Source organism: Leptospira haakeii (genome assembly GCF_002812045.1).
GTDB lineage: Bacteria > Spirochaetota > Leptospiria > Leptospirales > Leptospiraceae > Leptospira_B > Leptospira_B haakeii.
The window spans coordinates 230,687-288,357 of the sequence record NZ_NPEG01000001.1 but is presented as its reverse complement, the minus strand read 5'-3'; the positions used below and the strand labels follow the sequence as shown (position 1 = coordinate 288,357).

Sequence of the window (57,671 nt, the reverse complement as noted above, 5' to 3'; positions counted from 1 at the left end):
GGATTTTTTGCGAGGAAGATTTTCTTTTAAGATCACAGCCTCTTTTGCAGGAACTACATTATCTCCCAATCCATGAACGATAGAAACATGGCAATCTAAAAGATGAAGTTTATCTTTTACCTGTAACTCTTGTAAAAATGAACTTTGAGATCCTGCGTTGGCTACGATCTCTTTCCAGATTTTTTCTCTGAAACTTTTGTTTTCTCTAAGTTTATAAAATACTTCTTTGTTTTCAGCGCTGATATTTTCCAAAACAGTAGGAAGTTCCAATGTCTCTCTGGAAAAACTTCCATCGAGAACGCATGCTTTCAGAGCGAATTCCAGTTCTTGGTTTTCTGACTTGAGAGCATACTTTACGAAATTATAAAGAAGGATCATCCTTCCATATTCGTCTCCCTCATCGGAAGTCATCACATAATCCAAAGTAGATTGGACATCACAATAGGCGCCGATCGTAAGGATAGAAGAGATCTTTTTTCCTACTTCAGGATCGGAAGCAGCGATTAATCCCATACTTCCCGAAAAAGAAGGAGCTATATAAGAAAGTTTTTGGTCCGGGCAATATTTTTTATCGGAAGAGATATGAAGTATCAGCTCTTTTATCTTTTCAACAGTCTCTTTCCGGATTCGGAACTGTGTAACTTCTACTAGCAAAGGAGAAATAACTGTATATCCCACTGCTGCCGCAGATCTGCAAACTGCCGCAAATCTTGGGTCCTTATTTCCTAGGTAGGCCAACCCATTTACTGCCAAAATGGTTCCACAGGATTTTCCTTTCGGGGTATAAAGAATTGCAGGAATTTCAAATTGATCCGTTCTAACTGTGATTTCCTCTTCCGTAACTTTGGGAGGAGTAGGTAATTGGCAATGAAGGGCAAATTTGGCAGCCTTCCAGAAATATTTCATATTTGTATCCAACCCCGGACTCGTTAAGATCGGATAACAATTTTGTGACGATTTGAAAAGTCGGGTAATAGTCGGGCGACTCACTCGCTTTGCTCGTGACCGCGCTCTACGCTCCAATCCGCTCCGCGGGATTTCCGCTACGATCGCTGTCGCTTAGTATTTCAATATATTTCAGGCGGAATGGAGAATCCATGTTCCACCGCATTCCCACTGACCGTTCCCGGTAACCATTATTCCGCAAATCGATCTGTCGAAATGGCGAATTCTACTTTGCAGGCATTTTCACCGACCCCATTCTCCGAAAAAAAACATATGATCACATTAGGGTATTCGAATGAAAAAAGAGAAAAGAAGCGGAACCAAAGCTCCGCTTGAGGGCAGGCCGGCCTTAAATAAGGAAGAGATCCGGTCGCTTTTAAACGCATCCAGAACTCACGAAAATCATTACCTTTGGTTTAGAATGTTATACTCTTTCGGGCTCCAACTTTCCGAGTTGGTCTCCCTTAGAGTGCAAGATTTGGATTGGTCCGATCATAAAATATTGATCCATCATTCCCGGACTTTAAATCCCAGAAATCCTTCCATTCCATATTCGTTACGAAGGGATTTATGGTTTATTTCTCAGGGCAAGCAGGGAGAGGACTTTTTGTTTTCGGGTAGGATGGGCAAATTACGTCCCAGGACGGTTCAAAAAATGTTTTCTAAGTTAGAGGAAATGACGGGTCTTCCGATTTCGGTTTTTAGGTTAAGGAGAAGTTTAGCTTCCCATCTGATCGAGGCGGGTTGGGACCTGGAAAGTATCCAGGAACAGTTGGGGCTTTCTTCCCAAAAATCCTTGAAGGACTTGTTAGGCCAGAAACCCAAGCAGGTTCCGCTCAAAAAATTTCCATTGGAGGAAATTAACGGATCAGCGGCATAATATTCAAAATTTAGGATTTTCCAACTGTAGTAGAATAAAGGAGATGGGAAAAAATTCTTGTAAAACCCCATTTCCTCACTATTTTAGTCTACGGCGAACTTTCCGTTCCCCTTTTGTAACTAAAAAAGGAAATTTTCTTTGTCGGAATTTGATCTTATGGATCGTCGCTCGGAGCCTAGCTTGGAAATTAAAACGAAAAAAGTAGGGAAACATACCCTAGTTCAATTAGATGGCAGGCTGGATATCACTCATTCGGACGAGGTAGAGGCAAAACTTCTAGACGATGTCCAAGCTGGAACAGGTGATATCGTCATTAACTTGCAAAATATTTCTTATATATCTTCTTCCGGGATCAGGATCTTTGTTGGAATGGTCCGGGAACTAGAAAAGCAGAATCGAAAACTTAAACTTTGTAATATCACTCCTAACGTTAAAAAAGTTTTCGACGTTGTGGAATTGTTGGATCTTTTCGAAGTCTACGAAACCGAACAAGAAGCATTAGCTACCTTAAAATAATCAGCCGGGGGCGCTTTGTATCATGGGTTCCCCCGCTAGCACAGAAGACCGATCTTCCGAAATTTACGGACTCATCGGTCTTTTCTTTTTATCCATACTTTCTCTTTTGATATTTAGAATCTCCGGGTTGGAGTTCCCACCAGTATGGCCTGATGAGGTCTTATTCTATTCGCCTTCCTTAGACTTTGCGAGAAATGGACTCTTCCGGACAGAAGTGTTGGAAGGTTTAGTAAAAGGAATGGAAACCAAAACACTTTGGATGCCGCCGGTTTTCTTTTTATTAAACGGTTGGGTCGTTCGATTTTGGGGAGAAGGACTCGAAGTCCTAAGATTATTCGCTGCGATCTTATCCATTGCGAGTATCTGGGTTTTCTGGTTTATTCTAAAAACTTTCGATTATTCTCCGATAGCAAGGTTAGGTGCTTCCTTACTTTTATTTACTGATCTACTGTTCTTAAGAGTGGGTTGGACTGCGAGAATGGAAGCTCTGTGCTTGTTTTGGGCACTTCTATCCTTACTAGTACTTGCAAGAAAAGCAAGATGGAAGGGACAAGTTCCGCTCAATCAATATGAAGCATTCTTATCCGGATCCTTTTTAGGGATTTCATTTTTATCACATCCATTCGGTGCGATCTTCGGAGTGCCTGCATTATTATTGATCCACCAAGCAAAAGCATGGAAGGTTTGGATGTTTTGGCTGGGCGGTGCTTTACCAATCCTCGCATGGGGAATTTGGATCCATCCAGATTGGGAAATTTTTTTCTACCAGTTTGGAGCACAATTCGGACGCAAAAAAGATCTATTCCAATCCTTCTCTCCGATAACAAAGATCAAAGTATTATTAGGCGGGTATGAATCTCCGGGCCTACGACTATTCTTTTATTTAGCTCTCGCATATGGATTATGGGTGGTAAGAGGGGAGATTAAGGACAAACCGAAATCCGCATTTTTCTTCTCTGCATGGACTGTTTCCATTCTGTTTTTTTTGATCTTATCCACTGAATATTATTATGTAATGTATTTATGTATCCCTCTGTCAGCTTTAGGAGGATTCTTTTTTGAAAGGATCAGGAGCAGAAGAGTTCAGTTCATCGCAGCTATATTAGTATTTTCCAATATAGCAATTTTAGTGAATGCTTATAAAAGGATTGGGTTCGGAAACCCGGAATTCGATCTAAAAGATAGATTCTATGAGGTTTTGGGACCGGAGCTGAAAGGTTCTAAAAAGATGTATCTACAAGCAATTCCGGATCCATACTTCCATATCCAAAAAGAATATCCGAATTTGAAAATTCTTGAGTTTATCCCTGGAGAGCTTCCTATCCCTAAAGAAGATTTTGTCCAAACCTTGGATTCAATCGATACTTTCGTATTTTCGGACCGCCAAAAAAGAAATGAATTCGTTCAGACCTATTTAGAAGAGAATTCTTCCAAATTCAGAAAATTCAAGATTACTGCCGAACCTTCTACACTTAGAAAAGTAGCAAATGTAGAAGCAGAAGTATACCGTAGAAGATAATTAAACTTTTCCGTTATCCTTGATCTTTTTAACAAGATTGCGATTTGCCTCTTGTCTTAAGATCGCATTTTCGTATCTTCTGATCTCTGTTTCCGTCTCCGGTTTTATTTTAGGAATAGGACAGGGTTTTTTATTCTCATCCAATGCTACAAAGGTAAGGTAGGCAGTAGTTGCGCGAGTCACTATTCCGGTATAAGGATTTTCCTTAGAGACCTGTACGCCGATCTCCAGTGAAGATCTTCCCGCATAATTCGCAGAAGCTTTTAGGATCACATGATCACCCAAAGAGATCGGCTCTAGAAAATTCAGCTTGTCTACACTCGCAGTGACAGCTTCTCTTCCACAATGTCTTTGAGCGACCATGACCGCGATCAAGTCTATCCAAGACATTAAGGTCCCTCCGAAAAGGGTACCGTAATGGTTGGTATGATCAGGCATAACGATATGTCTGGTCTCCGCAGCGGATTGTTTCGGTGTTTTTGCGATTTCTTCCGACATCTATGACTTAGACTGACAATCCTAGTATTACGTTCTTATAATTGGCATTGTAAAATAAAATCGTTGAATACTTGAGCGATATAAACTCTTTCCTTATACGAAAGTGCGGTACTTCCAGCGGAGATCAATTCACCGGAGTTAGAAAAAATTTCTTTGATAGAATCATCCTGAGAAATCGTAAATATTTTCGTAGGAGAATGGGATTCTCCATTACTTGCATGTTTTAGGAATTTCATAACGGAAGGGTGAGTTACAGTGAATATAGTCCCTTTTTCGTCTATCTCTAGATTGTCCGGTCCGCTTCCGAGTAAAATCGATTTAGGTTCTCCTAATGCGATTTTTCCGTTTTCTCTTTTGATATCGAATTTTAAAACAGTACCTTCGTTAAACGAGGATCTGTATAAAAATTCTTTTCCATCTGCCCTTTTTACGTAAAGGACTCCATTTCCTAAAGAGACGGGATTCCCTAAAGAAGACCAAGATTTTCCGTCGTAATAAGCGATCTCAGAACGTTTCATTCTAAAAAGGTCATGGAATAGATAGAGCATAAATCCTCCTTCTCCATGATCATTAGAAACAAAAATTTCATTTTCAGATGCAACTGACAGATCGTTAGGACTTGTAACCAAAGGATCTTGCAGAGTTTGGATATGTTTCCATTTTCCTGCCTTCGATTTTGCAGAAGGTTTTTCTGTTCTTTCAAAAACTTCTATAGAATGTTCCTTGTATAATGTGATGTGAGAGATCACATACAATCTGTACTTTCCGTTTTGGTTTAAAAGACTCATCCCATGAGGTCTGAAATTTTTAGGATATTCAGTTTCTAATAGTTTGGGTTCGAGTGTAGAAGAATTCAGATCCAGAAAGTAAAGTTTTCCTTCCTGATCTTTGATCCTTCTTTCGTGGGAAGATACATATAATAAGCCTGCATCTCTATCGATTGCTAAATCTTCCGGGCCGGGCATTCCTGAAATCTTGGAGCAGCCTTTTAAAGGGATATCTTTGATATCTCCGGAACAATTACTGAAAAATAGGCCTAAAACGACGAATACTAAGGGTAGGATGGAAACTCGCATGGGGTCCCAAGATCTGCCTTAAATCCGGCACTGGCAATCAGATTCAATGCCCGGGCAGGAATTTTATTCTTGCAATTTTTGTGCAGTGCATAAAAATGGAGTTAAAAAGGAATAGCAAGGCATGGACAACCAAAAACTAAACGATATAATCAATGCCGGGATTGGGGCCGTCCAGACTTCGAAAGAGATTTTCGATAAACTTCTCCAGGACTTAAACGATGGAAAGGAGAAGGTGGAGCAGAGATTCGACGAGCTTAAAGCACAGGGAGAAAAGGACCTGAGCGATAACGCGTTAAAATTCAAAGTTCCTCTGGCTTGGGGAATCGTTAAAATAGAAGAAATTCGTGAGAATATCTTAAAACAATTTTTAAAGAAATGATGGGCGGATTTTTCCCCTCGAATAGGAAACGATCATGTTTCAATTTTCAGAGGGAAAGAATTCAGCTCTAGGCCGATTTTTACTCTTTCAACTCTCTTTTCTTTTTCTTCTAACTCCTTTAAATTCTCAAAATCTCTCTCCAAAGTCCATAACAACTAACTCGGAAGAGTTGATCCTTGTAACTCAAGTAAGTTCAGGTAAATCGAAGACTGAAAAAACCTACGGTGCACTCGAATTTCTGAAAAGGGAATATTCTCCTGCTTCTACCTTTAAAACGTATCTGGTTTTATCTTTAATTGAGAATCGTATCGTTGATCCGGAAGAAAAAATTGAATGTGCAGACAAACATATTCCTAATTCTCCCAGACTTTTGGATTTAAGAGATGCGCTGTTTTATTCTTCTAATGATTATTTTGAAAAAATTTTTCCTAAATTAGGAAAGGAGAAATTGGATCTTACATTACGTAAGATCGGTTATTTAGAAAATTCTAAATCGAATTTTAATGTTCAAGATTGGTGGATCGATCTTGCAGGTTTAAAACACGGGGGTAAGATCAAATTAACTCCTAAGAGTGTACATTCTTCGTGGTCCAAAATTTTTGAAAACGGTTATGGGCTTAGTAAGGATATCATGGAAGAATGGAAAAAGACCCTTTTCTGGTCCGAATGTACGGATAGATCGGCTAAAGTGTATGGAAAAACAGGTTCTTGGGAAGGAAGTTTCTGGTTCCAAGGTGCCTTAGTTAAATCTGAAAACGATTATATAATTTATACTATCTTAAATCGAAACAAATCAGGATCTAGAACTGGAACGATCATTAGATTTTACGAATTAGCGGGGTGTAAGGTTCCGAGTTTGGAATGAATGGAGTTTAAAAAGAGGACTTTCGGAGTGACTGGACTTGAACCAGCGACCCCTTCCCCCCCAGAGAAGTGCGCTACCACTGCGCTACACCCCGGTCCTCAGTTGTATAATTTTTCGAGATAGAACTCTATGTAAACCGGTTTTTAAAAATAGGTCTTTGCTTAAGTAAGTAGGAAGATCAACAAAGAAAATCAGGAGAAACAAACCAAATGATCTGTCCTCCCTGGAATTTCTCGCGAGGAATATTCACTGCGAGTGCAGAACCAGGAGTGAATAGAAAAGATTTTCCAACTCCTGAAATTCCCAAAAGAGTTTCTGCAAACACACTCACGTCAGGGCTATGGCCCACTAAAAGGATTGCATCCGAGTTTGAATTATCTTTAAGAAGAGGACAGATCCTAAAATAGTCTTCTCCCGGAAGAAGGTATTCAGCCGATTCAGTTTCTAGTTCTGGCCTTAAAATTTTGGAATAAATTTCCGCAGTGGCTTTTGTGCGAACATAAGGACTATGATAGATCTTTTTGATCTTAAAACCGGTCTGAAAGAACCGGGCCATCTTTTCTATATCCGTGATTCCTTTGGGAGTGAGCACCCTGGAAGAATCTTTGCCGTCTTCCGAATTGGGATCGGCTTCCCCATGTCTGGCTATGATAATCTTCATAGAATAAATGTAGAATTGTGCGTACGCGTTCTAATAAAAAGGATTGCTTCGAGAAGCAATGGAACTATCGTCTCCGGCACTTGGTCTAAGGATTTTTGAATGCCTCAATTTGCAATTGAAATAGAGCACCTACGCAAATTTTATCCGAAAGTAAAAGCATTACAAGGAATTGATCTGAAAATTCCGCAAGGCGGGATCTTCGGTTTACTCGGTCAAAACGGAGCGGGTAAAACTACCTTGGTCCGTATCTTACTTGGTTTCTCGAAACAGACCGAAGGTTACTGTAAGGTTCTGGGTTTGGAACCTTCTCCTCTTGCTAGAACTAAGATAGGTTATCTTCCGGAAAGAATGGCGGTCCCTACTTATTTGAGTGGGAGAGAATTTTTAGAAGCGAGTTTCAAACTTGCATTGATACCTTCTTCCGTTGCTAAAAAGAAAAGTACAGAGTTTTTAGAAAAGTTAGGATTAGCAGAAGCTGCTGATCGAAAAATTTCCACTTACTCCAAGGGCATGCTCCAAAGATTGGGGCTTGCAAATGCACTTGGTGGAGAACCTGAACTTTTACTTTTAGACGAGCCTGGTACAGGTTTGGACCCAGCAGGTTATAAAGAATTCAGAGAATTAATTTTAGAAGAGAATAAGAAGAGAGGGGTAACTATCCTAATAAATTCTCATCGTTTATTAGAAGTAGAGCAGATCTGTACCGAGATAGGTATTCTTCATAAAGGAAACCTTATGGCTCAGGGCAAACTGGACGAATTAAAACAAGGAAAGGATAGGATACGTATTCGTTTGGAATCGGCGCCTGAATCTTATTTGGAAGAGATCTCTTTGGAACATAAGAAGGATGGAAAGACCTGGGAAATTCGTCCCAAGCCGGAAGTGGATCTGAAAAAACTTCCTGCAATTTTAGTGGAGAAGGGTGCTGAAATTTTCCTCTACGAAAGAAAGACCGAATCTTTAGAAGACGTATTCTTTAGGCTTACCCAAGGTTCTGAAAATGGAGGTTCAAATTGAGCTCTCAAACTGATTTCAAATTTTTTATCTCCTCTGCGTTTCGACAGACCGGGACTCTGCTTCGGCTAACGTTCGTCCAGGTTCTAAGACGTAAGGCAATCTTCTTCTATTTTTCTCTGCTAGGGTTTTTCCTTTTAGGTGAATGGACCTGTACTACATCCGTAGGAGGAGAGACCAGTAACGGTGTTTCTTCTTATATGTATTTTATACTGACTTCTTTTTGGAGTTTGGTCTTTCTGGTGATCTTAACTTCTGACCTTCTCCGCCAAGACATGGATTCTCAGGTCCATACTCTTTGGTTGAGTCGCCCTGTGGATCCGTTCGCTTATGTGGGAAGTAAGGGACTCGCGCTGCTTATATGCGTGGTTTTATTTGTACTTCTTGCTTTCGGGATCAGTTCTTGGTTCTCTTTGGAAATCCCTTGGGAGTTCCTTTGGTATCAGGGAACCATGATGTTGGTGTATTCGTTTTTTGTTCTATTGGTTCTTTTAGTGACTCTGTTCTCAAATCAGTCTCTTGCGATCGTTAGTTCTCTTGGCCTTATACTTTTCAGCTGCATTTTGGATTTTGTAGCCTATAACCAAAATATCGATATGTCTGCAGAAGCAAGCGATGTCAAAAAATTCGTTCTAAAAACGATCTACTGGGTTCTGCCCCAGGTCGGGACTGTTTTTTATCATTCTTTCGCGCTTTTTTTGGGGAAGGCTGATCCTAAAAATTTCTACGGACCTTATTCATTCGTCCAAGTAGGAGCATGGATCGTAATTTTAAAATCCACTCTATGGTTGAGCACTCGACACAAAGAGATTTAGGCCCTAAGGGATTTGGAGAATTTAATCTAGGGTTGACAAAACCTGCTCAGCAGTAGGATATAGCAGGCCCTTCCGCCGAGCGAAAATGAATATAAACTGGTACCATTTCGAAAAGGAAGGATACTATCTGAGCGTTCGTAACGTAAACGAACGCATTGAAAAGCTAAATCCTCTCTATATTCGGTTTACCACCTTGAACAAAAGTGTGGATAAATTAATCAGCGTTCTTTTGGACAGGTACCTGGTCTATTTGGATGCAATCTCCCTGAAAGAATCCGTTTTTTCTATCTTAAGAGAAAGTGCGATGAACGCCGTTAAGGCAAATTCCAAACGTATCTTTTTTGCCGAAAACAATCTGAACATTTCCAATCCCGACGATTACGTGAGAGGGATGGCAAATTTCAAAAAAGAAATGATTAAGGACAAGGAAAGGTACGCCGCCTTGTTGGAAAAAGTTAAATTCCATTGTTTGATCACTCTTGCTTTCAATAGAACTAGCTTCTTGATGAGGGTTTCCAATAACGCGCCTATTATTGCGGAAGAATTAAAACGTGTAGAGAATAGGATTGGCAAGAGCAAAGAGTATAACGACCTGGGAGAGGTTTTCGCGGATCACGCCGACGATTCGGAAGGTGCCGGCCTTGGACTTGCCATGTCCCTTTTGATGCTAAAGAACGAAGGGATTGCAGCTGATTCTTATAAATTAAAGGCAGAAGGTGGGATCACTTCCGCATATATCAAAATTCCGCTAGATTACAAACACCGAAATGTTTCGTATCAACGTACGGTGGAAATTATCGCTGAGATAGATAAACTTCCTACATTCCCGGAAAACTTAAATCAGATCATGAGTCTGATCAATAAGCCCGATTCTTCCATCCAACAGATCACCGAACAAGTCGGGAGAGACGTTTCCTTATCTACCAATATTTTAAAACTCGCAAACTCTGCTTCTTTTGCACAAGGAAGAAAAGTCGAAACACTTGACGATGCGATCAAGCTGATCGGTTTATCAGAATTAAATAATATTCTTCTAAGCCTTGGAACAAAAAAGATCCTGGAAGAAAGATACAAAGAGTTCGAGCATATCTGGGAGATGTCCAGTCTTTCTGCTTATATTTGTAGAAGGCTCGGAGAAAGAATGGGCTGGAAGAAAACATTCCTGACTAATTTGGTTTGCGCCGCACTTCTCCATAATATAGGACTTGTACTTTTACTTTCTTTAGAAGGAGATACGATCGAAAAGTTAACCGATATCTCCGGCAAAAAACTTTTACCTTCTACCCTCGGTTTGGAGGAAGCCGCACTTGGGATCACTCATACTTCCTTAGGAGGTATGATCTGTGAAAAATGGAATTTCTCAGATACTATCAAAGTAGCTGCTGAATACCATCATAGACCATTGATGGCTAAAAAAGAATCCAGAGATGTCGTATTCGCAGTCTACTTATCCGATTGGATCATAGAATGCCTGGATGGAAAAGCGGACCCCGCTGCGATTCACTGGGAAGTGCTCCAACATTTCGGCTTTAAAAAAGACGAGGAATGGTTGGAGTTCGGTAAGAAGGTTATAGAAGAATATAAAGCCTTCCAGAAACATTCTAGCTAGCCCTTTTTCTTCCCAAAAAAAACTTTACAACTTACGTTACGCCCGAAAGTCTAAGGTTAAGTTTGCATATGATTGCCTAATTGTTTACAACCTTTTCCTCAAAGGACCCTCGTATCACGGGGGAGTTACATGAATGACTACCTATATAGTTATAGGTTTGGGCAAAATAAATGGATCAAAAACCATCTTTGAATTTATCCGTATGGGATGCGGATAGAGAAAAAGAATTTATCAAAATTTCAGAGGACCTAGGCATCTCTGATCCGGTCTCCGCGAGAATTATCGGAGAACAGGGACAAGAGTTTCGTCTCGAACTAGGAAGTTTAAAAGAAGAAGGGACCGGAACGTTAACCGGGGCACTTCGATTTAATGCAGATTCTAGTTTGGATTTACCAGTTGCTGGAGATTGGGTCCTAGTCACAAAACTAAGTGGAGAAGAATATTTAATTCATAAGGTTCTTCCGAGGAGAAGTTTACTCGTACGAAAAACCAAGGGAGAAACTTTAAAACCGGATCCAATCTGTGCGAACATGGATCGAATTTTTCTTCTACATGGTTTAGATGGAGATTTCCAACCAAGAAGATTAGAGAGGACTTTGATACAGATCTGGGAGAGTAGGGCTAAACCGGTCGTAGTACTTACAAAGAAAGATTTGTATTCAGACAAAGAAGAAGAGCTAAAGCAGAAGATCGACACAGTACGAAAATCTTGCCCTGGAGTGGAAGTATTCTCAGTTTCCAATCACAAACAAGAAGGTTTGGAAGAACTAGAAATGTTTTGGAAAGACGGTTCTACTTCCGCTTTTATAGGATCGTCCGGGGTAGGCAAATCTTCTCTTCTCAATTTATTGATCGGAGAAAAGATCAGATCGGTAAACGAAGTTAGGGAATCAGACTCCAAAGGAAGACATACCACTACTAATAGATGGATGTTCCGTTTGGATTCAGGTGCTTGGATTTTAGATACTCCGGGGATGAGGGAGATCCAACTTTGGTCAGACGGCTCCGGGTTGGAAGAAACCTTTCCTGAAATTTTTGAGGCTGCTTCTAATTGTAGATTCCAAGATTGTTCTCATATCAGTGAACCTGATTGTGGAGTAAAACTTGCGATCGACTCGGGAAAAATTTCGGAAGAAAGATTCAAAAGTTATCTGAAACTCAAAAGAGAATTGGAAAGGACTGCGAATTTAAGCGCTCCAAACTCAGTTGAATTCAGAGAACAGAAAGCGAAGTGGAAGTCCATCCACAAAGAGCAAAAAAGAATGCAACAACAACGAGACCGAGAAAGGTATCGTTAGTTTTGAGAAAAGAGCAGGGGACATTTTCCTCTGCTCTTTTTAATCAATCTGAAAAAGATCTACAATCTTATAAAAGTTTTCTGCTTTTAATTCTTCCGGTCTTTTATCCAAAGAAATTCCTGCAGATTCTACACATTCTTTTAATTTAGATCTTAAATTTTCTTCGGAGATCTGGAGTGGAAGCCCGTTCGGATAAAAGGAATCTAATGGAGCTTCTTTGATAGAAGAGCCTATCTTTTTCCTTTTTCCCCAAAATAAGGTTCTGCATAAAATTTCTAAAACTTGGTAGGATCCTTTTTTGGGAAATCTTTTGTCTGAAACAAATGTGAGAACACTTGAATCTACATTGGGAGAAGGATAAAAACATCCTGCTTTGATCGTCTTTTTACTTTGGAATTTTCCGTAAGCTCCCGCATAAATTGAAAGAGAGGAAATCTCCTTAGTAATCCTTTGAGCGAATTCTTTTTGGACTAAAAAAACTGCTCCTTGCAAATTTGGGAATTTTTCCAAAGAAAGAAGTATAAGTTCAGAAGTTATATAATAGGGAAGATTCCCAAATAAAAAACAGGTGCTCTTTTCCCCGTCTGATAGTGTATCTCTTGCATCACCTAAAATGATCTCAGTTCCAGGGAGAAACTCATTTAACCATTTATAATATACCGGATCAATCTCATATAATCTCAGTTTTTTCCCTAGCCCATAAAGCAAATGGGAAAGTGCTCCTAGACCTGGGCCGATCTCTAGGATCAGTTCAGATTTTTGTAAGAGTTCCGGTTCTGCACTAGAGAATAAAGTTTTTACTGCGTTTGGATCTATAAGAAAGTTTTGTCCCCATTTTTTGAGAGGAGCAGAGGATCTTTCTGATAAAAATTCCCGGATCACATTCGGTTTATAAAACGGGTATTCCGGGGAGCTCATCACTTCCAATAAACTTCCAACCGGGAGCGATTCCAAGCTGTTTTCTGAATTGATTCCAGTCTCTTGGATCTTCTTTGATCCCAAATCTTGGAAGGATTAGTATGATCCCTTCTCCTTTTTTTGTTCGGTTTGCTAGTATGAGAAGTGAATCCTTGCCCACCTCGAATCGGATCAGTTTTTGATCCTGATATGGCAGATGAAATTCTGCTAATTTAGGAATTAAGATCCAATTTTCAAAACCTGCACTCTTTGGTTTTTCTTTTCCCCCATATTTCAAAGATAGATTTTGATTTTTTTTCAAACATTCCGAGACCCAATCTAAGCAGGATTCATGTTCTATATAGATCTCGTGGACGGTTTTTGAACTTCTGCAGAATCTTTCCGGATCTTTTCCCAATGACTTGTAAAGAATATTGGAGCTATACTTACATTTTCCTGCGAGGATCAATCTGTTCTTTTCTTGTATGAAAAAGATGAATCGATCTCCAAAGAATACATCCTGAAGCCTGATCCACTTGGAAGAATTTGCCAATAAGAATTGAAAACCGCAGCAGATACAAAATCCGACGATCCAAATATTTTTGAGAAGAGAGGTTTTATGGGTCGTATCATTTACGGAATTAGAAAGATCTAATTTGGAGCTTTCCATTTTTTTAGAGGGAAACAATTTCCAGAGAAATAAGAAGAGTAAGAATAAAAACCAGATCCCTAATCCGAAAAACTTTGTGTTTCCCCTATAATAGTGAATCCAATTCCAATCCGATTCTCCCCAGTAGAGAGTTGTTTTTTCTAAAACTTCTAAAAGGAATAAAACGATTTTCCATACAGGTTGTGCAAATAAGGACAGATATAGCGATTCCAATACTAAAGAAAAATATAATAGAGGAAGTAAAATCCCACATATCGGGACTAAGATCAGATTTAAACCTAATGATCCGAAACTATAACTCCCGAAATAGTAAATTAAAGAAGGTAATGTTCCAATCCCGGCGGATAAGGAAACTAAAAGATTATCTCTCCAAAATCCGATAAATCTACTTAAGATCGTTTTATCTTCTGGTATTGGAGGAAGACATTTTTGGAAACAAGGAAGCAAAAGTAGAATGCCTGAAACTGCGCCGAAAGAAAGTAAAAAAGAAACTCCAAATGAGCGAACAGGATCCCAAAGATAAACTAGTCCTGCTGAAGAAATTAATAGATCTGCAGGTTTAGACTTTCTAAAAAACAAAGATTGTAAAAGTATCCAGGCGGAAAATATCCAAGCTCTTGCGAGTGAGATTGGAAAACCCAAAAAGGCCAAATATAATAATCCGAATAATACGGGAAGTATTCTCGGAATATAATACCCTAAGAATGGAATTCGTTTCAGCACCGCGAACATACAGCCGATCAAAATCCCTAAATGTAAGCCAGAGGCGGCAAATAGATGTAAAATCCCTCCTTCTCTTGCATTTTTCTTGAACTCTTTATCTAAACCTTTCGCATCTCCTAAAACTAAACCTAATGAAATTTCTCTGGCTCTGCCTTGTATTTTTGCTCTATCTAAGGTTTGGTTGATTTTTTGAGAGAATTCTTTTTTCCAAGAACCGGATTTTTCTAAAAAAGGAGCGGTTCTTTTGGTATAACCGCAGATCGCTAAAGCGAAAAATAGGATCACTCCCCATGAAAAGTATGGGGCCTTTTTACTGAAGAATAAAAAGGAAAAGAATATTATGCTAATTGAATGTATTGCAGTCCAAATTAGGACCAGGTCAGGAAAGAAAACATCTAAAAATAAAGTCGATAAAAGTCCGAGAACTAAGTAGGAAAATGAAGAAGAAGGGATCCAGTCCTGGTAGTTTTGTTCCAAGTATTCGCCCATACGAATACCTGTTTTGAAAAATTTGAATTGTGAGCGGAATTTCCATTCCGCTGGAAAATTTGATATTAAACCGAAACTTTTGAGATTCCGATTCCCAGCTTTCCTCTTACATTATCTAGGATCTGAGAAGAAGCCTCTCTTGCTTTGTCGGATCCCTTTTTCATGACGGATCTAACGTAAGCAGGGTCTGCTGCGATCTTCTCTCTTTCTTTTCGATAAGGTCCGAAATATTCTAATACAGTTTCTAATAATGCTTTTTTCAGATCTCCATAACCAGTTCCAGGATTTGTAAATCTGGACTGAAGATCTTTTTTGTCTGATTCATTTAAGAAAAGGGAGTGGATAGAGTATATTATACTTTTCTCATAATCCTTTGCTTCGTCCACTCCTGCGGAATCAGTTAGAATCCCCATTACGGATTTTTTTAACTTCTTCTCATCATCAAAAAAGTTGATCGTATTTCCGTAAGACTTGGACATTTTCGCTCCGTCTACTCCCGGTACGATCGCGGTCTCCTCGTCTATTTCGGGTTCAGGAAGTTTGAAGGTCTCACCATATTGGGAATTAAACTTCTCCGCAATATCCCTTGCATATTCCAAATGTTGTTTTTGGTCTTTTCCTACAGGTACTTTATCGCTATTAAATGCAAGAATGTCCGCTGCCATTAGCACAGGATAAAAGAAAAGCCCCCCGCTCGGAACGATTCCTTTTGCCACCTTATCTTTATAAGAGTGAGCTAATTCCAATTTAGGAACAGTGATGGACATACTTAGATACCAGGTAAGTTCAGTAACTTCCGGAACCTCTGATTGGATCCAGAATGCACATTTATCAGGATCGATGCCTAATGCTAAAAAATCACAAACAGCGTCATAAGTATTTTCAGTTTGGTTTTTCGCGGAACTAAAAGTGGTCAAAGCGTGCAGGTCAGCTACAAAACAGAATAGATCGGACTTGTTTTGGTAATCGACTAACTTGCGTATAACAGAGAAGTAATTTCCTAAATGTAATTTACCAGAAGGTTGTACCCCGGTCAATATCCTCATTGTTCCTCCGAGGAAGCGAATCGGTTTTGTGGATCGTCGAAAGTTTTTCCGGAAAGGCGTTCGTATTCTGCTTTTAATGCGTTTAGTTCCGCATCTAACTTTCTATGAGCAGTCAGTTTGTTTACGGTAAACTTATCTTTGTAAATGACTGCATAATTAAAAAGTAACTGAGCCATATCTACAAAAACGTATTCCAAGGTTTTACCGTTCAAACGATTTCCTGAAACCATCGTAGAATCGTAATATGGAATAAATCTGTGAAGGACTTTTACCTCTTCGAGTACTTTTTCTTTTGAGGCTAGAACTCTTTCGTTCAATTGTCCTTTCGCTTCATAATCTTTCGCCAATAAATGGTTCTCAACCAATACGTTGATTTTCTCTGCGAATTTTCCCATGAAAGCGGAAGCTTCTGCAAGTAATCTTAGTAAGTTTACTGTGATCTGATCTTCGACCGATCCGCCGGAAGTATTTTGGTTAAAATTGGAGAAGGTATACTGGAAGCTAGGATACTTCTTATTGAACGCATCCAATTGTCTCAAAAGATTATTGATCTCTTCAATCTCCGTTTTGAATAAACCCGGTTGGGTTACCAATACGTCTCTGTTATGGTTTTTTGTCCCTATCTTGACCGTTCCTTCTAAAATAGGGGTGTAACAGGATTGAAAGTCTCGGAGAAGTATATGGATCAGCTTATGAGGCATTCCCTTGTAGGAAGACTTGAATGCCGCAGAGTTCATATTCTCCGGCATATGATGGGCGAAGTAATCGTCTACAACCCCATTCAAGAAATCGAAAGAGATCTTTCCGTTATCGTCTATTTTGAAATAACGTTGTCTTAAACCGTGTAGTTCTTCTTTCTTGTTCATTCTTGTCAGGATATCATCCGACAATTTGATCAATGTTGTTTCTACTTCTTTGGTAATGTCCGGAGATCCTTGGAATTTGGTCTCGTTAATCGGAGGAACATTCAAAGAATCTAATATTTCTTCCCAGCCGATGACTTTTTTATTAGAAACAACATAGAATGCTCGGATCGCATCCGTAAGTTTAGGTCTTCCGTTTTCTAAATTTAATCCGTAATTCAGCCCGGAGATAATAGAAGGAAGTTTTACGGATAATTTTTCGTCCTTCTTCACTAACTCCGGAACATGACCTAGGATAATATCCCTGGCGTCGCTTCTGGAAAGATGACGAGCATAGTACATCTGCATTTTCAAAGATCTGTTCAAAAAGATCTCCGGAGAAATTTCGTCGATAAATAGTGAATCTAAAGAGATGAAATTATTAAAGAATTTATTAAAATTCAAGACAACATTATAAACCAAAGGTCTCCAATGTCTCCAGCCTTGGCTTTCCGCAAGTCTGAGTGCTTGTAATGTAGAGATGATCTGATCTTCTTTTAATGCTTTAAATAATCTTTCTACAGAAGGAGCGATCTTAGAATTTCTTCCGAGGAAACCTACTTCAACAGTTCCGGTGTCTTTTGCAAATTTTGTAATATTCGCATTTCCACCAAACAGGTTAGCTAGGAACCCTAAACCTGGTCCAGCATCTTGTGCTTTCTTAACAGGCTTAGGTGCAGTTTTAGAAGAAGTGGAGGAAGATTGAGATGACTTGGAAGATTTATCTTCTTCTTCCGGTCTTTTGCCTGATTCTTCTTTTTTCTTCTGTTCGAACTCTTCGTCGACTTTTTTCATCAAGTCGATACGTATGAATATATCGTTCGATTTTTGTATGACTTCGTCTATCTTCTGTTGATGTTCCGGAGAACGTGTCTTGCGATAGAGATCAGCGAAGACCTTATGGGCGTCTGTGCGAGAAGTAGACAAACTTATTCCCTCTCGTTAAGCGGGTTCTCCACAATTTGCGCGTTTGCAGGTGCTCCGAAATTGAAGAGAGACGCTGGTAAACCTATACCGGTTTGGACTCCGGAAAAACTTACGGAGGTATATTCTCCGGTCGATCTACTCTTCATTCTGAGAGAACGAGGAGTATTATCCGGACCTAAAGTGACTACAATCTCTTCGTAAGTCCTTGTCGCGGATTTTAGTCGAAGTGAACCCCCCACTGGAGTCACTTCTTCGTATCCGGAAAGTAAGCCGGCCATTCCACCGGTCATACCTTTTACGTCTTGTTTTCCTACAATTCCTCTAGAAGGGGAATAAAACCAAAGATAACGTCCGTTGGAAGCGATAACTCTTCCGTCGGAAAATTTTACATGTATATGATTTGGTTTTTGATAAGAAAGAGTTCCGGTGAGTTCGTTATTGATCGTAATACTCGCCCGAAAGCTGGAAATTTCAGCCATCTTTCCGATGACACTGCTTAACCTTTCCTTGCCAGGATCGGATAAAATAGAAGTGCCGCAGACCAGTAGAGCTGCGGCACCCAAAAAGGATAAGATACCCTTGGATGAAGCCATAATCGTTCCTACTATGGCTTCATTAGACGAAATTATCCAAGTACTTTTTTAAACTCGTCGGTCAGAGCTGGTACGACTTCAAAAAGGTCCCCTACGACTCCGTAGGTAGCTACTTTGAAGATTGGAGCGTCTCCGTCCTTGTTAATAGCCACGATATACTTGGAAGAGCCCATTCCGGCCAAGTGCTGGATCGCTCCGGAGATTCCGCATGCGATATAGCAGTTCGGGGAAACGGTTTTACCAGTTTGACCCACTTGATGGCTATGGGAAATCCAGCCTGCATCGACCGCAGCACGGGAAGCTCCTAAAGCTGCACCTAAAACGTCCGCCAAACCTTGGAGAACAGGCCAGTTTTCAGGTCCTTTAATTCCGCGTCCGCCAGATACGATGATAGAAGCTTCTGCCAATTGAACTTTGTTTCCACCGCTTAGATCGGAAGATACGATTTTAACTTTCGCGTCTCCTGCGGATGGACTTGCAGCTTCAGCAGCGCCTGCTCCAGCTTTTTGTACTACTTCTTGAGAGTTTGGACGAACAGTGAAGATAGCGATTGGGCTGGTAACTTTAAAGTTACCGTATGCTTTTCCGGAATAGATTGGCTTCTTCGCTACTACTTTTCCGCCGTCTACTGAAAGACCTACTGCATCCGCTACAATCCCTGCTCCTACTTTTACAGCTACTCTTGGAGAATAATCTTTTCCTTGAGAAGTGTGAGGAACTAAAACTACGGAAGGATTTTTTTCCTTAATAACTCCAGCTACTAAATTCGCCCAAGTTTCCGCGTTGAAGTCACCTGCGTTTACAGTTACTATGCTGTCTGCTCCGACTGCTCCCAGATCTCCTGCGAATTTTTCAACTCCGGATCCGATGAGAAGAGCGGTTACTTTTCCTCCGAGTGCGTCCGCAATTTTGCGGCCAGCGGAAGTGATTTCTTTGGAGATCTTTTTGAGTTCTCCGTTTTTGAGTTCGCCTACGATTAAAACGTTGCTCACGGGTGTTCTCCTTAGATAACCTTAGCTTCTTCGCGAAGAGCTTTTACTAATTGTTCAGCGAAACCTTTCGCATCAGCCGCTTCTAACTTGCGACCAGGAATACGAGGTGGAGGAGGCTCCAGTCCCACTACTTCAATCTTGCTTGCAGGATTTCCTAAATCTGCAGGCGTTTTAGTTTCGATTGGCTTCTTCTTAGCTGCCATCAAACCTTTCAAGTTAGGATAACGAGGTTCGTTTAATCCTTTTTGAGCAGTGATTGCTACTGGTAGGCTGGTTTCCACAACTTGGGTTCCACCTTCTACTTCTTTAGTAGCTTTTACGGAAGTTCCGCTGATCTCTAAACTAACTGCGAAAGAAATATGAGCGATTCCGAGTCCTTCTGCAACTTGGATCACTACTTGGGAACTATCGCTATCGATAGATTGGCGTCCGCCGATGATGATATCTGCATTTTCAGCTTTCGCGAAGTTTGCGATCAATTCTGCGGTTAAAACGGTGTCAAAAGGAACGTAGTTGTCCACTTTGATCTGAACGGCACGGTCCGCTCCCATTGCGTATGCTTGGCGTAATGACTCTTGAACGCGATCTGGTCCTAGAGAGACTGCAATAACCTCTCCACCATTTTTCTCGCGCAATCTAAGTCCTTCTTCAATTGCGAATTCGTCGTACGGAGAGATAATCCATTTAATTCCGGCTTCATTGATGGACTTGTCCCCGACTTTGATATTCGTTTCGGTGTCAGGCACCTGTTTCACTAAAACGATGATCTTCATGAACTTTCGTTCTCCAAATAAATAGGGCTATAAACACGAAATTTCTGAAAAGCTTGAGTGCAAACTACTTTTTTGCACGTATTCGGGAAATCTAGCCTATCGAAACAGAATGAGTGTTCTGCTCCAAAAATAGATCCAAAATAATCCCAAAATGATAACCAATACGTTCGCGTCCGATTGGAGGAAGAAGGTTAGGCCCCAGAAAAATGGTAAAAGGAAAAAACTGAGCAGGAATAAGAACCAGATCCAAGACTTTCCGCTAAGAGGGGAAGCAAATGAGGCTTCGATTTCCGAGCGGATCTCTTCTAAACTTTTAGGAAATTTTCCTAGATTGCGGACCGCGAGAACCAAAGCGAGAAGGCAAATCAAAGTTAATACGACAGAATACAGCATGTTTATCCTCGTTCAGGGAATTCTAGATAATTGCAGGGACTTTAGAACAGCTTGTCTGTCCTTTTTGGTATGGAATCTGATCTGTATATCATCTGTTTCAGAATTTTCTACAGAGAATTCTATACTCATCTTCTTTGAATCTCCAATTCCTGGGGATTCAGGAAAGATTATGGAAGAAGATTGGTTGGCAGTTACACTGAAAGTCGCTTTGTCTAGGATTTCTCCTTCGAATTCAGCTCGAAATCTTCCTATCGGATCTTTTGGAATATAATGATCGTAACCTTTTAATTCTTCATAAACAACCGGTTGGCTCTTACGTTCCGATCTTACCGTCTTTAACTTATATGTGAATTGAGAAGGGTCTATAAAAACTGATTTTTTATCCCGGGCCGATGCGGAGCTTACTCCTAATTTATAAACCTGTAAGAAGATTCCTCTATATATAAGTGTATCTGGATAACGATTTACAGTATCTATAGGATAATTTCCTTCCAAATTGATCTTATCTATTTTTTCTAAAGTAACGGGTCCATCTTCTAAATTAAAGTCTTCATCAATTAAATATACATTCCAGCCTGATTTGATCAGTTGGTTTGCCTTTTCTAAAAAGGGGCGCGTTTTGTGTATGAGATAAGTCTCTTTCCCACTTAGATAACGAAGAGGGCTGGCAAGGTCTTCTTTTTTGGTAAAATAAATCGCTTTTTCACTTGGAAGAGATATTGATAATCTTTCGAATTCTTCGGAATAACCGGATAACATTCTTTCGAAGAATATCAATCTATCTCTATTATAAAGATGATATATATAGCCCGCAATGATTACGACGATTAACGCCGACTTGATTGTCTGTTTTTTGATAGGTAGAGAGTAAAGTCCGATTACTCCCATGATACATGCAAAAGGAATAGGAAATAAAACCCAACGTCTAGATGCCCAGAAATGATCTGCATTAATGCTCGGATCATAAAAATAAACAAATGATAGAAGGGAACCTAATAATAAAAATACCAAAGAACCGGAGGATTTCTTTTTGAAGAGTAGTAGATCATAACCTCCAATCCCGAATAAGACTAAAAGAACGGGAACATAAAGTAGGAAGAATAAAAAACCATTCTTTTTAAAATACAAAACATCATTAATTCCTTCCGCGTTGCTGATTACAGGCTGGATAGAATGTCCAAAAGCAATTAATACAAAAAATAAAGTAAAAGAAAGAATTCTAAAGGTTGTTCTTTTTCTAAGAATTGAATCTTTGATCGATCCGATTGTTTTTTTTCCGATTTCTAAATTGGAAAAAAATAAAATAGAGACCAATAAGATTGAAGAAGAAACGCAGAACAATGTTAATTTCAGTAACTGGTTACCTTTCCATAGATCAATCATGTAAGGTTTCGAGTTGATATAGCCGTAGAGGACCCCCAGAATTGAAATGGCGGAATACCCCAAAAGAAAGTTTATACCTTTTTGAAGAGATTTCTTTCTGAAAAATAATAAATAACCTACAAAGATTACAATTGCAGGAAAATAAATTAAACTATCGATCCTATTGAAGTTACTTAGCCCTAAAATACCACCGGCAAAAACCATCCACCCTTTATCTTTACGGAAAAAATAAAGAGCTAAATAGGAAGAGAATATGATCAATAATTGCCCTAATGGCTCTGATAAAGTTGTTCTTACGTTCCAAAGTTGAGCCGGGTTGAACGCACAGAAAAAAACTGCAACCAATGCTCCCCAAGGCCCAATCCATTTTTTCACGATCAAAAATATAAAAACTAAGGATAATATTCCGAATATTGAATTTACTCGGAACATGGCATCTAATCCGAATAAATCGGCAGATAAGGCTAAATAAGTAGGGAAGAGAGGATAGAAACGAGGAGAGAGGGAGCCGATTGGGGCCGATGGGTCCTGAGGGGAATGATCTGAATGGATCGAAGGATAACCCTGGATGATATTATCCCCCAAGATTTGAGTTAGGTCCTGGTAACGGAAATCATTAAAATTCAATCCTCCCGTTTTCTGGATATTACTTCCGAAAACTATATAAACCCCGTGGTCTCTATCTCCCTTAATATACTCGATAGGAAAAAGAGAATACATTGCTCCAGCACTTAGGAGTAGCAATGTCAGAATGATATTAGTAAATAAATTTCCCGATTTGCCCCGGCCGGAGAATGGGTTTAATCTAAAATCAATCTTGCGGAAGAATATATATCCGATGAAGGATCCGGAAGCTAAAAGTTGGATCAATGCCACTGACAGGATTTTGTAAGATTCGAATGAAACTAAAAGAAGGGCAATCGATCCCGCTAATAAAATGGAGAGGGTAAAGGCGACTAAGTTTCTGGATAAAGGTTGTGGGAGTCCTTTTTTATGAAGAATGACCGATATAAAATAAACATTTAAGATGATGCCTAAAAAAAATAAGAAATTTACCAAGGAAATCACTGCCTAATACGAAATAATATCTTATACTCGATTTGTAAAGCTTGTATTTGCAGATCAAGATTTTGATCTTCTTTAATATTGTTAAGTTCAGTAACTCGGTTGCATTTTACAGCGGGTTTCAAATACTTAAGTTGAAACTGAATAGGGAACTAGAATGAAAGGAATCCAAGAAAAAAAAATAGATCTATATAATCCAACTGATGATCATCTTTCCTTGAGAGAAAATGTAAGCGCTTTCGCGAAAGAGAATCTGGACCTACAAGCAAAGGATCATGACGACGAAGAATCCTTTAATAAGGATCTGTTTCGTAGATTAGGGGCTGAATTAGGAATTTTTGGAGTCACTGTTCCGCAGGAAGACGGAGGAATGGGGCTAGACCCTGTTGCAAGTGTGATCATACATGAGGAATTTTCCGCTTATGATCCTGGATTTACTTTATCATATTTAGCTCATGAAGTACTTTTCGTAAACAATTTCTATCATAGCGGCAATACTTCTCAAAGAGCTAAATATATGCCTAAGGTTCTCTCCGGAGAATGGGTCGGTGGAATGGGAATGACAGAGCCTGGAGCAGGGACGGACGTTCTCGGAATGACAACCGTTGCGATTCGTAAGGGCGACAAATTTGTGTTAAACGGTAGGAAACAGTTTATCACGAACGGTATCGTAGGCCAGGTATTCTTAGTATATGCAAAAACAAGTAAAGACTCTCGTAGAACTACTTCCTTCATAGTAGAAAGCTCTTTTCCTGGATTCAGCTTCGGTAAAAAAGAAGAAAAAATGGGAATGAGGTCTTCTCCTACAACCCAATTAATTTTCGAAAACCTAGAAGTTCCTGCGGAAAATTTGATAGGTGCGGAAGATGGAGCCTTGACTCATATGATGAGAAACCTGGAGATTGAAAGAGTAACTCTTGCTGCCCAGTCTTTAGGAATTGCAAAACGTTGTATTGATGTGATGTGTGAATATACTATTCTTCATAGAGAAGCTTTCGATAAAAAACTGATAGAATTTGGACAGATCCAAAGATTGCTCGCAGAGTCTTATGCAGATTACCAAGCAGCTAGAGCATTGGTATATGATGTTGCTTCTAAAATACATCCTGAAAATCGGAACTCACTCGGAGCCGCTTCTGCGAAACTTGTATCTACCCAAATGGCAGAAAGAGTTTCCAGAAATGCAATCCAGGTCTTGGGTGGTTACGGTTATTGTAGAGAATACCCCGTAGAAAGATTACATAGAGATGCGATCTTACTATCTATCGGTGGTGGAACAAACGAAGCGATGCAAAAGAATATAGCTGCTGATTTAAAGAAGTTATACGCAAGCTCGGGAATGTAATCGAATATTTTCAAAGTTTATCCGGCCGTTCTTCTTGAAAGACGGCCGGCTTTGTATGCTCGCCTCGTAAAGTTCTTCCCGTATAAGAGCCGTTTAATAAGTTCTGTCTCAAGGGCACTAGCGCCCAGGGGATGCAGAAATTTCATGAGAAAAAAAGGACCTCAGACGGTCGTTTTACACAAAAATAAAAGAAATCTATTCTTAACGGTTTTATTCATTTGTTCGGTCTTCTATCTTATAGATTGTTCTGCCGGTCAAGGCCAGGGAGATCATTCAGTATTTGGGAGAAAGGCTTCATTAACTAGAGAAGGCCTACAACTTGCAGCAATCGATACTCCCCCTGCGGATCGTCATCTTCATGCGGAACATTATCCTTCCTCCAATGAAAGAAGATTGGACCTGTTTAAATCCAGAGTAGTGGGTTTAGGTGGTGGATATATGGGGGTCGGGACGGATCAGAATTTAACTTTGATCGCTTGGGCAAGAAGTGAATTTGCTTATCTTTTCGATTTTGATCCAGTAACGGTTTCTATCAATAGACTTCATTTACATTTTATAGAAATTTCTCCTACTTATCCGGAATATGAAAAACTTTGGGATCCTAAAAATAAGAACGATGTGCTTCCTATTATTGAAAAAAGATTTTCGAATGATCCGGAATATCAAGTAATTCTAAAGTCTTATCAGATCGCTCTTAGAAAGGGAGCTGTCCCTCAACGATTAGGGGATTTGCATAAGATCTCTAAAGTATATCCTGAGTTTACTTCATTCCATAATGATACAAAAGATTATGATCATTTAAGAAACCTGGTCTTAGAAGGAAAAATAATCGCAATTGATGGGAATTTATTGGGAGACAAGACGATAAATTCTATTTCTGAAAAGGCAAAAGAATTAGAGATCCCAATCCGCATTTTATATACTTCTAATGCAGAAGAATATTTCAGATATCCGGAAGGAATGAGAAAAAATTTCCTAAATTTGTATGGAGATTCTAAAACCTTAGTGATCCGTACTGTTACTAAAGGTGCCAAGGTATACGGATTTCCGGATGGGGAAATGTTTCCGAGAGAGTTTCCTTTCCACTATAATATCCAATCTTTAGACAATCTGAAAACTTGGCTAAATAAGGAAAACGTTCTATATACAACGATACTTCTTCGAAACCGAAAACCGATCTCAAAAGGATTTTCTTTAATAGAAGCCTTACCTCCGGAACCTAAAAAATGATCCGAAGCTGTATCTTTTGTTTGGGGATTGCATTTTTTGCGATCCCTTGTTCTTCACAGAACGTTAAAACTGGTTCTCCAACTGATGCAGTTCGAATTGTAGCTGTTGGAGATATCATGTCTCACCAAACTCAGATAGATACGGCTTACGATAAAGAATGTGATTGCTGGAAATTCGACGAAGTATTCCAAGAAGTATCTTCTATGATTTCAGAAGCAGATCTTGCCGTTGGAAATTTAGAAACCACTCTTCCGGGAGATCCAAAACAATATAGCGGTTACCCCCAATTTGGCGCGCCGGATTCCCTTGCAAAGGCGATTAAAGATATAGGTTTCGATGTGTTGTCCACTGCAAATAACCATTCCTGCGACAAGGGAAGGTTGGGAGTTGTAAGAACTCTTTCCGTATTGGACCAATTGGGCTTAAAACATCTAGGAACTTACAAGGACAAAGAAGAATATGAGAAAAATAGAATATTATTCGTCCCTGTCGGAAACCTGAACCTCGCATTTTTGGATTATACTTATGGAACCAACGGTTTGGAAATTCCCGCTGGCACAGTAGTTAATCTGATCGATAAGGATCAGATCGCTGCGGATATTGTTTTGGCGAAAAAGTCCAAGCCGGATGCAATTATCGTAATGTATCATTATGGAACGGAATATTTACACCAACCGGACCCTTTCCAAGTAGAGATGGTGGATCATGCGTTTTCTTCTGGGGCAGATATAGTCTTGGGCGGTCATCCTCACACGCTGCAAAAATTCGGTAAAAAAACGATTAAGGATAAATTCGGAGTCTCAAAAGAAAGATTTTATATTTATTCTTTGGGTAATTTTATCTCCGGGCAGGACAGACGTTACGTAGATGGGGGACTTATCCTCAAATTCTCTTTATCCAAAGAAAACGATAAATTAAATATTTCTGATATAAGTTACGAGCCGGTTTGGGTTTATATAGACAGGACTGGATCTAAGACCCAGTTCAGATTATTACCTGTTAAAAAATATATAAACAATGACCAAGATAGAAAACTTCCCGAAACTTCTTACCAAAGAATGAAACAATTCTATAAAGACACAGTAGATCTACTCGGTCCTTAATTGTATTTGTGAGTCGCCGGCTGAACTTAGGTCGGCGGGAAATTCGGCACCTTCTTCTTATCTTTTCTTTAGTGCTTTATATAAAAAAGGTTCACTCATGAAGTATTTCCCTGTCTAAGATCCGAGGAAAGAAATGAACCTATTATTTACCGAATATACATTAGGAAAGAATAAGCTAAAAAATAGAGTAGTTATGGCTCCAATGACTAGATCAAGAGCGATTGGAAATATTCCAAACGATTTGATGGTGGAATATTATTCACAAAGAGCAGGTGCCGGTTTACTGATTACGGAAGGTGTTTCTCCTTCTCCTAACGGTTTAGGATACGCAAGGATCCCTGGAATTTTTTCAGAAGAGCAAGTTCAGGGTTGGAAGAAAGTAACGGATGCGGTGCATACAAAACAAGGCAGAATATTCGTTCAACTTATGCATTCCGGTAGAGTAGGGAATCATCTCAATCTTCCTAAGGGCGCGGAATTAGTAGGACCTTCCGCTATCGGGTTAAAAGGAACTACTTGGACGGACGCAGAAGGAAATCAACCTTACTCTTCTCCAAGAGAAATGGATTCAAAAGATATCCAAGTTGCGATCAGAGAATATGTAAACGCAGCAGAGAACGCGATCAAAGCAGGATTTGATGGAGTGGAACTTCATGGTGCTAACGGATATTTGATAGAACAATTTTTACATCCAAGTGCAAATCATAGAACCGATGAATATGGTGGAGATTGGAAAAAAAGAAATCGATTTGCTCTAGAGGTTGCTACTGCAGTCGTAGAGGCTATCGGTGCGGACAAAGTAGGGATCAGACTTTCCCCTTACGGTGTATTTAACGATTTAGAAATTCATAATGAAATAGAAGAGCAATACAAGGATCTTGCGATTTCTTTAGGAAAACTTGGACTAGTTTATATTCATATCGTGAACCATTCTTCTATGGGAGCTCCTGCGCCAAAAGATTCTACAGTCGCTTTGATCAGAGAATCCTATAAATCTGGAAATCCGAACGGAGCTTATATTCTTTCAGGCGGTTACGATCCTGATCGTGCAAATTCCGATCTGAAAGAAAAGAATGCGGATTTAATCGCATTCGGTCGTAACTTTATTTCAAATCCGGATTTGGTAGAAAGATTGGAGAAGGGTATTCCTCTTGCGGAGCCGGATGCTTCTCTCTTCTATACTCCTGGAGAAAAAGGATATACCGATTATCTGGTGGCTGCTCTTTCTAAGGTTTAATAAAAATCGAACTCCCGCCGTTTATAATGACGGCGGGAAAAAGAAGAAGGTCAGCAGGCGTCCCCTGCTCCTCTTAATAATAATTGCAAAGTCCCGTTCTTCAATTCGTACAAAGATTTGATAGAAGAGTCGTAACCTATATCAGTAAATAATAATATAGGCACCGGGTCCTCTTCCCTATAGATGACTCCGATCAAATGATAGGAACCGCCGTAAAATCCTAATTCTTCCGTAAGTTTTTCAGACTTTTCGTAGGAGATCAAAACTCTGTCTGTTCCGAACTTACGTCCGAGTAGGTAAAGATATCTTCTTTCGGCGCCTTTTTTATGATACGCGATCCTGCCTGAAAGGAAAGTTTCCTTCTTACTATTTTTGAAGGAGTACACTTCTTCCATTGTAGAATGAAGCCATTCTGTTTCAGGATATCCTCTCGCCTTCCAAGTGGTTTCTGCTAAGTTTTTGAAAAGAGTATAATCAGGATCCGTTTTAGGTAACTCTTGGAGTGGAATAGATTGTAACTTTAGATCCGGAGAGTATACCAACCAATCTTTTTTGGCCTTAATATCTCCTGTAGGTTTTACCTTTAACGCTGGGAATTCTTGGCATCCGTATGTAGTTGGCGAGGAAGCCGAAAAGGAAGGGCCTTTATCTCCTTCTAACAAAGAAAAAGAAGGAAGAGAAGTATTCACACCACTTCTGAATTTATAATCGAATTCGTATTCGTCTTTTGCTTCTTGCCAACCCTTTGGACTGAAGAATGCAAGAGGAACAAAAGTAGGAAGATCTTTTGGATCGTATCCGGACCAAACAAATCCGATTAACTTGTATTCATCCAATGTGTCAGGCGGTGTGAGTCCTAAATATTTTCTGGAAACAAAACCTGTTCTACCGTCTTCCGCTTTGATCTTGCTCCAATCGATCGGCCCTTTTGTTTCGTCAGGAAGGATTTTGACCTTGTTTCCCCTGTTCAAGGTGAAGATGATCTTTCCGGTTTCAGGAGTTTCTCTAACGTTTAACACGCCTGAGGTGATTAGAACATAATGATATGGATCTGAGGTCTGAGCAACCAAAGAAAGATACAATGGAGGTAGGAGTAATAATAATAAGATCCGGAATTTAAGCGCCATTGCAGCCACAGCATCCTTTTAAGATCTGCGCCCGCAAGAGCTTTTTAATCTTGGATCAGTCTTTCTATCGTTTTCTCGGAGAGCTGCTTCATCTGAATATCTTTGCCGGAAAGGTTCTCGATCGATTTCCGGAAATTTTCAGGATTCTTAAGCATTCCGACGGAGAGCACATTCTCGGATTCAACTTCGTATTTGCGTATAGAATCCATTAGTTGGTCCTTCTTCACTTGGACCTGCTCTCTCAATTGGTTCAGATCCTGATTTGGATTTTCTACCAATTCTCTGAACAAAGGAGTTTCTCCAAAAAGGACATTGATTAATTCCTCTTTAGGTGTGCTCTTAGCTTCGCTCAATACTCCGAGTTTCATTTGTTCCTTGGAAAGTTGTTCTTGGAGATTCCCCAAGGTTTCCTGAACTTTTAAGTATCTAGAGGTCAAGCTGCTAGAAAACTCGGTTTTGTCGGCTGCGTTCTGGGCTTCCGAGGGCACTCCCGTTCTTCCTGGAACGGAAGATCTCTTGTCGCGGAGAAGTTTCTCTGCTGATGAGACTAGATTCGTAAGTTGAACGTCCATGTTCTTACCCTCCTTTCGGTGTACCGGCGAACCTTTGGAAAATCGGTAGATAAACCCGATTCTTCATTTTCCAAAGAGTTTATGTCGCATCTAAGCGGTTACTCCCTAGGCATATCTGTACTAAGTATCGGACAAACTTTAGAGAACCAATGAATTTTTTTTCAAAATGTTCAGTTTTTTCGGAAAAAAATCCGAATAGGAATAACTGAGCTTTTCATGGTTTAAGCGGCATGTTCACCTTCTACGCTTAAATCCCAGCCGCTTTGGAAACGTTGACATCTCCCAAATGAAATAAATTATTCACAAATTGTCTCGTAAAAGGTTTTTCGGGATAAAAATTGAATAGGTTTACACGGAGTTGAACGATGAAAAAAAGAACCGATATCTTCAAGGTAGTATCCATCTTTGCCTTGTATTTAAGTTTATTTGCTACTGGGGCGTTTGCAGAAGAGGATGATCATTACATCCAGCCAGACGACTATTTTGTTTCCAGGGAAGAATATAATGACCAAACTTATATCAATGTTTATATCGCTAAGGAAATGACCCCCGCTTCTGCCACCAAAACAAAGGGAGAAGGGGAGTTCCTACAAGTGACTGACGGTAAGAAGTATTGGACCAAAAACTTTTACATGACTCGACTTGCTACTGACAAGGATCTGAAGTTGGGAGTAAAAGTGATCATGTTCGATATGGGAACAGAAGACGGATACAGAGCTCCGGAATCCAAGGAAGAAGCAAGGACCGGAAGCTGGTTCATGGCAAAAATTACAGATACTTCTGATCTATTCAAAGGGATTGTCACTGTTTCAGGAGGATATAAGATCCAAAAGAATAATATAAGAGTGATTGTTCCAAAAGCGACTGTTACACCTAAAGGTGGAAAATAATATTAAAAAATTTGAATTCTCTTTTTGAGAGAGAATTTTAAAAGCCTCCTGTCCGGGGGCTTTTTTATTTTCGATCAAACTTTGAGTCTTTTATAAATTACGTAGAGTCCTGATAGGAATAATATCGGGGTGATCCAACTTGCAAGCCAGATAGGGATAACTTCGTTCTCTCCTAATGATTTGAAAGAAGGGTCCATGACCATATAAAGAAGTGCAACTCCGATACTCACACCAAGAGAGGAAACAATCGCCATTCTTTTGGTAAAAAATCCACTGGCGCATCCCACTAAAGTTAAGACAACGATCAGCAAAGGCTCCGCAAATAATGTGTGTTTTGCAATATCCACATCTCCATAGGATAAACCTTTACGAATACGATTTTCTTTCTCTTCTGAAAGTTCGAAAAAATTCATTTCTTCCACGGAACCTTTTAATTTTTTGAAATAGTCAGGTTTTTCGGGAAGTGTGTATTCTTTCTCCGTAAATTTCTGTACGGAGACTACTTGCAGTTCATCGTCAAATTTGGTTTCTTCTACATTTTTCAAGATCCAAACTTCTTTTTGATAATCAAACTTTGCTCTTTGAGCTACTAAAAGATAATCAGGGGTTTGTTCCTCGGTCAGGCGGATATAATTGAATCCACCTTTGATCTCTTCTTCTTTTGTATCGTAATAATAAATATAATAAAAACCTTCTTGGCCTTTGAAATGTTTTTGGTAGACCACTCCCACTAACGTATTTTGGTCCCCCTCTTTTAACATTTTATGTTCTTCGTTTGCTCTTGCATTTAAAGGAGCTACAACGGTTTGTTTTAAGAAGAATGCAGCGAACCAAAGTACACAACTGAATGCTACTATCGGGGTTACAATCCTTCGGAAAGAAATACCTGCAGCCATCATGGCCACTAATTCTTTGTTCGCCGAGAATTGACCTACACTAAAAGAAACGGAGAATAGTATGGCGATGTTCATGATGTACTGGATGAGCATCTGAGGAAGTCGGAATAGAATGAAAAGCCAGCCGTGGATCTTTCCACCCTTGGAGGAAGCCATATCACCTTTGATATCACTATAGGAAGACATAAGGGCCAAAAATCCTAATGTGATCAAAGCCCCGATAAATATTTTTACAAACTCTGAGAATACATACTTATCCAAGATCCTAGGAGGGAAAAACTCCTCCTTAATTCTGTGGATCCATTCTTTAGGACGGATTTCGGGAAGACTGAATTGCATTCCGAATCCATCATCAAAAGGTCGAGCGATTCCTACGAACCATTTATTTGGGTTGACGATCCTGGCTCCCGAGGGAAGATTCCTCGGTTACAGGAGGAGATCATGAAAAAAAGCGCCATTACGCTCGCAATACTCGCCACTCTTATCTTTACAGTTTCGGTTTCTGCCGAAAAAAGTACGGAAGATCATATCAAGGCACTTTCCAGTGGATCCGATCAGGAAAAAATCGAAGCGTCACTTTATTTGGGAAATAAAAAAGAAAAATCAGCAGTTCCAGAACTGATCAATCTTCTGAACCGCTCCAACGATCCTAAAGTTGCAGTTCCTGCAGGAATTGCTTTGGGCCAAATTGGAGAAGCTGGTGATACTACAATCGCTTTGAAAAACAAAGTGATCAGCTCTGATAATGGAGATATCGTTTATACTGCTCTCGTTTCTATCCTGAACATTGTGATTAAAAATGAGAAGGCAGAAGACGCTGCAAAAGAAGCTCTTGAGTTTGCGGATAAAAACCGTAGATCCGATGAGTTTGTTTCCGATTTCTTAAACGTTCTCACTAAAAAGCTGAAGGGTTAATCCTTTTCGGTGCTGAGTCCGGCGGAACTGAGTCGCTATTCCAGGAATATTCTTCTAAACGAAGTTAAACGTAGCGGTCAGGAAAAACTTAAAAAATCCGTAGTAACGGTAATCGGAGCCGGGGGTCTTGGATCTCCGGCTTTGTTGTATTTAGGGGCTGCCGGAATAGGAAATATCCGGATTATAGACTCCGATATTGTCGAAACTACAAATCTACAAAGACAAATCATATTCAAACATTCTGATATAGGAAGACACAAATCAGAAGCTTCTTCCGAAAACCTTAGATCTTTAAATCCTTATATAAATATAGAGGGTGTACATGCTAGACTTAATAGGGAGAATGCCAAAGACCTATTAAGTGGGTCCGATCTGGTTTTAGAAGGTTCCGATAATTTCGATACTAAGTTTTTGACGAACGATATATGTATAAGGGAGAAAATCCCTTTTATCACAGCAGGTGTACTTCGTTTTGAAGGAATGGTGATGGGAGTTCGCCCCGGAAAGGACGCTTGTTTTAGATGTGTTTATGAGAATCCTCCGGCTCCCGAACATGTGCCTTCTTGTGCGGATGCAGGAGTGATAGGTAGTATGGCTGGAATGATAGGCACCATCCAAGCCACCGAAAGTATTCAATTTTTATTAAATGATTCCGAGAGAGAATCAGGCTTATTCGGTAAAATTTTACAAGTAGATTCTAAGTTTATGGAATTTAGATCTATCTTAACAATTCGACGAAAAGATTGTATAGTCTGCGGGAATATTCACTGAGTTTCTTTTTTAGAGAAGTCCAAAGAATATCCGGCTCCTATGAAAATTGCTTTTGCAGTGGAATTTCCTGCAAGCCCTTGGGTTAAAGATTGGATTAAAAGGGAAGTTACATAAGCAGAAACCGGATCTCCGCTTAAATTCAGATCTCCTCCGTAGCTTTCCATTTTATAGGATAATTTTGAATATTGAAATCCGGACCAGAAGAAGACAGAATCTTTCCAATGATAGATCAATTTTCCTGAAACGTTCAAACCATCCACTTTCCATTCGTTATTAACTGCGGTCCTATTTTCGAATGCTCCCCCAAGGAGAAACGCTATTTGATCCCTTGTATAGATTGAATTTCCATGTAAAAATTGCCTTTGTAATTCAAAGCGAGTTTCCCATTTTTCATTCCATTTGGATTCGATTGCGAAACCGACTGACGGACCGCTTAAATAATCGCTGAAACTTGTTCCGTATCGGATTGCCCAATCCACACTGTTGGAATTATTCGGATCTTTAGGGGAAATATCGTAAGTAGAATTATCCTTTCCTGTTTGCCATATTTTATGATAACCTAAAATAGGTCTGATTTCGAAAAGGGAATGTTTATATACCGAATAAGAAATTTGAGCATTTATCTGTTTGTAGCTGATCGTATGTAAAGGAGCCTGAGCTGTAAATGCTCCTTGGCTCACCACATTTGAAGAAAGATCCGGATAGACTATATATCCTACGCTAGTCGTAGATTCCAAGGAATTCATATGTGATCCGCCGATATCTCCTACGAAACGTTTCCAGGAATATCTGAGATTGATCGTTTTTGCGTCCGAGTCCTTACGAGTGGGAGCACTATTAAAAAATCCTCCGTTGCCTCCTAATATGGTCGCGTATCCTTCTACTCCTCGATGAAAATTCGGGACCTGACTTTCATATTGGCTTCTGCCAATGCCTGCAAGGATTTCTAGTTTATGAAATTCCGCAATCGGCGAAGGTTGAGTTTCTGATTTAGGTTTTTCTTCGGTTACGATTTGTTTATTTTCTTGCTCTTGCTCTTGCTTTAACTTAGCTTCTTGCTCTTGTTTAAACTTAGCTTCTTGCTCTTGTTTAAACTTAGCTTCCTGTTCTTGTTTAAGCTTAGCTTCCTGTTCTTGTTTAAGCTTAGCTTCCTGTTCTTGCTTTAACTTAGCTTCCTGTTCTTGTTTAAGCTTGGCTTCCTGTTCTTGCTTTAACTTAGCTTCCTGTTCTTGTTTAAACTTAGCTTCTCGCTCTTGTTTTAGTTTTGCTTCTCGCTCACGTTTTATTTTGATTTCTCTCTCACGTTTTAATTTAGCTTCCTGCTCTTTCTTTAGTCTCGCTTCTACTTCCTGCTTTTGTCTTTTATATTCTGCCTCGGCATTTTTAAAAATGATTCTTTTGATAGAGTGTTTCAGTATTTCTTCTTCTTTTCCTTCTTCGTCCTTGAATTTGATTTTGTCAGCACTCTGGTGAAGAACTTCACCCTTGAGAATTCTTCCATCTTTCATATACACATATTGTGTTTCGGAAAAAATATTTATTGGAATGAGAACAACAAGGCTTAAAACGAAAATTCGTTTCAGATAAAACATTTCGAAGAATTAGACGATTTTATTTGTTAAAGTCGTACGAGTAGGTCGCCCCAATTTGGATTGTGGTGGACTTTGTTTCTTTGAGGGCTCCAGGGCCGATAAGAGATTCGAACAATAATTTTCCTAATGGATAACTTTGAGGATCCACTCCGGAAGAATCTCCGTTACCGACACTCAAGGCTGTTTCGGACATTGTATAAGTCCAACTCATACTATTTAGCCCCATCCAGAAGCTGACCCCGTATTTCCAAGGATACAAAAATTTCAGATCAATGATCGCTCCTTTTGCGACCCATTTATTGTACACAGTTATATCTTCTGCTTGGGTTTGACCACTAACAGGTGCATAAGCATTCAGTTGTCGATCGTAAGTTCCGAAACCTTTCATTTGTAAAATATGAAGTCCAGCGCGGATCTCGAACTTTTCGAATTTTACATCGTATTGGACTCCGTAGGAGAAACCTTTTAAACCTTCTGCAATGGAAGTAGGTACAATTCCGAAATATTGGTCACTAAATATTGGTGCTACTCCTGTACCAAGAGTTAGCGAATTTGAATTTTCCGTTTTCGTCCAGAACTGGTGGTATCCGATCACAGGGCGAATATCATATTTAGGATGTGGATATACTGAGTAAGAAAAATTTCCATAAGCGTGTTTCATGGAAACATCATAATTTCCACGGATAAATTTTGGGAATGTCCCGCTGCTCGGACCATCTATTCCGGTAATACTTTGGGTTGCGGTAGATGTTGCGGAACTTGCACCAAGTTCTCCTACAAATCTGTTCCAAGAATACCTGATCTCTAAAGAATGTGCTTTTCCACTTTTAGGTTTTGGTTCTGTCGGAATTTCGAATTTACCGCTGTCTTGGCCCAAGCTACTTCCTACTGCAATTACACTGTCGTAATAATTCGCTCCTTGGAAGTTTACTGTTCCGGATCCCGTTCCTAAGAATATATCTAGACGATTTCGTTTTGCTTCTTCGATCTGTTTTTTTCTTTTTTCTGCCTTCTCATCTAAGACTGCTTGTTTTTTAGAATCTTCTTCTTGCTGTTTTGTAATTTCTTCGGGAGTAGGTGTAGGAGGTCCAACAGGAGTTTTATCCTTAGGTTCCGGAGTTTTGGCTTCTTTAAACGCCACTCTTTTGATATCTTGTTTTGAAATTTCCTTTGTGGAACCATCAGGTAATTTGATCACCATTTTGAATGCAGTTTGGGAAATGATCTCTGCCGTGATCACTCTTCCGTCTTTCATATAGATGACTTGATCGTTTGGATGGACAGAAGTTAGGGAGCAGATCATACATCCGAAGAAAATTGCCGCTTTGATTCTATCTTTTAGTCTTCGCATTTCCTATCTAGGTCCCATTCAGTTTCGAATTCTGGGAAAGAATCCTCGGGATGAAAGTAAGATTCAAGCAATAAATTGACATGCCCGAAAACTAAGAGCGGTTATCGTATAACAAATACTACATTGCGGTATTTATAGTTTGGTTAGAGGAAACTACGGACCGAATTTACTAACTCAGATTCATTTTCCAGAACGGTTTCTAATCTGAGATAAAACCATTTGGAAAAATTCTGATCCATTTCAATAAGCGAAGTGATCTTTACCCCGTCTTTTTCCGTGCAGATAATGTAATCTTGGTCGGAAGATTTTTCAGAAATATGAGTTAGATCTTCTTTTGTATAAGAATAATGGTCCGGATAGGATTTAGTCTTTAACTGGGATGGATTTTGATCTTTTAAAGAAGAGTAAAACGAGTCTGGATTTCCCAAACCTGCAAAACCGAATATTGATCTGCCTGATAGATCTTTAAGGGAAACTTCGGATGCTCCCGGAGAAAGTGGAATTAACTTTTCGGGAGAAAATTTAAATTTTAAAGTTTGAGAAGGTTTATATTTACGGACCCATTTAGAAAGTAGATCTTCCCATTCTTCCGAAAACTTAGAAGCGATTAAAAAATTTGCCCTAGATATTGAACTGTAGGATTCTCTTAATAAACCTAAAGGAAGAACAAATTCCGCTTTAGAAAGTTTGGTACAATCTAATAAAACTAAATCTAAATCTCTGTTTAGGGCATGGTGTTGGAATCCATCATCCAATAGTGTAAATACCTTTTGGTCATTTGGTATTCTGCTTTCGGATCTAAATTGCAGATAAGAATTATATCTGTTACTTCCTACATATACTTCTGCAAAAGGAAGATTTCTTTTTAAAAGAAGAGGTTCATCCCCAACTTCGGAGGCAGAAGAATTTTCGCTGACTCTTCTTGTCCCTGTTCCGGAAGAACCGTATCCTCTACTTAAGATTAAGATTGGGATACTCGGAAAATTAGAATGAAGTAATTTGGAAAGATGAAGAGTAAAAGGTGTTTTGCCCGTTCCACCTACGCTGAAATTTCCTACACTGATCGTTACGGAGGAGGGTAAGGTCCTTTTTTTCTTAAAACTTCTGTCTAAAAAAAATAAAATCCTATAGATGAGGCTGAGTAAAAATAGGATCGGAAAAAATAGGATCTTTCCAAAAGAGATCATCTTCTTTTCTTAAACCGGAGATTCTGCGAATTGCATTTCGTATAATTTCTTATACTTTCCATCGAGGCGGATCAATTCTGAGTGAGATCCTGATTCCACTACCTTTCCGCCTTCCATCGTGAAAATAGTATCTGCGATCTGAACGGTAGAAAGTCTATGAGCGATTATGATAACAGTTCTGTTTTTGTATAAGGACTCGAGCGCTTGTTGAACTACTCTTTCCGATTCTGTATCTAAAGCGGAAGTTGCCTCATCTAAGATCAAAATTTCAGGATTATTCAATAGTGCTCTTGCAATGGAAATCCTTTGTCTTTGTCCGCCGGACAACATCACACCTCTTTCTCCCACTACTGTATCGAAACCATCTTCGAAAGATAGAATGAAGTCAGTTGCAAATGCAAGTTCCGAAACTTCTCTCATCCTTTCTTCCGTAACGTTTTCTGTTCCGTAGCAGATATTCTCTCGGATACTTCCGTTGAATAAGAATACTTGCTGGTTGACGATGGAGATTTTTTTACGCAAAGACGCCAAATCTAAATTTCTGAGATCTGTTCCATCCCAAGTAATGATACCTTCACTTGGATCGATCAATCTTGGTATAAGATCCACCAATGTTGATTTTCCTGCACCGGAAGACCCGACTAACGCAACTGTGGATCCTTTTTGAATAGAAAGATTTAAGTCGGATAAGGCGGGACTTTTTGCTCCAGGATAAGTATAGCCTACTGAATCGAATTTTAATTCTTTAGAAAGTCTTTTAGGAAAAATAGGGTTCGGAGGATTTTTTACATCCGTCTCACTATCCAACATTTCAAAAACTCTGGTCCCGGCAGCGACCGCACTTTGGATGGAGTTGGATAACATTCCCATTTGCTTGAATGGTCTGGTTAAAAATACCAAAGTTAAGAAGAAGATCATAAAATGACCTAAGGTCAATTTTTCTAGTTCGATCAAATAAGCACCGAAAGCTAAAAATATTACGGCAACTATGGAGCTAGAAAGTTCTACTAAAGAAGGACCAATCTGATGATAGAAATGTCCTTTGAATGTTTTGTCCGAAAGATCATTATTGATCTCCCAAAATCTTCCTGCTTCCGTTTTTTCCATTGAGAATGCACGGATGACTCGGATACCTGAGATCACTTCTTGTAAATGTCCGTTTAACGCAGACAATCTTTCTTGCTGATTACGAGTCGCTTTTCGGATCCTATCTGCGAAAGAAGTTACCGGTCCCATGATCAAAGGGACTACGACTAAAACCGCGATGAACATTTCCCAACTTAAGAAGAGAAGAATAAGCAAATGTGTGATGATATAGAAAAAATCCACCACGGCATCTTTCAGATCCGAGCTGATCAGTTTGGCCAAAACTTCTACATCGTTTACGATGCGGCTCATAAAGATCCCAGTCTTCTCTTGTACGAAATGATTCAAAGGAAGTTCTTGCGCCTTAGAATAAAGTTCTAATCGTAAATCTCGGACCGCTAAATAACCGCCCGAGTTAATACAATACACTGCACCTGTTAAGAATAAAAGTTTTGCTAGATAGATCGGAAATATGAATAAACAAAAAATTAAAACTAGCTGATCTTTAGGAAGAGTGGTTAGATAAAAGTTGGTCTTGATCTTTATATCTGCGACCAGGGCTTCTACCTTTTGGATCGCTTCTAATTCTTTTCCTTCTTCCCTATCTTTTAATGCGATACCTTCTTTTTTGGTGAGTGAAATTTGAAAGTCGGCTTTTCCACCTTTTCCGATCGCGTTGAAAATTGGGATAACGCTAGTGAGAGAGGCTCCATTGAGTATGGATACAAAAAAGGATAGTACGACCCCGGTGATTAATCTGTATTTATACTTGAAGGAATACCCCAAGAGGCGTCTATAGACGTTCATAGGTCCGGAATGTTTTATCCTAGATTTCTAGACTCGGTCTCTTCCCGGTTTCAGGTCGGACCGAAACCGACTCTTACCTTTTCTCTGGCTTTCCTTCTTTTGTCCCTTCTTTTTTATGATTGTGGAAAAGCGGAGAGAAGTCCCGAAAAACTGGTATTTTCACTAGCTTCTGATCCAATCTCTTTGGACCCGATCAGATCTACCGACTTATCTTCCAGAATTGTTCTAAAATATATCTACCCTAGACTTTTTGAAATCAATGGAGAAGGTACAATTCTTCCTTCTTTAGTAAAATCATATAAGCTGGCAGAAGGTCCGTCATCCAAGATCAGAAGATTGATCTTGGAACTTCACACAGATTCGAAATCGAATGTAAGCGCTCAAACAGTTCTTGGATCATTAGAAAGATTAAGAAATACTCCAGGTCCAAGAAGGAGCACATATTCTTTTTTGAAAGGTGGAAAAGTTTTCTCTGATTCCAGTTTGGAAATATATTTCGAAGGGGGTCTCAGAGAAACTTTAGAAAAACTTTCTTTACCTCAGGCATGGATTTATTGTGGTCCAGCTGAATTGGTTTGCGGCGATTTTAAATTAGCAGAATGGAAAAGGAATAATCATCTTAGATTAGTTGCTAATCATCCGAACGATTTGGGTTCTGAAATTCTGTTTAGAGTTCTTCCTCAAGCAAGTACAGGATTGTATTTATATTTCAAAGACGAATTGGATCTGATGAAATTGCCTGTTTTTCTTCTCAAAAACTCGTTAGTAAAGGAAGATCATATCTCTGTTCGGAAAGGAGGAGGAGTACAATACATTGCGATCAATGCAAAGGAACCTTGCTTCGATAAGAACTTTAGAAAAGCATTAAATTATTCCGTGGATAAACGTACAATCATCCGGGTCTTATTAGAAGGAAAAGGAGAAGTTTCCGTAGGCCCGTTCCCAAAATCACTTTCTGATACCTGGACTTCTTCCGAAGAAATTTATCCTTATGATCTCTCGAAAGCCAAAGAACTTCTATCCAAGTCGGTTTGTTATCCTAAAATTTTAGAAAGAGACTTGGAATTTAGGATGAGGGGAGACGAGGAGAATCAGGCAAATGGTGCTGCTATTGTCCAAAACCTAAAAGAGTTAGGATTGAAGATCAAAATCCTTCCTATGGAAAAGGCCGCATTATATAAAGAGAATGGAGAAGGAAAGGGAGATCTAACATTATTATTTTGGTATGCAGATCTACCTGGACCATTCGCATTTTTGGATCCGTTATTTGCCGGAGATAGATTTGGGAACGGAGGGAATCGGGCCTTCTACTCTAACCCCGAAATGGAAAAAATTTTCCAAGAGATCAGATCTACTGATAAAACAAATATAAGTCCTCAGATCAAAGAAGCATTTTCACTTTTATCTGAAGATGCTCCTTGGATCTTTTTATGGTCCCCATTTGAATTATATCTAGTAGGGGACCGTTTACCGAAAGATCCTAATCGTCGTTCGGATCTTCCTTAATTTCAGGAAGTTCTAATTCCACTGCATCTTCTCCGGAAAGCGCTTCCTCAGAACCGTTTGTGGGAGTGCCTCCTTCTGTTTGGGTAACTGTAGGAGTAGGAGCGCCTCCGCCAGGTTGGTCTCCCACGTAATAGTACTGTCCATAAAGTGGATGTTTACATTCTACTTCGTTTGATAAAAGTCCGCCTGTTTCAGCACATATATCCACTTTCACATAATCTCCGTTAAATGGAGTGATAAGACTATCGCCAAAACCTAATGTTCTGGCTACATGTGAAACATATCTAAACCAAATAGAACCGCTTGTTCCTGAACCTGAACCTGGGAAAGGAGCGCCCAAATCATTTCCAACCCAAACTGCAGTCACTAAATTTGGATTCACACCTGCAAACCAAACGTCTCTTACTCCTTTTCTGGAGCCCCAACGTTTTTGTGCTTCTTTAGGAGATTGAACCGTTCCTGTCTTTCCACCTAGCGGAAATTTTTCTCCTTCTTTTAAAGCGATCTTAAGTGTACCTTCTTCAGAAACCACTGCTTCTAATAAGTTTAAGGTCATTGCGCAGGCTACAGGATCTAAAATTTGTTCCGCTTCTTTTGGATCAGGTAGAAGGTTTACATAAAGTTCTGATCCTTCAAAGTCAGTGATCCTAAGTATTTCCACAGGTTTTACTTTTTTACCGTTATTAGCGATCGTTGCATATACTGTTGCTAACTCTTTAGGAGATAATTCTCCGGAGCCAAGTGCTAATGTAAGATTATGTTGGAACCTTCTGCTTAATTCCGAACTATCCAGGTCTAAAATTTTTCCGAGAGTATGGATAAAATCGCCAACGCCAATCTCATCCATGAACTTGACTGCGATAGTATTCACTGACTGAGCAAATGCAGTTCTAGTTTGCATTGCACCTCTGTGGCCTTTGTACCAGTTTTTAGGAGCATAACCTCTGATCTTGATAGGCTCATCCACAACGATAGAAGTTGGAGTAGCAATCCTCTTTTCAAATGCCATCAGATATACAAGTCCCTTGATCACGGAACCCGGTTGTCTCACTGCGGAAACCGCTCGGTTTAGTCGGAATATGTTGGAAATTTTGTAACTACCAACCATTGCTTCTACGTATCCGTTTGTGGGATTGATGGAGATCAAACTTCCGTTCATATTCTCTATGATCTTATTTTGTTTAGCGGCTTCTTCTGTTTTTCCCGCTTTTATATAATTTGCTTTATCTTCGGAAAGTTTTTTGCGAACTGTTTCTATTCCTTCTCTGAGAGAACGTTCTGCCGCTTCTTGTTTATCATAATCTAATGTGGTATAAACATTCATACCACGGCTTTCCAGGTCAATCTCCGAGAAGTTCTCGATCACGAATTGGCGGATCCCAAAATTGAAATCAGAAGCAAGGTTGATCGTAAAATCTTTATCGAAACCATACTTGCCTATCTCGGAAGTAATGACTACTTTATCCTCTTCTTCCTTTGTTTCCTCTACCACGTAAAAGGATCTGAACTTGCGGATATTTGCATCTACCTTCTTCTCAAAATCCCTTTCAATAGATTTAGGATTTGGATGAAGGTTTTGGTTTTTGCCCATAACGGTCATTACCATCTTCTGCCTTTTAAGAGCTATTTTAGGATTTCTGACAGCATTATAGTTAGAAGGAGCCGGAATTGTTCCTACAAGTAGAGCCGCTTCAGCAGGAGTTAATTCGTATGCAGGTTTATTAAAATAATAGCGAGAAGCTTCTTCTACTCCCGTATTTCCTTCTCCCAAGAAGATACGGTTTAGATACATTGCTAAGATCGTATTCTTATCGAACTTACTTTCCAGGTAGAATGTACAGTAAAACTCAGTGAGTTTATTGAATACATTTCGTGCTCCCAGATCTAAAGTAAGTTTTGCTAACTGTTGGGTGAGAGTAGATCCTCCCTGCTTTTGGAAAGTGGTTAGGTTGACTATGATCGCTCTAAGTAACGCAGTAAAATTTACACCATTATGTTCGTAAAAATCCCTGTCCTCTGAACTGAGAAGAGCCCATATTATATTTCCATGATTTGCTAGATTATCAGTACGGATTGGTCTGAATTTTCTGCGAGAGAACTCTCCGATCAATTTCCCGTTCTTGTCCAAGATGCGGATCGGTTTGATCTCATTCGGATCATATGCATCCGAAACTTCTCTCTGGAAGGTTTCTAAATTTCGGGCGACTTCTTCTTGTTTGGTGAGCCATACAACGTAAGATCCGCCGATCAGAAATGAAAGTATTACGATCCCGGAAATGACCGAGTATTTAAGGATGGATCTCCAGTTTGTTCTAGAATATTGGAGGAGTGCAGCTAAAATTCCAAGGATACGATCTTTGATGTTCATAAGGTCCGTCGGTAGGTTTTCCGCCGTAAGTTAGGGAAAGAAAAGGACTTTTTTTGGGAATTTTTGCCCGGATCTCACTCTCTTATGTCGGCATAAAACATATCCGAAAGGATTAAGGAACGGACAAATAAAGAACGATTCTGGTAGACAGTTTGTAAATTCTATGTCCAATAAAGTTTTGCTTTGGGCAACCGAAGACTTAGGAATCATGGAAGACCTGCCTTATAAAAAAGAAATTTCTCTTCGCCACCATTCTTCTTTTCCTGCAAAGTCTGAGATCTGGCCCAAGGTCAGGTTATTATTCGGAAGAGAAGGAATTCCTACGGATCTTTCTCATCTATATTTGAACGATGAAGGAGAATCCTGGGCCAACCTAGGGTATTGGGAGAATACGAAAGAATACGGTACTGCTTGCGCCAATTTAGCGGAACATTTGGGAACTCTGGCAGGATTGGAACCGGATTCTAAACTTTTAGATCTTGGATTTGGATGCGGAGATCAATTTAAGATTTGGGAAAATACATTTGGAGTAAATGTTTCGAATATTTACGGGATCAATATCTCCAAGATCCAAATTGAATTCGCAAAAAGACGTTATGAGGGTAGGGGCAGCTCTCCCAATTTGATTTTAGGAAGTATAGAAGGTTTAGCAGAATTCGAGGATAAAACCTTTGATGTGGTGCTTGCCTTAGACAGTTTATATTTTATACCGAATCGAAACAGATTGGTTAGCGAAGTTTATAGAATTTTAAAACCGGGAGGAGTATTCGTATCTGCGGAGATATTATTCTCAGATCGAAAAATCTCTTATTGGGAAACTTTCAAAAGAAATTTGATCTCCAAGATGGCCAAAATGTCTTCTGATCTTAAAAAGGTAGAAGGTATCGTCTCAGAATATTCCGCATTAGGATTCAATTTCGAAGTTTTAGAAAGGATAGACCCTTTCGTATTTCCCGGATTTTCCCAATTCATATTAGAAAAAATTAAATCAGAAAAAAAGATCCCTAAAAGACTCGCAGGAAGATACGAGATGTTAGGAGAATACTTCGGCTCGGAAACGATCAAAAAACATTTCGAATATTGGATCTATAAGGTCAGAAAACCTGAGTAAATTTTAAGATCTAAGCGAACCTTCTATCCATCTTTTGACATCCAGAGAAGTGGAAACTCCCGCCTCTAAAAGTGGCATTCCATACTTAGCATAAGAACCGCAGAGCCATACTTTCTTACCTGGGAGTTCTTGTAACTCTTTCAACTCTTCTAGGATCTTTCTGGAAGCAATATCTATTACCGGTCTTTCGAATTTGGATCTACTGATAAAATCTTTTTCATTCGGTTCCACAAGTGGATTCCAAGTTTGGAATACGGCCTTACCTTTCATGGAAGGAAGAACTTTATTCAGAAGAATAGTGGCAGTCGCAGTGGAACTATCTTGTGAAAGCGAAAAACACATAGGCGCCCAATGTCTTTTTTGTTTAGGCATAAATTTTTCGTCCGAGTGGACTACTACTTCGGAAGCTTCGTATTTTAGTTTAGAAAGTAATACCTTCTCTTTTGAATATTCATCAGGAAGAATGGAAATGGCTTGGTTTGCAGGAGCGGCGACAACTACTCTGTCGAAAAGTTCTTCTCCATTTTTAAAAATCAATTTTACTTTATCTTTTTCTAAAACAATTTTTTTAGGATCAGTGCTTAAGCGAACAGAAGAAGTCCTTTTAGAAAGTTTTTCAGTAACGTCTCTGGTCCCTTTTTCAGGAGTTAAAAATCTTAAAAATTTTAAACCGCTGGAATGATAACCGATTACCACTTCTGCAGGATAATTTTTAGCACTTTCAGAAGTACATGTATTGATCGTAGAGAACATAGGGATCAGATACAGATCTTCAAATTCTATCGAATAACCGAATCTACTTAAAAATTCGGAGATAGTAATTTGTTCTCCTTCTAATGATTGGAGTTCTCTTTCTGATTCTTCGTAAAAACGGATCGCATCCGAAAAAATTCGTCTAGAAGTTTTATTGGAAAAACAAACCCAATAAGGTATCGGAACAAAATTGCCTCCGATACCCAAAGTAGAAAAACCGAAGTAAGTGGTGCCGTCTCCGTAGTTTAAGGAAAACGAATAATCCACAGGTCTTACTTCGATCCCCGCTTCTTTGTAAAGATCCAAAAGACAGGGATAATAATTACGTTTGAATGCTCTGAAAGGAACATCCACTCGGATAGAATGTCCGTTGGAGAGAAGATCGGTACCGTGAGCATCCATACCGACCAAAGGATGTTTTTCTATAAGAGAGACTTCATGTTCTTTGCCCAAGTACCAAGATGCGCTTAAGCCGGCGATTCCACTACCGATGACCGCTATTTTCATTCCGGATTAGAATCCTTTTTTAAAACAAAAATACAAGGTAAAACCTGAATTTAAGGAAGGAATGCTACAAAAAAGGAACCGAACGAATTCAGTCTACAATCTGTAACACAACTCTTCTATTCCTTTGACGGTCCGAAGCGTTATCGTTGGAAGAAATTGGTTGGCTGTCTCCAAAACCTTGGGTCCTAACTCTTTCGCCATCGATCCCGTGTTTGGAGATCAAATAATCTGCCACCGCTTTTGCTCTGTTTTCTGAAAGTTCTAGGTTACGCTCTTTTTTGCCTACATTGTCCGTATGGCCTTCGACGGAGATTTTGAGTTTAGGATTCGATTTTAAAAAGTTCGCCAAACGATCTAACTCAGGCTCGGAATCCTTGGAGATCTCGAATTTGTTTGTCTCAAAAAATAGATTGTTCAGAAGGATTTGTCGGCCCACTGCCAGGGCTGGAAGACGAAATTCAACATCTAACTTTGCGTCTTCTTGTTTGGATTCTGTAAGATCTATATTTCTAGAAACGGAAAGATGCCCGGGTTTCTCCGCATAAAAACCGTATTTTTCACCATAAGGAAGGACTAAACTGAAAAAACCGGTTTTAGAATCACTCTTGGCACTTCCCCTTTTTTCCAATCGTGTTAAGGATTCGTAATGTATTTCTGCGCCTAAAGGATTTCCTTCTTCATCCAAAACTTTCCCGTTGATCACCACAACAGGGTTCGGGCGGAAATCACGGGGAAGATAAGCCATGTAAAGTTGGCCTTCTTTACTTACGTAAGCCCAGTCGCTATTTACGGGAATAGAGAAGAAGTTCACACCTTTTAAATTGGCAGAGACCTCGACCGGTTTAGTCCAATTGTCCCAACCTTCTCCGATTCTTTTGGTTACATATACCGAAAGACCCTTATGGCCATCGCTACAGAAATATAAAGTCCTATCATCTCCCGCTAAGAATGGAGCAGTCTCTTCAGAAGCAGTATTTACAATCTCTCCTAAATTTTTACCAAGAGAAAAAGAACCATCCGCTTTTTGAATGCTTACGTATAGATCCAATTTGCCATAAGAATCAGGTTGTTGGACAGAATAGATCAGTATCCTTCCGGAAGAAGAAAGAGTGGATCCGCCGAAAACGGAAGTGTTATTTTTCAAGTATATATTTGAAAAATCGGGAAACTTAATCGCTTTCGGATAAGACCAATTCCCTTTTTCTTTATAACTTTTATATAATGGAACAGTTGCCTTATTTTGGAGCTGAGTGAGTTTGCGAAGATATTCGTAAGCGAGTTGTTCTTCCTTTAAGCGGAATTCCATCTCGTCTCTCGTATTTTTTCTCAGTTCTTCCCTTTTTTCTTGGAACTCGACTTGTATCTTATGAGAAGCTTCGTCATCACCGAAAGAACCAAAAACGAATAATTCATTATTACTTGGGAGGACCGCGATCACTGCAGAGTTCAGATCATTATTCAAAGGAGCAGGCATCTCTTTACCATCTCTCCAGAAACCTTTATCGTCCTTCTCCGCAAACCAAATCCTTTGAGTACCTGACTTACCCTTGCTAGAATACACAGTCCAGAAGATGGATTGCCCATCTGGAGTTACGGTCGGATTAAAAGCGAAGTAACCTCTATTTACGTAATTCGGGATTCTTTTTAAAGTCCAATCCGCAAGACCCTTGGATTCCGAAAAAGGATAGGTCTCATAACGTACTGGGTCGCAATTTTCTCCCCTCATCTGGCAAAGAACACGAATAGTTTGGTTATGAAGTCTGGAAAGTTCGGGGCTTAAATCGTTTGAAAGCACCTGGATGAAATCGTTTCCTGTGCCTAACATTCTACCGAATTGAAGAAGTTTACCCTCCACAATTCTTTCCTCAGCAAGAAGATTTGAAGAGAAAAGAAGAAACATAGAGAAAAGAAAAACGGAAAGAGGACGGTTCATATTATATGTTTCGGAGAATAATATCCGAACCGGAAGAGAGGAAAAGAAAAAATTAAAATAAGGAAGAGATCAGGCGATCCAACCAGGGAAAAACTTCCGGATCAGAAAGAGACCGACCAATAGGATACCAAAGTTTAAAAAAGAAGAAATAAGAATAAAGACAAGCTTAGAAGGTTCTTTGTCTTGAGACTTGCGACGACTTGCAGTAAAAGCCGCTCCAAGGCTCAAAACTAAGCCGGATATAAAGGAAATCTCAGGCAAATCATTCTTATCATAAAGGTAGGAGTTCAAACTTTCGGAGACTACCAACATAACACAAAGAACGATCAAAAAAATAAAACTCCTGATTAACCCTAAGACGTAAAAAGAAGTCAGATTTTTATTCATAAACACCCCGCCTAAAATTTAGACGAGGTAAAAGATTTAACGATTGCTCCGGCCTGTAAACTTAATTGCAGCTGCAGGCGGAACCTTTTCCTCCAATAGATTGAGCATAATTATCAGCGTCAGAAGAATAATCGAATTCTTTCAGAAGACAAACATTAGAGCCTCGAGCAGATTTCATTTGATCCAAAGTACGGGAATCCGCTTCAATCTTACCATCAGCGCAGAAGACGCTATATTTAGTATTTGCTTGAACCTTTGAGGAAGAAAAAGCCAGGCCCAAAATTAAAACGCTTCCGCAGATCGCTATCCATAACTTGAACATAAAAAACTCCAAAAACTGAAAAGGGAGAATACCTTCTTCTGAAATTCTTTCAATAAATTTTTAACTAAAATAAAAGGTAAAAACTGAACTTTTGCGTTCAAAAGAAAACAGATCAATTGTAGAAGGGAATTTTGAACCGGTATAATAATTTTAAAGCCAGTAGTTCAACTTTGGAATTATAGTTTTTCGGTTATAGTCTCGGCAAATTTAGCTTCTTCCGGTTTGCACTCGGTAAAGAATAAAGGAAGGCCTAAAAAAACGGGGGGTGTCGGAACTTGACACTTTGCATACACGCTCCATTCTTTTGCATAAGGAATAAGAGAAGCAGCGTAAGCTCCATATATGAATTCTACACATTGATTGATGGAGGTTTCGGTATAATATTTTCCTTGGCTAAGAGTTGATTTTAGATACGGGTTGATAAAAAGGATGTTCATTAAAGTTAGATCAACTCCGGAAACATTACCGTATGTTCCCCCGCTCGTGCGATCCGAATAACCGTAAGATGAGCAGTCTACAGGTTCATTAGGAATATTTGTCGAAAATGCAAGATTCTGCAATGCATCTTTTATCTTTTTTTGAGCGTCTCCTCCGGAAATTGTCGAAGGTCCTCCAGAATAATTACAGTTAATTATTACGAAAAGAAAGAATAAAACACAAGAGAGATAACTTAATAAATTCTGCATATAAATCCATAATTTCAACTAACGCTGAAATGTCATATTTTTTATGAAGTTATCCCTCACGCCGAAGGGATCAGACACGGATATTGCACAATTTTATCAGATATTTAAGGAATTTTTAAAGTATACTGCGCACAGGAATCGACCGAAGCCGATTCCTTTCTTTTCATTAATACGTAAAAGTATAAGCCCAGTAAATCAGAAGTAACTGCAAAGGAAGCCTTAGAAGTAGAGCCCAGGTAGGAGGATCTTTTCTGGTTCTTGACTGAAAGTGATACACGTTAGCCGGAAACACAGCAATCAAAAGAAGCACCACACCCCATGCCGCTAATGCTTTAGTTTGAGGAAAGAAAAGACCAAGTCCCAAAGCGATCTCGGCGATACCGCTGAGTTGGACCATAAGTTTATGATAAGGAATCCAAGGTGGCATGATCCTCATATAAAATTTAGGGATCACAAAATGAAGAATACCGGCGATCGTATAGATGGTCGCCATGATCCAGAGACTGATAGATTTAGCGTCTAGGTTTTCCATGGAAAACCATGATAAGACAACTATGGTGACAAGGTCTGCCTTTTTTCTCTGTTTTTATTACGAAACCTTCTCTGTCTGGAATGAGAAGACTTATTGGCGATTTTTAGAAAGGTGAGATATTTTTCTCTGGTGACGAAGGGACGGTTTCTTTCTCGATGATCCGTACGAGTGCCGGGAAATTTCAGCATAGGCTTTGCTCCTTGCCGTTAAATTTGCCAGTCATTATAGTAAAGGCGAAGAAAGTACAAGCGAAAAAAAGAATCTTCAAAAAAATTCCGAAAAGATTTAAGGTTCTAACCCCTAACCATCTGTACTTTTAACTTAATCGCTTTCTTAGATCTCGAAGTTTTTTTCTTAGAAAGAGAAAGTTTGGAGTAAGTCATTTCTAAAGAATCGGTAACATCTTCCCAGGTGCAGGAAGCTGCGATCTTTCTTGCAGCAAGGCCAAGTCTAGATGCCAGTTTTTTATTTTCTGCTAAGAGACAAGATTGTTCTATAAATTCTTCTTCTTTGTCGAAACCGCAGAGCAGGGCAGACTTGCCGTGCTTAAGATGTTGGTTCGCGGCCGCGTAATTATAAGCTACGATTGGAAGTCCGGATGCCATTGCTTCTACGATTACGTTTCCGAAAGTTTCTGTTAGGCTTGGGAATAGAAATAGATCTCCGGTCGCATAATGTTCCGCTAATTCTTTTCCTTTTCTCATTCCTCTGAATATAAAATCAGGATTTTCCTTTTGCAGTTTTTCTTTGGAAGGCCCGTCTCCCACTAAGATCAATTTTGCATTCGGAACTCTGGATTGGAGTCTACGGAAGGTTCTTACTAATAGATCCAGATTTTTTTCAGGAGCCAATCTTCCTACGTATAGAACTCCTAGTTCGGAAGGTTTTAATCCCCATTCTGTTTTTAATTTGGAATTCCTACGAGCAGGATGGAATAAATCAGAATCAATTCCTCTGGAAACCACTTGCACATTCGTGTATCCTTGCTCTGTTAACTGCTCTCTGATCTGAGCAGTTGGGACTAATGTCATCTGTGTTCTATTATGTAGTCCTTTTAAGTAATTATGGACCAGTTTTCCTGCGAATCCGAACTTATAGTATTTTGCGTATGCATGGAAGTTTGTTCTAAAATCGCTGATGATCGGAATTCCAACATGTCGCGCCGCTCTTACTGCCGACCAGCCGAGTGGCCCTTCCGTGACCACATGCACTATATCAGGTTTTTCTAATTCGATTAATCTGCGGAGAAGGTATTTTTCGGGAAATCCGAATCTTAGATCTTCGTATAAAGGGATTTTTGCCCCTCTTACAAGTACTTCTCTGTAGTTATTGTTAGCTGTTGCATAATCATTATGGCCTTGTTTTGGACGGACCAGAATGATCTCGTGACCTCTTTGTAAAAGATCGCCCAACATTCTATGAAGCGTCTTGGCGACTCCGTTGATCTCAGGAGGAAATGTTTCGGTCACCACTAAAATTCGAAAGGGACCTGCTTTAGGGTAAGAACTGATATATGTCGATGGAAGCATCGACTTTTGATCATCTTAAATTTTTGTATCTACTCCATGAAGAGAGCATTACTTTTTCGTTACAGGGATTGGACCGAAGTTTAGATTATTGTTCTATTCCGGTAGCGAATGCTTTTCTTAAAAGCCTTCCACAATAGACCGATTCTGCATAAGCTAAACCGGATGTGGAATATCTGGCGATTATTCCATAAGTAGTAACAGTAGGATCTATCCAAGGATAAAATCCGAATTTTCCTGGGCTACTGTATGCAGAATCATTTCCGGAAGAATCTTCTACCCAATGTCCGTAAGAATAATGTACATCTTCCAAAATAAAAGGTGAATACTTTGCTTGGGTCGGGTGTACAGAAGGTAATGTAGGCACAAGATCCGCTCCCAAATAAGTTCGGATCGTTAGATTAGAATTTAATATTCTTCTTAAGAACTGAGCATAAATAGAAGCAGAAGTCCTAACTCCCCCCGCAGGTTGAGGAACTGCATAATCTATTCCGGGATTGGATCCTCCGAATAAAGTGTTTCCTATCTCTGTTGCAAGTTGTGCACGGGTATAATTTGTAAGTGCAGGAGTTAAGCCACTTGGATTCAAAGCAGCATAAGCTTGGAAATGCGCCCCATTATAATAAAAATAATTTAGATCACCTGAATTATAATAGTTATTATTATTTGTTCCATCTCTTCCCGGGCCATTCGTGAAACATGCATTTACCGTAAGAGCTAGATTACATTTATTATCATCCAGATTATCGTAACCGGATCTCATCCTAAGATAAGATTGTTCTATTGTTGTTGGAGTGCCAACCTTCTCCAAAACATAAGCTCCCCAGATCCATTTGGATGCGGAAGCAATCAAAAGAACCGTTGAACCATTCACGGAACCGTTTACGGAAGAATACCCGTAAGCACCGTTTACATCTCCAATCTCCCAATAGAAAGCGCCTAGTTTGGTACAGGTGGAGTTCTTTGTTGCGGTAGCTTCTACAGCGTCTAATTGAGCCTGCTTAGCTGAATCTACGACTGTGAATTCCGATGGAACTGGCATATTCGATAATGCTAATGTAGACATTAGAGAAGAAAGTGGATCTTCGCTAGGTGGAGGTGGGCAGGCAAATAGAAAAGAAACCGGAATAAGATATAAATACTTTCGCATAAAACTCTCTAACTCAATTCGACGCTACCAACCTAGAATAACTGCCGAATTGAGGTGATTTTTCGCTTAGATCGTTTATTTTTTCTTTTTTGGTTTGGTTGCAGGCGGAGGATTGCGAAGTTCAATTAGTTTTTCAGTCAGCCATTTTTCGGATTCTACTTCCTTTCCGTCAGGGAATTTGATCTTGTACGGAGTCCCTGTGATAGAAGACTTGCTTGCTAATCCTTTGATAAAATCTTCGGTGCTGCTTATTTTACTTTTGGCCGCATCATACTTTTTAAGCAAGTGTGCCTTTGCCTCATCCAGCTTATGTTCCGAACCGTTCCGTATAAAAACACAACCTTTGCAAGAATCTAAGGAAGAGACCAATGATTTGATCTCGTCTTCGGGCTCTGCTCCGAAAACAAAACTAGAACTCAAAGTTAAAAAAGTGAATAGTAAAATGGATGAGATTTTATTCATAGATAGTCTGTAGAATTAACGGGCTTGCTCACTTATGGCAACCAAGTATTCGAAATACTATAATTTTCTTAGGTTCCTTTTTTTCGTGACCGTAAAGTTCCACTTTGTGTATTATTCCTAAAAGGAAGACTTGGGTGAAAAAATTCTTTTTATTTTGTATATTCTTCTTTGGACTTATATCCATTCATTCTCAAGAACAGGTAACTGTTTCTCCTGAAACGAAAGATAGATCTCGTTGGGACTTGGTCTGGAGAAGCGCCGTTCTTCCAGGTTGGGGACTTCTTCATGCAAAAGAATACAGAAAAGCAAGATTTACGATGATAGTCACTTCTATCTTAGTTCTTTCTGAATTGAAAGGACATAAGGAAGAAGTCGAAAGAAAACAAGAATTCGAAAACTCTAGAAATCTATTTATTTTGTATTCTAATTTTTATCCTCAGCCCGATCCGGGAATGATTACCTTTTTAGCAAATTACCAACATAGCAAACAAGATGATCTGGAAGGAGTTCGTAGTAGAAATGATCTCAGACTCGCTCTTTTAGGCGCAAAGTATATTTTTCAATTGGCTTATACGTATTGGAGAGGTATCAAATGGGAGGAAGAAGATAACACTTCAGGATTCGATCTGAATATTCGAACGTACGCACAATCGGATGCCAGAGACCAAGTTAGGGATACATTTGGAATGGATTTAAGATATAGATTTAATTTTTAGATTTCTTCCTTATTTCATTCTTTCGTAAAAGTCGGCTAAAACTTTTTTACATTCGTCAGAAAGTCTAGAAGTATCCTGTTTGAGACATTCCATCATCAGGAAAGGGGTATTTGCCTCTGTACATAAGGAAGTTTTTTCCAATTTACAAGGGTCGGCGGATTTAGCTTCCGATTGTATAGAAGATAAGAGTAGAATCGATATGAATAAGAACTTTCTTTGGGTAATCATAAAAAGGAAACTTACAGGAAATTTGTGTATAAGCTGAGGCCAGTTCCTTCCGTTTCAAGTCGATTTTACTCGGTTGAATATTATAAAATTAGAATTAAGAAGTAATTTGTCCGAGGATTAAACCTAAGAAAGAGTCGGAGCCAGAAACAGATTCAAAATTCCAGCCTAAATGAGAACCGCAAGCTGAGCATGATCCTATTCTCCAAGAAAAACCTGGAAACCAAGTATGTTCTGTATACGAATCTTTTTGCCAAGCAATTCCGATCGCCTCTGAGAATGTAAGAATTCTGAATTCTATTCCAAGAGGATTGATAAAATTGTGAATGTATGCACCATCCACGGAAGTTTTCCATTCTTCTTTTGTGATCTTTTCTCCACAAGAAGTGCATAACTTCCAATTTTCGTTTTCGATCCCAGATTCGAGTTTTTTTGGGTCTTGGAAAATGTCAGGCATAGAATTTATTCGATATATAGGAGCATAAAAAAAGAACTCCTAGAATGAAAAGATTCATAAAAATCTGAAAATGAAGGTAATTCGAAAATAGTAGGTCCCATGGAAACGGAAATAATCCTATTCTTCGAAAGCAATATATCGAAATTAATGCATATAATGAATGTGTAAAATAAGAAAGTTTGTCCAGAGGATAATCGTTTAAAACTTCATCGGAAAGCCAAAGAATGGTTCCGAGTATGAGCCAGAGCCCTCCGACGCGAATTCCTTTTCGAAATCCGAAAATCAAACTTCCTGAGACTAAAAATGCAGAAACATGGCAGATCCAAAAATAATTATCCGGTTCTCTCCATAAATAATTCGTGATCAACGTATAGGATAAGAGAAAGATCCCTAAAATTTTTAGATAATTCGGAAATTTCCCAAAAGGGTTCATAAAAAGATAGTAGGCAGACCTATTTTATTTTTCAGGAGAAAATCTTTGCCATTGTTTTCCTTCTTTCCATACCTGAAATTCTCCAGGTAAAAACTGTGTCCAAATTTCGTTTTGGGTCAAAGGGCTTGTGGCTAAAACAGTAACTATATCTTTCGGATTTGTATGTTTACTAAAATCTATGCTCAGATCAGCGTCTATAAGTTTGGCTTCTCCAAATGGAGCATGTCTTGTGATATATACTAGCTTTGTAGAACAATATGCGTATAAGTATTTAGAATCCGAAATTAGGATATTCGAAACTCCCTTTTTTCCGAGTTTGGATAATAGTTTTCGGATTTCTTGGGAGAGAAGAGTTTCGTTTTTAGGTCTGATCTTAAACTTCTTCTTTAATTCTGAAAGTACCCAACAAAAAGCATACTCGCTATCAGTCGTCCCAACAGGTGTAAAATCTTTTAAGGGTTCCTTCTTCACCCCTTTCAATTGTCCATTATGAGCGAATGTCCAATAATAACCCCAAAGTTCCCGGACGAATGGATGTGTATTTTTCAGATCCACCTTACCACGATTTGCCTTTCGGATATGTGATATGACTAAATTACTTTTGATAGGAAATGTGCGGACCAGTTCCGCCAATTGTGAATCAGCGCTTGCCTGAGGATCTTGGAAGACCCTACAACCTTTACCTTCATAAAATGCGATCCCCCATCCATCTTTATGGGGGCCGGTTTTTCCGCCTCTTTGGACAAGACCGGTGAAACTAAAGCATATATCTGTAGGAACATTGGCGCTCATTCCCAAAAGTTCGCACATTCTGGATTCCCTCTGTTATATTAGAATAATTGTCGCTAATACGAATCCTGTTTGTCCAGGACTTTTTTCCTAAAAAGAAATGGCGGAACTCTTGCAGAATTCGAGCCAGAACCCCAATTTGATCGGGTGATTCTTCATATCGACACGGAAACCGGCTGGAGAGGAGGGGAAAGGCAACTTTTTCTTCTCGCAGAAGGTTTAAAAAAACACAAAATCCCTCAGCTCATTCTTTGTAAACCAGGCTCTGCATTAGAGACCAGAGCTAACGATGTTGGACTTCCAACAGTTACTCTTCCCTTAAAAGGAGAATGGGACTTTGGTTCCGTAAAGGCTCTCCAAGAACTCATCGTTTCCAAAGGGATCAAACTCATTCATGCTCATACTGCAAAAGCACATTCTATCGCTTGGATGGCGAAAGCAAAACATCCTAAAGTGAAACTTGTAGTTTCTAGAAGAGTGGATTTTAGGCTTAGAAAGAATTGGTTCAGTAAACGTAAGTATGTTTCTGACAGAGTTGATCTTTACTTAAGTGTTTCGAATCGTATTCGAGAAATTCTGATCATGGATGGAATAGATCCTGCCAAAGTTGTGACGGTATACAGCGGGATCGATTTAGGTGTTTCTAAAAAACCAGGTGACACTTCTTATCTCAGAAAGGAATTCAATCTTTCTAAAGATGAACTGATCATCGGAAATATTGCCGCGTTAGTCGATCATAAGGACCAAAAGACATTACTCGATGCTTTATCTAAGGTAGAAACGGATAAAAAGTATAAGGTCCTGATAGTGGGGGAAGGTGAACTTAGAAAAGAATTAGAACGCACCGCTTCCGAAAAAAAACTTTTGGATAAAGTGATCTTTACAGGGTTTAGGACTGATATCCTCGAGCTTCTTTCCTTATTCGATATCTTCACATTAACCTCAAAAGAAGAAGGACTCGGAACTTCCGTATTAGACGCGATGGCATCCGGATTGCCGATCGTTGCCACAAACGGCGGTGGTATCGCGGAAATGCTTACCGAAGGTAAAGGAGCGTTCGTTTCCGATGTAGGCGATGCTATATCCCTTGCTTCTTCTTATAAAACTCTATTAGAAGATCCTAAAGTTCGAAAATCTATGGGTACATTTAACAAAGAATCCGTAAAAAGGTTCTCTGTTAAAAATACCATCAAGAAAACCGAGTTAGCGTATTATAGTTTATTGGGTGAAGAGATCTACTCTAACTCGAAAGGGAAATCCGGGGAAGCAGCATGAAAAAATTACTCATAGTAGACGGTCACGCATTTGCATTCAGGGCATATTATGCTTTTGCGGCTTCCAATTTGAAAAATTCAAAAACAGGACAACCGAGTGGTGCGGTCTTTGGATTTTTCAGGATGTTATTCAAACTTTTCGAAGATTATGCACCTACTCACGTAGCAATGACATTCGATCCTGGCGGGCCCTTGGAAAGAGGGGCAACATTCGCAGAATATAAGGCAAATCGTAAACCTATGCCGGAAGATCTTCGCCCTCAGTTGAATGAGATTATGGAAACTCTGAAGGTTTTAGGTTTTAGGATCTTAAAGATAGAAAAACATGAGGCAGACGATATCATCGGGACTCTTGCGGAAAATTATAAATCTTCTGCAAAAGAGATCCTGATTTTCTCTGGGGATAAGGACTTATACCAATTATTAGAAAAAAAGAATATTAAAATGCTCCGTGGTAAAAAGGGAGTCACCGAATTTGTGGAAATTGATTCTTCTTGGGTAAAAGAAGAATTAGGTGTGGATGTAAAGCAGATCCCCGATTATATGGGGATAGTTGGAGATACTTCTGATAATATTCCTGGAGTAAAAGGAATTGGTGAGAAAGGTGCTACTAAGCTGATCCAAGAATATAAAAACTTGGAAGGGATCTATAAAAATATAGAAAAGATCAAAAATCCGGGCTTAAAGAACAAACTTATAGAGCATAAAGACAATGCGTTCATGTCCAGACAATTAGCCACGATCAAAAGAGATTTGGATCTTGGTATTAAGGATGATGATCTTAAACTTCCTGATTACGCTTCTGACGAAGGGATCAAATATCTAAAGAATCAAGGATATAATGTTCTATCACGCGACTTGGCGAAGTCTGTAGGAAAAGAACCTCCTAAAGATGAACCGGAAGAATCAACCGCAGGTTCCGTAAAAGGTCCTACTGCTAAGAAAGGAATTTATAAACGAGTAGAGAGTATAGAAGAATTAACCAAACTCGCAAGAGCTTGGAAAAAATCCCCTATCCTTTCCGTAGATACGGAAACCACTTCCCAATACGCTTTTGATGCGGAACTTTTAGGGATTTCTTTGTGTAACCAGGAAGGAACAGGTTTTTATATTCCGGTTTCTCATACACAAGAGGGCTTGTTTACGAATAAGGAACAACTTCTTCCTTTGGACCAAGTTCGTGAAATATTAGGACCTATATTAGCAGATCCGAATATTCCCAAAGTAGGTCAGAATATTAAGTATGATCTGATCGTTTTACAAAACCACGGATTTGAGGTCACAAATATCGTTTTTGATACGATGATCGTGGCTTATATTTTGGCACCTGAAAGCCGCAGATTTAATATGGATGATCTTGCAGAAGATCTTCTGAATTATAAAACGATCACTTATGCCGAACTTGTAGGAACAGGTAAGAACAAAAAAAATCTTTGGGAAGTGGAGCTGGACAAGGTTGCGGAATATGCAGCGGAAGACGCGGATATTACATTAAGA

Annotated in this window: 54 protein-coding genes and 1 tRNA gene (2 of these 55 running past the window's edge); 21 read left to right on the top strand and 34 right to left on the bottom strand. The window is 39.4% G+C overall.

Features of this window, described 5'->3' with window-relative positions:
• A protein-coding gene (locus CH377_RS01450; protein ID WP_100722060.1) for an alpha/beta hydrolase crosses the window boundary here: on the bottom strand, positions 1 to 906 show its 5' portion. It extends 135 nt beyond the left edge of the window; 906 of the gene's 1,041 nt are visible here — the first part of the coding sequence; the start codon lies at positions 904 to 906; its stop codon lies beyond the left edge, outside the window.
• A gap of 334 nt (positions 907 to 1,240) precedes the next feature.
• Here CH377_RS01450 and CH377_RS01440 point away from each other — a divergent pair, with 334 nt between their 5' ends.
• The 3 genes from CH377_RS01440 to CH377_RS01430 all read left to right on the top strand — a co-directional run bounded on the left by CH377_RS01440 (position 1,241) and on the right by CH377_RS01430 (position 3,860).
• On the top strand, positions 1,241 to 1,825 hold the full coding sequence (locus tag CH377_RS01440; protein WP_100722058.1) for a tyrosine-type recombinase/integrase: 585 nt from the start codon (positions 1,241 to 1,243) through the stop codon (positions 1,823 to 1,825).
• 180 nt (positions 1,826 to 2,005) lie between these two features.
• The gene (locus CH377_RS01435; RefSeq protein ID WP_020769420.1) at positions 2,006 to 2,341 is read left to right on the top strand and encodes an STAS domain-containing protein; all 336 of its coding nucleotides are present in this window, start codon (positions 2,006 to 2,008) and stop codon (positions 2,339 to 2,341) included.
• Positions 2,342 to 2,363: 22 nt separating this feature from the next.
• Positions 2,364 to 3,860 carry a glycosyltransferase family 39 protein gene (locus CH377_RS01430; protein ID WP_100722057.1) on the top strand — a complete coding sequence of 499 codons (1,497 nt, stop codon included), beginning with the start codon at positions 2,364 to 2,366 and terminating at the stop codon, positions 3,858 to 3,860.
• On the opposite strand, the gene CH377_RS01425 is transcribed toward CH377_RS01430, so the two are convergent.
• Together CH377_RS01425 and CH377_RS01420 are read right to left on the bottom strand one after the other, a co-directional pair.
• Positions 3,861 to 4,358 (bottom strand): acyl-CoA thioesterase, encoded by a 498-nt coding sequence (locus CH377_RS01425; protein ID WP_100722056.1) that lies wholly within the window; start codon positions 4,356 to 4,358, stop codon positions 3,861 to 3,863. It lies immediately after the preceding gene.
• Between the two features lie 35 nt (positions 4,359 to 4,393).
• The gene (locus CH377_RS01420; RefSeq protein WP_100722055.1) at positions 4,394 to 5,434 is read right to left on the bottom strand and encodes an arylesterase; all 1,041 of its coding nucleotides are present in this window, start codon (positions 5,432 to 5,434) and stop codon (positions 4,394 to 4,396) included.
• A 121-nt stretch (positions 5,435 to 5,555) separates the two neighbouring features.
• Between CH377_RS01420 and CH377_RS01415 the strand changes: the two genes are divergently transcribed.
• Together CH377_RS01415 and CH377_RS01410 are read left to right on the top strand one after the other, a co-directional pair.
• Entirely contained in the window at positions 5,556 to 5,813 is a 258-nt protein-coding gene (locus tag CH377_RS01415; RefSeq protein WP_100705174.1) for an LIMLP_16025 family protein, read from the top strand.
• Between the two features lie 34 nt (positions 5,814 to 5,847).
• Complete coding sequence (locus tag CH377_RS01410; RefSeq protein WP_100722054.1) at positions 5,848 to 6,678, top strand: penicillin-binding transpeptidase domain-containing protein; 831 nt, start codon at positions 5,848 to 5,850, stop codon at positions 6,676 to 6,678.
• A gap of 22 nt (positions 6,679 to 6,700) precedes the next feature.
• Here CH377_RS01410 and CH377_RS01405 read toward each other — a convergent pair.
• Positions 6,701 to 6,772 (bottom strand) — tRNA-Pro (locus CH377_RS01405).
• An 84-nt stretch (positions 6,773 to 6,856) separates the two neighbouring features.
• The gene (gene sixA / locus CH377_RS01400) at positions 6,857 to 7,339 is read right to left on the bottom strand and encodes a phosphohistidine phosphatase SixA (protein WP_100722053.1); all 483 of its coding nucleotides are present in this window, start codon (positions 7,337 to 7,339) and stop codon (positions 6,857 to 6,859) included.
• 99 nt (positions 7,340 to 7,438) lie between these two features.
• Between sixA and CH377_RS01395 the strand changes: the two genes are divergently transcribed.
• From CH377_RS01395 to rsgA, 4 genes are all read left to right on the top strand, one after another.
• Positions 7,439 to 8,356 (top strand): ABC transporter ATP-binding protein, encoded by a 918-nt coding sequence (locus tag CH377_RS01395; RefSeq protein ID WP_100722052.1) that lies wholly within the window; start codon positions 7,439 to 7,441, stop codon positions 8,354 to 8,356.
• Positions 8,353 to 9,168: an ABC transporter permease gene (locus tag CH377_RS01390; RefSeq protein ID WP_100722051.1), complete on the top strand. Its 816-nt coding sequence runs from the start codon at positions 8,353 to 8,355 to the stop codon at positions 9,166 to 9,168. The genes CH377_RS01395 and CH377_RS01390 overlap by 4 nt, the downstream gene beginning before the upstream one ends.
• Before the next feature lie 85 nt (positions 9,169 to 9,253).
• Entirely contained in the window at positions 9,254 to 10,777 is a 1,524-nt protein-coding gene (locus CH377_RS01385; RefSeq protein ID WP_100722050.1) for an HDOD domain-containing protein, read from the top strand.
• A gap of 170 nt (positions 10,778 to 10,947) precedes the next feature.
• On the top strand, positions 10,948 to 12,075 hold the full coding sequence (gene rsgA / locus CH377_RS01380; RefSeq protein ID WP_100722049.1) for a ribosome small subunit-dependent GTPase A: 1,128 nt from the start codon (positions 10,948 to 10,950) through the stop codon (positions 12,073 to 12,075).
• A gap of 39 nt (positions 12,076 to 12,114) precedes the next feature.
• Here the strand turns inward: rsgA and rsmA are convergent, their stop codons facing one another.
• From rsmA to CH377_RS01335, 9 genes are all read right to left on the bottom strand, one after another.
• A complete protein-coding gene (gene rsmA / locus CH377_RS01375; RefSeq protein ID WP_165780440.1) occupies positions 12,115 to 12,993 on the bottom strand; it encodes a 16S rRNA (adenine(1518)-N(6)/adenine(1519)-N(6))-dimethyltransferase RsmA in 879 nt (292 codons plus the stop codon).
• On the bottom strand, positions 12,965 to 14,854 hold the full coding sequence (locus CH377_RS01370; RefSeq protein WP_100722047.1) for a ComEC/Rec2 family competence protein: 1,890 nt from the start codon (positions 14,852 to 14,854) through the stop codon (positions 12,965 to 12,967). Before CH377_RS01370 ends, rsmA begins: the two co-directional genes overlap by 29 nt.
• A 65-nt stretch (positions 14,855 to 14,919) precedes the next feature.
• Positions 14,920 to 15,900, bottom strand: coding sequence for a tryptophan--tRNA ligase (gene trpS, locus CH377_RS01365; RefSeq protein ID WP_100722046.1), 981 nt, complete (start codon positions 15,898 to 15,900; stop codon positions 14,920 to 14,922).
• Positions 15,897 to 17,729: a hypothetical protein gene (locus CH377_RS01360; protein ID WP_100722045.1), complete on the bottom strand. Its 1,833-nt coding sequence runs from the start codon at positions 17,727 to 17,729 to the stop codon at positions 15,897 to 15,899. Before CH377_RS01360 ends, trpS begins: the two co-directional genes overlap by 4 nt.
• Before the next feature lie 2 nt (positions 17,730 to 17,731).
• Positions 17,732 to 18,322 carry a LolA family protein gene (locus CH377_RS01355; RefSeq protein ID WP_100722044.1) on the bottom strand — a complete coding sequence of 197 codons (591 nt, stop codon included), beginning with the start codon at positions 18,320 to 18,322 and terminating at the stop codon, positions 17,732 to 17,734.
• Positions 18,323 to 18,354: 32 nt separating this feature from the next.
• Positions 18,355 to 19,314 carry an electron transfer flavoprotein subunit alpha/FixB family protein gene (locus CH377_RS01350; RefSeq protein ID WP_100722043.1) on the bottom strand — a complete coding sequence of 320 codons (960 nt, stop codon included), beginning with the start codon at positions 19,312 to 19,314 and terminating at the stop codon, positions 18,355 to 18,357.
• Positions 19,315 to 19,325: 11 nt separating this feature from the next.
• The gene (locus tag CH377_RS01345; RefSeq protein ID WP_100722042.1) at positions 19,326 to 20,087 is read right to left on the bottom strand and encodes an electron transfer flavoprotein subunit beta/FixA family protein; all 762 of its coding nucleotides are present in this window, start codon (positions 20,085 to 20,087) and stop codon (positions 19,326 to 19,328) included.
• 96 nt (positions 20,088 to 20,183) lie between these two features.
• Positions 20,184 to 20,480, bottom strand: a complete 297-nt coding sequence (locus CH377_RS01340; RefSeq protein ID WP_100722041.1) for an LIC10362 family protein — start codon at positions 20,478 to 20,480, stop codon at positions 20,184 to 20,186.
• Between the two features lie 12 nt (positions 20,481 to 20,492).
• Positions 20,493 to 22,931: a glycosyltransferase family 39 protein gene (locus CH377_RS01335; protein ID WP_100722040.1), complete on the bottom strand. Its 2,439-nt coding sequence runs from the start codon at positions 22,929 to 22,931 to the stop codon at positions 20,493 to 20,495.
• Between the two features lie 154 nt (positions 22,932 to 23,085).
• Here CH377_RS01335 and CH377_RS01330 point away from each other — a divergent pair, with 154 nt between their 5' ends.
• From CH377_RS01330 to CH377_RS01315, 4 genes are all read left to right on the top strand, one after another.
• A complete protein-coding gene (locus CH377_RS01330) occupies positions 23,086 to 24,273 on the top strand; it encodes an acyl-CoA dehydrogenase family protein (protein WP_100722039.1) in 1,188 nt (395 codons plus the stop codon).
• Between the two features lie 144 nt (positions 24,274 to 24,417).
• Positions 24,418 to 25,503: an LIC_10091 family lipoprotein gene (locus CH377_RS01325; protein WP_100722038.1), complete on the top strand. Its 1,086-nt coding sequence runs from the start codon at positions 24,418 to 24,420 to the stop codon at positions 25,501 to 25,503.
• A complete protein-coding gene (locus tag CH377_RS01320) occupies positions 25,500 to 26,606 on the top strand; it encodes a CapA family protein (RefSeq protein WP_100722037.1) in 1,107 nt (368 codons plus the stop codon). The genes CH377_RS01325 and CH377_RS01320 overlap by 4 nt, the downstream gene beginning before the upstream one ends.
• Before the next feature lie 133 nt (positions 26,607 to 26,739).
• Positions 26,740 to 27,843, top strand: a complete 1,104-nt coding sequence (locus tag CH377_RS01315; protein WP_100722036.1) for an alkene reductase — start codon at positions 26,740 to 26,742, stop codon at positions 27,841 to 27,843.
• A gap of 50 nt (positions 27,844 to 27,893) precedes the next feature.
• Here CH377_RS01315 and CH377_RS01310 read toward each other — a convergent pair whose 3' ends face one another.
• Both CH377_RS01310 and CH377_RS01305 read right to left on the bottom strand, forming a co-directional pair.
• A complete protein-coding gene (locus CH377_RS01310) occupies positions 27,894 to 28,979 on the bottom strand; it encodes an SH3 domain-containing protein (RefSeq protein ID WP_100722035.1) in 1,086 nt (361 codons plus the stop codon).
• A 35-nt stretch (positions 28,980 to 29,014) separates the two neighbouring features.
• A complete protein-coding gene (locus tag CH377_RS01305) occupies positions 29,015 to 29,542 on the bottom strand; it encodes an LIC10415 family protein (RefSeq protein ID WP_100722034.1) in 528 nt (175 codons plus the stop codon).
• A gap of 365 nt (positions 29,543 to 29,907) precedes the next feature.
• Between CH377_RS01305 and CH377_RS01300 the strand changes: the two genes are divergently transcribed.
• Positions 29,908 to 30,432, top strand: coding sequence for a hypothetical protein (locus tag CH377_RS01300; protein ID WP_100722033.1), 525 nt, complete (start codon positions 29,908 to 29,910; stop codon positions 30,430 to 30,432).
• Between the two features lie 74 nt (positions 30,433 to 30,506).
• On the opposite strand, the gene CH377_RS01295 is transcribed toward CH377_RS01300, so the two are convergent.
• Complete coding sequence (locus CH377_RS01295) at positions 30,507 to 31,667, bottom strand: LptF/LptG family permease (protein ID WP_100722032.1); 1,161 nt, start codon at positions 31,665 to 31,667, stop codon at positions 30,507 to 30,509.
• Between the two features lie 102 nt (positions 31,668 to 31,769).
• Here CH377_RS01295 and CH377_RS01290 point away from each other — a divergent pair, with 102 nt between their 5' ends.
• Both CH377_RS01290 and CH377_RS01285 read left to right on the top strand, forming a co-directional pair.
• The gene (locus CH377_RS01290) at positions 31,770 to 32,243 is read left to right on the top strand and encodes a HEAT repeat domain-containing protein (RefSeq protein WP_100722780.1); all 474 of its coding nucleotides are present in this window, start codon (positions 31,770 to 31,772) and stop codon (positions 32,241 to 32,243) included.
• A gap of 9 nt (positions 32,244 to 32,252) precedes the next feature.
• The gene (locus CH377_RS01285; protein WP_100722031.1) at positions 32,253 to 33,014 is read left to right on the top strand and encodes a HesA/MoeB/ThiF family protein; all 762 of its coding nucleotides are present in this window, start codon (positions 32,253 to 32,255) and stop codon (positions 33,012 to 33,014) included.
• On the opposite strand, the gene CH377_RS01280 is transcribed toward CH377_RS01285, so the two are convergent.
• The 4 genes from CH377_RS01280 to CH377_RS01260 all read right to left on the bottom strand — a co-directional run bounded on the left by CH377_RS01280 (position 33,008) and on the right by CH377_RS01260 (position 39,037).
• Entirely contained in the window at positions 33,008 to 34,606 is a 1,599-nt protein-coding gene (locus tag CH377_RS01280) for an LA_0442/LA_0875 N-terminal domain-containing protein (protein ID WP_423789900.1), read from the bottom strand. The two genes, CH377_RS01285 and CH377_RS01280, sit on opposite strands and share 7 nt — an antisense overlap.
• A gap of 19 nt (positions 34,607 to 34,625) precedes the next feature.
• A complete protein-coding gene (locus tag CH377_RS01270) occupies positions 34,626 to 35,909 on the bottom strand; it encodes an LA_0442/LA_0875 N-terminal domain-containing protein (RefSeq protein ID WP_243401923.1) in 1,284 nt (427 codons plus the stop codon).
• Between the two features lie 191 nt (positions 35,910 to 36,100).
• Positions 36,101 to 37,144: a tetraacyldisaccharide 4'-kinase gene (lpxK, locus tag CH377_RS01265; RefSeq protein ID WP_100722029.1), complete on the bottom strand. Its 1,044-nt coding sequence runs from the start codon at positions 37,142 to 37,144 to the stop codon at positions 36,101 to 36,103.
• Between the two features lie 9 nt (positions 37,145 to 37,153).
• On the bottom strand, positions 37,154 to 39,037 hold the full coding sequence (locus CH377_RS01260; RefSeq protein ID WP_165780439.1) for an ABC transporter ATP-binding protein: 1,884 nt from the start codon (positions 39,035 to 39,037) through the stop codon (positions 37,154 to 37,156).
• A 9-nt stretch (positions 39,038 to 39,046) separates the two neighbouring features.
• Here CH377_RS01260 and CH377_RS01255 point away from each other — a divergent pair, with 9 nt between their 5' ends.
• On the top strand, positions 39,047 to 40,543 hold the full coding sequence (locus CH377_RS01255; RefSeq protein WP_100722028.1) for an ABC transporter substrate-binding protein: 1,497 nt from the start codon (positions 39,047 to 39,049) through the stop codon (positions 40,541 to 40,543).
• Here the strand turns inward: CH377_RS01255 and CH377_RS01250 are convergent.
• The gene (locus CH377_RS01250; protein WP_100722027.1) at positions 40,518 to 42,911 is read right to left on the bottom strand and encodes a transglycosylase domain-containing protein; all 2,394 of its coding nucleotides are present in this window, start codon (positions 42,909 to 42,911) and stop codon (positions 40,518 to 40,520) included. The genes CH377_RS01255 and CH377_RS01250 overlap by 26 nt on opposite strands.
• Positions 42,912 to 43,074: 163 nt before the next feature.
• Here CH377_RS01250 and CH377_RS01245 point away from each other — a divergent pair, with 163 nt between their 5' ends.
• Positions 43,075 to 44,022, top strand: coding sequence for a class I SAM-dependent methyltransferase (locus CH377_RS01245; RefSeq protein ID WP_243401922.1), 948 nt, complete (start codon positions 43,075 to 43,077; stop codon positions 44,020 to 44,022).
• A gap of 3 nt (positions 44,023 to 44,025) precedes the next feature.
• On the opposite strand, the gene CH377_RS01240 is transcribed toward CH377_RS01245, so the two are convergent.
• From CH377_RS01240 to CH377_RS01200, 9 genes are all read right to left on the bottom strand, one after another.
• Entirely contained in the window at positions 44,026 to 45,282 is a 1,257-nt protein-coding gene (locus CH377_RS01240) for an NAD(P)-binding protein (RefSeq protein WP_100722026.1), read from the bottom strand.
• 88 nt (positions 45,283 to 45,370) lie between these two features.
• A complete protein-coding gene (locus tag CH377_RS01235) occupies positions 45,371 to 47,215 on the bottom strand; it encodes an OmpA family protein (RefSeq protein WP_100722025.1) in 1,845 nt (614 codons plus the stop codon).
• A gap of 69 nt (positions 47,216 to 47,284) precedes the next feature.
• Positions 47,285 to 47,602 carry a hypothetical protein gene (locus tag CH377_RS01230; RefSeq protein WP_100722024.1) on the bottom strand — a complete coding sequence of 106 codons (318 nt, stop codon included), beginning with the start codon at positions 47,600 to 47,602 and terminating at the stop codon, positions 47,285 to 47,287.
• A gap of 61 nt (positions 47,603 to 47,663) precedes the next feature.
• Positions 47,664 to 47,924, bottom strand: coding sequence for a hypothetical protein (locus CH377_RS01225; protein ID WP_100722023.1), 261 nt, complete (start codon positions 47,922 to 47,924; stop codon positions 47,664 to 47,666).
• Positions 47,925 to 48,100: 176 nt separating this feature from the next.
• Positions 48,101 to 48,610 (bottom strand): TIGR04452 family lipoprotein, encoded by a 510-nt coding sequence (locus tag CH377_RS01220; RefSeq protein WP_100722022.1) that lies wholly within the window; start codon positions 48,608 to 48,610, stop codon positions 48,101 to 48,103.
• Positions 48,611 to 48,776: 166 nt separating this feature from the next.
• On the bottom strand, positions 48,777 to 49,142 hold the full coding sequence (locus tag CH377_RS01215) for a DoxX family protein (RefSeq protein ID WP_100722021.1): 366 nt from the start codon (positions 49,140 to 49,142) through the stop codon (positions 48,777 to 48,779).
• 293 nt (positions 49,143 to 49,435) lie between these two features.
• Positions 49,436 to 50,671: a glycosyltransferase family 4 protein gene (locus CH377_RS01210; RefSeq protein ID WP_100722020.1), complete on the bottom strand. Its 1,236-nt coding sequence runs from the start codon at positions 50,669 to 50,671 to the stop codon at positions 49,436 to 49,438.
• A gap of 85 nt (positions 50,672 to 50,756) precedes the next feature.
• On the bottom strand, positions 50,757 to 51,818 hold the full coding sequence (locus tag CH377_RS01205) for a hypothetical protein (protein ID WP_100722019.1): 1,062 nt from the start codon (positions 51,816 to 51,818) through the stop codon (positions 50,757 to 50,759).
• A 75-nt stretch (positions 51,819 to 51,893) separates the two neighbouring features.
• Positions 51,894 to 52,280, bottom strand: coding sequence for a YfeK family protein (locus CH377_RS01200; protein ID WP_100722018.1), 387 nt, complete (start codon positions 52,278 to 52,280; stop codon positions 51,894 to 51,896).
• A gap of 134 nt (positions 52,281 to 52,414) precedes the next feature.
• Between CH377_RS01200 and CH377_RS01195 the strand changes: the two genes are divergently transcribed.
• A complete protein-coding gene (locus tag CH377_RS01195; protein ID WP_100722017.1) occupies positions 52,415 to 52,996 on the top strand; it encodes a hypothetical protein in 582 nt (193 codons plus the stop codon).
• Between the two features lie 9 nt (positions 52,997 to 53,005).
• On the opposite strand, the gene CH377_RS01190 is transcribed toward CH377_RS01195, so the two are convergent.
• The 3 genes from CH377_RS01190 to CH377_RS01175 form a co-directional block, all read right to left on the bottom strand.
• Positions 53,006 to 53,224: a hypothetical protein gene (locus CH377_RS01190; protein WP_100722016.1), complete on the bottom strand. Its 219-nt coding sequence runs from the start codon at positions 53,222 to 53,224 to the stop codon at positions 53,006 to 53,008.
• Positions 53,225 to 53,318: 94 nt separating this feature from the next.
• Entirely contained in the window at positions 53,319 to 53,678 is a 360-nt protein-coding gene (locus CH377_RS01185; RefSeq protein ID WP_100722015.1) for a cereblon family protein, read from the bottom strand.
• Positions 53,679 to 54,135: 457 nt separating this feature from the next.
• On the bottom strand, positions 54,136 to 54,921 hold the full coding sequence (locus tag CH377_RS01175) for a class II glutamine amidotransferase (protein WP_100722013.1): 786 nt from the start codon (positions 54,919 to 54,921) through the stop codon (positions 54,136 to 54,138).
• A 126-nt stretch (positions 54,922 to 55,047) separates the two neighbouring features.
• On the opposite strand from CH377_RS01175, the gene CH377_RS01170 reads away from it, so the two are divergent.
• Positions 55,048 to 56,175, top strand: coding sequence for a glycosyltransferase (locus CH377_RS01170; RefSeq protein WP_100722777.1), 1,128 nt, complete (start codon positions 55,048 to 55,050; stop codon positions 56,173 to 56,175).
• Positions 56,172 to 57,671 carry the 5' portion of a DNA polymerase I gene (polA, locus tag CH377_RS01165; protein ID WP_100722012.1) on the top strand. The gene runs 1,263 nt beyond the window's last position, so the window shows 1,500 of its 2,763 coding nt (coding positions 1-1,500); its start codon is at positions 56,172 to 56,174; its stop codon lies beyond the right edge, outside the window. The genes CH377_RS01170 and polA overlap by 4 nt, the downstream gene beginning before the upstream one ends.

What these genes read in the sequence shown, in the direction of transcription:
- CH377_RS01440 (WP_100722058.1), top strand. Translation starts at nt 1,241, where the DNA reads ATGAAAAAAGAGAAAAGAAGCGGAACCAAAGCTCCGCTTGAGGGCAGG.
- CH377_RS01430 (WP_100722057.1), top strand. Translation starts at nt 2,364, where the DNA reads ATGGGTTCCCCCGCTAGCACAGAAGACCGATCTTCCGAAATTTACGGA.
- CH377_RS01425 (WP_100722056.1), bottom strand. Translation starts at nt 4,358, where the DNA reads ATGTCGGAAGAAATCGCAAAAACACCGAAACAATCCGCTGCGGAGACC.
- CH377_RS01420 (WP_100722055.1), bottom strand. Translation starts at nt 5,434, where the DNA reads ATGCGAGTTTCCATCCTACCCTTAGTATTCGTCGTTTTAGGCCTATTT.
- CH377_RS01415 (WP_100705174.1), top strand. Translation starts at nt 5,556, where the DNA reads ATGGACAACCAAAAACTAAACGATATAATCAATGCCGGGATTGGGGCC.
- CH377_RS01410 (WP_100722054.1), top strand. Translation starts at nt 5,848, where the DNA reads ATGTTTCAATTTTCAGAGGGAAAGAATTCAGCTCTAGGCCGATTTTTA.
- sixA (WP_100722053.1), bottom strand. Translation starts at nt 7,339, where the DNA reads ATGAAGATTATCATAGCCAGACATGGGGAAGCCGATCCCAATTCGGAA.
- CH377_RS01395 (WP_100722052.1), top strand. Translation starts at nt 7,439, where the DNA reads ATGCCTCAATTTGCAATTGAAATAGAGCACCTACGCAAATTTTATCCG.
- CH377_RS01385 (WP_100722050.1), top strand. Translation starts at nt 9,254, where the DNA reads ATGAATATAAACTGGTACCATTTCGAAAAGGAAGGATACTATCTGAGC.
- rsgA (WP_100722049.1), top strand. Translation starts at nt 10,948, where the DNA reads ATGGATCAAAAACCATCTTTGAATTTATCCGTATGGGATGCGGATAGA.
- rsmA (WP_165780440.1), bottom strand. Translation starts at nt 12,993, where the DNA reads ATGAGCTCCCCGGAATACCCGTTTTATAAACCGAATGTGATCCGGGAA.
- CH377_RS01370 (WP_100722047.1), bottom strand. Translation starts at nt 14,854, where the DNA reads ATGGGCGAATACTTGGAACAAAACTACCAGGACTGGATCCCTTCTTCT.
- trpS (WP_100722046.1), bottom strand. Translation starts at nt 15,900, where the DNA reads ATGAGGATATTGACCGGGGTACAACCTTCTGGTAAATTACATTTAGGA.
- CH377_RS01355 (WP_100722044.1), bottom strand. Translation starts at nt 18,322, where the DNA reads ATGGCTTCATCCAAGGGTATCTTATCCTTTTTGGGTGCCGCAGCTCTA.
- CH377_RS01345 (WP_100722042.1), bottom strand. Translation starts at nt 20,087, where the DNA reads ATGAAGATCATCGTTTTAGTGAAACAGGTGCCTGACACCGAAACGAAT.
- CH377_RS01340 (WP_100722041.1), bottom strand. Translation starts at nt 20,480, where the DNA reads ATGCTGTATTCTGTCGTATTAACTTTGATTTGCCTTCTCGCTTTGGTT.
- CH377_RS01330 (WP_100722039.1), top strand. Translation starts at nt 23,086, where the DNA reads ATGAAAGGAATCCAAGAAAAAAAAATAGATCTATATAATCCAACTGAT.
- CH377_RS01325 (WP_100722038.1), top strand. Translation starts at nt 24,418, where the DNA reads ATGAGAAAAAAAGGACCTCAGACGGTCGTTTTACACAAAAATAAAAGA.
- CH377_RS01320 (WP_100722037.1), top strand. Translation starts at nt 25,500, where the DNA reads ATGATCCGAAGCTGTATCTTTTGTTTGGGGATTGCATTTTTTGCGATC.
- CH377_RS01315 (WP_100722036.1), top strand. Translation starts at nt 26,740, where the DNA reads ATGAACCTATTATTTACCGAATATACATTAGGAAAGAATAAGCTAAAA.
- CH377_RS01305 (WP_100722034.1), bottom strand. Translation starts at nt 29,542, where the DNA reads ATGGACGTTCAACTTACGAATCTAGTCTCATCAGCAGAGAAACTTCTC.
- CH377_RS01300 (WP_100722033.1), top strand. Translation starts at nt 29,908, where the DNA reads ATGAAAAAAAGAACCGATATCTTCAAGGTAGTATCCATCTTTGCCTTG.
- CH377_RS01295 (WP_100722032.1), bottom strand. Translation starts at nt 31,667, where the DNA reads ATGCAATTCAGTCTTCCCGAAATCCGTCCTAAAGAATGGATCCACAGA.
- CH377_RS01290 (WP_100722780.1), top strand. Translation starts at nt 31,770, where the DNA reads ATGAAAAAAAGCGCCATTACGCTCGCAATACTCGCCACTCTTATCTTT.
- CH377_RS01280 (WP_423789900.1), bottom strand. Translation starts at nt 34,606, where the DNA reads ATGTTTTATCTGAAACGAATTTTCGTTTTAAGCCTTGTTGTTCTCATT.
- CH377_RS01270 (WP_243401923.1), bottom strand. Translation starts at nt 35,909, where the DNA reads ATGATCTGCTCCCTAACTTCTGTCCATCCAAACGATCAAGTCATCTAT.
- lpxK (WP_100722029.1), bottom strand. Translation starts at nt 37,144, where the DNA reads ATGATCTCTTTTGGAAAGATCCTATTTTTTCCGATCCTATTTTTACTC.
- CH377_RS01260 (WP_165780439.1), bottom strand. Translation starts at nt 39,037, where the DNA reads ATGAACGTCTATAGACGCCTCTTGGGGTATTCCTTCAAGTATAAATAC.
- CH377_RS01255 (WP_100722028.1), top strand. Translation starts at nt 39,047, where the DNA reads ATGTTTTATCCTAGATTTCTAGACTCGGTCTCTTCCCGGTTTCAGGTC.
- CH377_RS01250 (WP_100722027.1), bottom strand. Translation starts at nt 42,911, where the DNA reads ATGAACATCAAAGATCGTATCCTTGGAATTTTAGCTGCACTCCTCCAA.
- CH377_RS01245 (WP_243401922.1), top strand. Translation starts at nt 43,075, where the DNA reads ATGTCCAATAAAGTTTTGCTTTGGGCAACCGAAGACTTAGGAATCATG.
- CH377_RS01240 (WP_100722026.1), bottom strand. Translation starts at nt 45,282, where the DNA reads ATGAAAATAGCGGTCATCGGTAGTGGAATCGCCGGCTTAAGCGCATCT.
- CH377_RS01235 (WP_100722025.1), bottom strand. Translation starts at nt 47,215, where the DNA reads ATGAACCGTCCTCTTTCCGTTTTTCTTTTCTCTATGTTTCTTCTTTTC.
- CH377_RS01230 (WP_100722024.1), bottom strand. Translation starts at nt 47,602, where the DNA reads ATGAATAAAAATCTGACTTCTTTTTACGTCTTAGGGTTAATCAGGAGT.
- CH377_RS01225 (WP_100722023.1), bottom strand. Translation starts at nt 47,924, where the DNA reads ATGTTCAAGTTATGGATAGCGATCTGCGGAAGCGTTTTAATTTTGGGC.
- CH377_RS01220 (WP_100722022.1), bottom strand. Translation starts at nt 48,610, where the DNA reads ATGCAGAATTTATTAAGTTATCTCTCTTGTGTTTTATTCTTTCTTTTC.
- CH377_RS01215 (WP_100722021.1), bottom strand. Translation starts at nt 49,142, where the DNA reads ATGGAAAACCTAGACGCTAAATCTATCAGTCTCTGGATCATGGCGACC.
- CH377_RS01210 (WP_100722020.1), bottom strand. Translation starts at nt 50,671, where the DNA reads ATGCTTCCATCGACATATATCAGTTCTTACCCTAAAGCAGGTCCCTTT.
- CH377_RS01205 (WP_100722019.1), bottom strand. Translation starts at nt 51,818, where the DNA reads ATGCGAAAGTATTTATATCTTATTCCGGTTTCTTTTCTATTTGCCTGC.
- CH377_RS01200 (WP_100722018.1), bottom strand. Translation starts at nt 52,280, where the DNA reads ATGAATAAAATCTCATCCATTTTACTATTCACTTTTTTAACTTTGAGT.
- CH377_RS01190 (WP_100722016.1), bottom strand. Translation starts at nt 53,224, where the DNA reads ATGATTACCCAAAGAAAGTTCTTATTCATATCGATTCTACTCTTATCT.
- CH377_RS01185 (WP_100722015.1), bottom strand. Translation starts at nt 53,678, where the DNA reads ATGCCTGACATTTTCCAAGACCCAAAAAAACTCGAATCTGGGATCGAA.
- CH377_RS01175 (WP_100722013.1), bottom strand. Translation starts at nt 54,921, where the DNA reads ATGTGCGAACTTTTGGGAATGAGCGCCAATGTTCCTACAGATATATGC.